The 57671-nt window shown below is 31.0% G+C and carries 50 protein-coding genes (1 of these 50 running past the window's edge); 7 read left to right on the forward strand and 43 right to left on the reverse strand.

The annotated features are described in order from the left end of the window. Window positions 1–532 precede the first annotated feature (532 nt). A complete protein-coding gene (locus B8978_RS14560) occupies window positions 533–1348 on the forward strand; it encodes a sulfite exporter TauE/SafE family protein (protein WP_084116807.1) in 816 nt (271 codons plus the stop codon). Here B8978_RS14560 and B8978_RS14565 read toward each other — a convergent pair. Together B8978_RS14565 and B8978_RS14570 are read right to left on the reverse strand one after the other, a co-directional pair. After that, window positions 1345–2736, reverse strand: coding sequence for an MFS transporter (locus tag B8978_RS14565; protein WP_176212711.1), 1392 nt, complete (start codon window positions 2734–2736; stop codon window positions 1345–1347). The two genes, B8978_RS14560 and B8978_RS14565, sit on opposite strands and share 4 nt — an antisense overlap. A 533-nt stretch (window positions 2737–3269) precedes the next feature. Continuing rightward, window positions 3270–3833, reverse strand: coding sequence for a phosphatase PAP2 family protein (locus B8978_RS14570; protein WP_084116809.1), 564 nt, complete (start codon window positions 3831–3833; stop codon window positions 3270–3272). Between the two features lie 220 nt (window positions 3834–4053). Here B8978_RS14570 and B8978_RS14575 point away from each other — a divergent pair, with 220 nt between their 5' ends. Continuing rightward, window positions 4054–5670, forward strand: coding sequence for a histidine kinase N-terminal 7TM domain-containing diguanylate cyclase (locus B8978_RS14575; RefSeq protein WP_176212712.1), 1617 nt, complete (start codon window positions 4054–4056; stop codon window positions 5668–5670). Between the two features lie 18 nt (window positions 5671–5688). On the opposite strand, the gene B8978_RS14580 is transcribed toward B8978_RS14575, so the two are convergent. The 30 genes from B8978_RS14580 to B8978_RS14725 all read right to left on the reverse strand — a co-directional run bounded on the left by B8978_RS14580 (window position 5689) and on the right by B8978_RS14725 (window position 40234). Further along, entirely contained in the window at window positions 5689–6456 is a 768-nt protein-coding gene (locus B8978_RS14580) for a TIGR03943 family putative permease subunit (RefSeq protein ID WP_084116813.1), read from the reverse strand. A 14-nt stretch (window positions 6457–6470) separates the two neighbouring features. Continuing rightward, on the reverse strand, window positions 6471–7640 hold the full coding sequence (locus tag B8978_RS14585; RefSeq protein WP_084116815.1) for a permease: 1170 nt from the start codon (window positions 7638–7640) through the stop codon (window positions 6471–6473). Between the two features lie 103 nt (window positions 7641–7743). After that, window positions 7744–8544: a metal ABC transporter permease gene (locus B8978_RS14590; RefSeq protein ID WP_084116817.1), complete on the reverse strand. Its 801-nt coding sequence runs from the start codon at window positions 8542–8544 to the stop codon at window positions 7744–7746. Further along, on the reverse strand, window positions 8537–9436 hold the full coding sequence (locus B8978_RS14595) for a metal ABC transporter permease (protein ID WP_084116819.1): 900 nt from the start codon (window positions 9434–9436) through the stop codon (window positions 8537–8539). The genes B8978_RS14590 and B8978_RS14595 overlap by 8 nt, the downstream gene beginning before the upstream one ends. Beyond that, window positions 9433–10281: a metal ABC transporter ATP-binding protein gene (locus B8978_RS14600; RefSeq protein WP_242950572.1), complete on the reverse strand. Its 849-nt coding sequence runs from the start codon at window positions 10279–10281 to the stop codon at window positions 9433–9435. The genes B8978_RS14595 and B8978_RS14600 overlap by 4 nt, the downstream gene beginning before the upstream one ends. Then, the gene (locus B8978_RS14605) at window positions 10278–11243 is read right to left on the reverse strand and encodes a metal ABC transporter solute-binding protein, Zn/Mn family (protein ID WP_207651894.1); all 966 of its coding nucleotides are present in this window, start codon (window positions 11241–11243) and stop codon (window positions 10278–10280) included. The genes B8978_RS14600 and B8978_RS14605 overlap by 4 nt, the downstream gene beginning before the upstream one ends. Before the next feature lie 227 nt (window positions 11244–11470). Next, complete coding sequence (locus B8978_RS14610; RefSeq protein ID WP_084116821.1) at window positions 11471–12736, reverse strand: MFS transporter; 1266 nt, start codon at window positions 12734–12736, stop codon at window positions 11471–11473. 41 nt (window positions 12737–12777) lie between these two features. Then, the gene (gene rhaM, locus B8978_RS14615; RefSeq protein ID WP_084116823.1) at window positions 12778–13095 is read right to left on the reverse strand and encodes an L-rhamnose mutarotase; all 318 of its coding nucleotides are present in this window, start codon (window positions 13093–13095) and stop codon (window positions 12778–12780) included. 30 nt (window positions 13096–13125) lie between these two features. Continuing rightward, on the reverse strand, window positions 13126–14286 hold the full coding sequence (gene fucO / locus B8978_RS14620) for a lactaldehyde reductase (RefSeq protein ID WP_084116824.1): 1161 nt from the start codon (window positions 14284–14286) through the stop codon (window positions 13126–13128). A gap of 19 nt (window positions 14287–14305) precedes the next feature. After that, window positions 14306–15130 carry a rhamnulose-1-phosphate aldolase gene (gene rhaD, locus B8978_RS14625; RefSeq protein ID WP_084116825.1) on the reverse strand — a complete coding sequence of 275 codons (825 nt, stop codon included), beginning with the start codon at window positions 15128–15130 and terminating at the stop codon, window positions 14306–14308. Between the two features lie 8 nt (window positions 15131–15138). Further along, the gene (gene rhaA / locus B8978_RS14630; protein WP_084116827.1) at window positions 15139–16395 is read right to left on the reverse strand and encodes an L-rhamnose isomerase; all 1257 of its coding nucleotides are present in this window, start codon (window positions 16393–16395) and stop codon (window positions 15139–15141) included. After that, complete coding sequence (rhaB, locus tag B8978_RS14635) at window positions 16392–17813, reverse strand: rhamnulokinase (RefSeq protein ID WP_084116829.1); 1422 nt, start codon at window positions 17811–17813, stop codon at window positions 16392–16394. The genes rhaA and rhaB overlap by 4 nt, the downstream gene beginning before the upstream one ends. A gap of 135 nt (window positions 17814–17948) precedes the next feature. Continuing rightward, on the reverse strand, window positions 17949–18908 hold the full coding sequence (locus B8978_RS14640) for an AraC family transcriptional regulator (RefSeq protein ID WP_084116831.1): 960 nt from the start codon (window positions 18906–18908) through the stop codon (window positions 17949–17951). A 19-nt stretch (window positions 18909–18927) separates the two neighbouring features. Continuing rightward, the gene (locus tag B8978_RS14645) at window positions 18928–20385 is read right to left on the reverse strand and encodes a tagaturonate reductase (RefSeq protein WP_084116833.1); all 1458 of its coding nucleotides are present in this window, start codon (window positions 20383–20385) and stop codon (window positions 18928–18930) included. A gap of 314 nt (window positions 20386–20699) precedes the next feature. Next, the gene (locus B8978_RS14650; RefSeq protein WP_084116835.1) at window positions 20700–21830 is read right to left on the reverse strand and encodes a GerAB/ArcD/ProY family transporter; all 1131 of its coding nucleotides are present in this window, start codon (window positions 21828–21830) and stop codon (window positions 20700–20702) included. A 20-nt stretch (window positions 21831–21850) separates the two neighbouring features. Continuing rightward, the gene (locus tag B8978_RS14655; RefSeq protein WP_084116837.1) at window positions 21851–23020 is read right to left on the reverse strand and encodes a Ger(x)C family spore germination protein; all 1170 of its coding nucleotides are present in this window, start codon (window positions 23018–23020) and stop codon (window positions 21851–21853) included. Further along, on the reverse strand, window positions 23017–24564 hold the full coding sequence (locus B8978_RS14660) for a spore germination protein (RefSeq protein WP_176212713.1): 1548 nt from the start codon (window positions 24562–24564) through the stop codon (window positions 23017–23019). Before B8978_RS14660 ends, B8978_RS14655 begins: the two co-directional genes overlap by 4 nt. A gap of 192 nt (window positions 24565–24756) precedes the next feature. Then, window positions 24757–25563: an ATP-dependent sacrificial sulfur transferase LarE gene (larE, locus tag B8978_RS14665; protein ID WP_084116841.1), complete on the reverse strand. Its 807-nt coding sequence runs from the start codon at window positions 25561–25563 to the stop codon at window positions 24757–24759. Window positions 25564–25611: 48 nt separating this feature from the next. Continuing rightward, entirely contained in the window at window positions 25612–26751 is a 1140-nt protein-coding gene (locus B8978_RS14670) for an aldo/keto reductase (RefSeq protein ID WP_084116843.1), read from the reverse strand. A 232-nt stretch (window positions 26752–26983) separates the two neighbouring features. Beyond that, window positions 26984–28174 carry an ABC transporter permease gene (locus tag B8978_RS14675; protein ID WP_084116845.1) on the reverse strand — a complete coding sequence of 397 codons (1191 nt, stop codon included), beginning with the start codon at window positions 28172–28174 and terminating at the stop codon, window positions 26984–26986. Next, entirely contained in the window at window positions 28171–28887 is a 717-nt protein-coding gene (locus tag B8978_RS14680) for an ABC transporter ATP-binding protein (protein WP_084116847.1), read from the reverse strand. Before B8978_RS14680 ends, B8978_RS14675 begins: the two co-directional genes overlap by 4 nt. Window positions 28888–28906: 19 nt before the next feature. After that, window positions 28907–30181, reverse strand: coding sequence for an efflux RND transporter periplasmic adaptor subunit (locus tag B8978_RS14685; protein ID WP_084116849.1), 1275 nt, complete (start codon window positions 30179–30181; stop codon window positions 28907–28909). Between the two features lie 201 nt (window positions 30182–30382). Beyond that, window positions 30383–31150 (reverse strand): ABC transporter ATP-binding protein, encoded by a 768-nt coding sequence (locus tag B8978_RS14690; RefSeq protein ID WP_084116852.1) that lies wholly within the window; start codon window positions 31148–31150, stop codon window positions 30383–30385. Window positions 31151–31203: 53 nt separating this feature from the next. Continuing rightward, window positions 31204–32487 (reverse strand): FtsX-like permease family protein, encoded by a 1284-nt coding sequence (locus B8978_RS14695; RefSeq protein WP_084116854.1) that lies wholly within the window; start codon window positions 32485–32487, stop codon window positions 31204–31206. Between the two features lie 91 nt (window positions 32488–32578). Next, window positions 32579–33739 carry a 2-iminoacetate synthase ThiH gene (gene thiH, locus B8978_RS14700; RefSeq protein WP_084116856.1) on the reverse strand — a complete coding sequence of 387 codons (1161 nt, stop codon included), beginning with the start codon at window positions 33737–33739 and terminating at the stop codon, window positions 32579–32581. A 13-nt stretch (window positions 33740–33752) separates the two neighbouring features. Then, window positions 33753–34523, reverse strand: coding sequence for a thiazole synthase (locus B8978_RS14705; protein ID WP_084116858.1), 771 nt, complete (start codon window positions 34521–34523; stop codon window positions 33753–33755). A 139-nt stretch (window positions 34524–34662) separates the two neighbouring features. Next, window positions 34663–34992: a FlxA-like family protein gene (locus B8978_RS14710; protein ID WP_084116860.1), complete on the reverse strand. Its 330-nt coding sequence runs from the start codon at window positions 34990–34992 to the stop codon at window positions 34663–34665. An 830-nt stretch (window positions 34993–35822) separates the two neighbouring features. Further along, window positions 35823–37643 (reverse strand): ABC transporter ATP-binding protein, encoded by a 1821-nt coding sequence (locus tag B8978_RS14715; RefSeq protein ID WP_176212714.1) that lies wholly within the window; start codon window positions 37641–37643, stop codon window positions 35823–35825. Continuing rightward, window positions 37615–39450: an ABC transporter ATP-binding protein gene (locus B8978_RS14720; protein WP_084116927.1), complete on the reverse strand. Its 1836-nt coding sequence runs from the start codon at window positions 39448–39450 to the stop codon at window positions 37615–37617. The genes B8978_RS14715 and B8978_RS14720 overlap by 29 nt, the downstream gene beginning before the upstream one ends. 292 nt (window positions 39451–39742) lie before the next feature. After that, the gene (locus B8978_RS14725) at window positions 39743–40234 is read right to left on the reverse strand and encodes an NUDIX hydrolase (protein WP_084116864.1); all 492 of its coding nucleotides are present in this window, start codon (window positions 40232–40234) and stop codon (window positions 39743–39745) included. Window positions 40235–40657: 423 nt separating this feature from the next. On the opposite strand from B8978_RS14725, the gene B8978_RS14735 reads away from it, so the two are divergent. The 4 genes from B8978_RS14735 (at window position 40658) to B8978_RS14750 (ending at window position 45174) form a co-directional block, all read left to right on the forward strand. After that, the gene (locus B8978_RS14735) at window positions 40658–41422 is read left to right on the forward strand and encodes an ABC transporter ATP-binding protein (protein WP_084116868.1); all 765 of its coding nucleotides are present in this window, start codon (window positions 40658–40660) and stop codon (window positions 41420–41422) included. Then, complete coding sequence (locus tag B8978_RS14740; RefSeq protein WP_084116870.1) at window positions 41412–43355, forward strand: FtsX-like permease family protein; 1944 nt, start codon at window positions 41412–41414, stop codon at window positions 43353–43355. The genes B8978_RS14735 and B8978_RS14740 overlap by 11 nt, the downstream gene beginning before the upstream one ends. Window positions 43356–43486: 131 nt before the next feature. Next, a complete protein-coding gene (locus B8978_RS14745; protein WP_084116872.1) occupies window positions 43487–44158 on the forward strand; it encodes a response regulator transcription factor in 672 nt (223 codons plus the stop codon). After that, a complete protein-coding gene (locus B8978_RS14750) occupies window positions 44155–45174 on the forward strand; it encodes a sensor histidine kinase (RefSeq protein WP_084116874.1) in 1020 nt (339 codons plus the stop codon). Before B8978_RS14745 ends, B8978_RS14750 begins: the two co-directional genes overlap by 4 nt. Before the next feature lie 337 nt (window positions 45175–45511). Here B8978_RS14750 and B8978_RS14755 read toward each other — a convergent pair whose 3' ends face one another. The 6 genes from B8978_RS14755 to B8978_RS19930 all read right to left on the reverse strand — a co-directional run bounded on the left by B8978_RS14755 (window position 45512) and on the right by B8978_RS19930 (window position 51771). Beyond that, window positions 45512–46429, reverse strand: coding sequence for a formylglycine-generating enzyme family protein (locus B8978_RS14755; RefSeq protein WP_084116876.1), 918 nt, complete (start codon window positions 46427–46429; stop codon window positions 45512–45514). Between the two features lie 95 nt (window positions 46430–46524). Further along, a complete protein-coding gene (locus B8978_RS14760) occupies window positions 46525–47580 on the reverse strand; it encodes a sensor histidine kinase (RefSeq protein ID WP_084116877.1) in 1056 nt (351 codons plus the stop codon). Beyond that, window positions 47577–48257: a response regulator transcription factor gene (locus tag B8978_RS14765; protein WP_084116878.1), complete on the reverse strand. Its 681-nt coding sequence runs from the start codon at window positions 48255–48257 to the stop codon at window positions 47577–47579. Before B8978_RS14765 ends, B8978_RS14760 begins: the two co-directional genes overlap by 4 nt. A 148-nt stretch (window positions 48258–48405) precedes the next feature. Beyond that, on the reverse strand, window positions 48406–48603 hold the full coding sequence (locus tag B8978_RS14770) for a hypothetical protein (protein WP_084116879.1): 198 nt from the start codon (window positions 48601–48603) through the stop codon (window positions 48406–48408). 563 nt (window positions 48604–49166) lie between these two features. Then, the gene (gene glmS / locus B8978_RS14775) at window positions 49167–50996 is read right to left on the reverse strand and encodes a glutamine--fructose-6-phosphate transaminase (isomerizing) (RefSeq protein WP_084116880.1); all 1830 of its coding nucleotides are present in this window, start codon (window positions 50994–50996) and stop codon (window positions 49167–49169) included. Window positions 50997–51624: 628 nt separating this feature from the next. Continuing rightward, complete coding sequence (locus B8978_RS19930; RefSeq protein ID WP_176212715.1) at window positions 51625–51771, reverse strand: hypothetical protein; 147 nt, start codon at window positions 51769–51771, stop codon at window positions 51625–51627. Window positions 51772–51958: 187 nt separating this feature from the next. On the opposite strand from B8978_RS19930, the gene B8978_RS14780 reads away from it, so the two are divergent. Next, window positions 51959–53008, forward strand: a complete 1050-nt coding sequence (locus tag B8978_RS14780) for an LCP family protein (protein ID WP_084116881.1) — start codon at window positions 51959–51961, stop codon at window positions 53006–53008. 130 nt (window positions 53009–53138) lie between these two features. On the opposite strand, the gene B8978_RS14785 is transcribed toward B8978_RS14780, so the two are convergent. From B8978_RS14785 to B8978_RS14805, 5 genes are all read right to left on the reverse strand, one after another. Continuing rightward, window positions 53139–53993, reverse strand: coding sequence for a PhnE/PtxC family ABC transporter permease (locus tag B8978_RS14785; protein ID WP_084116882.1), 855 nt, complete (start codon window positions 53991–53993; stop codon window positions 53139–53141). Continuing rightward, the gene (gene phnE, locus B8978_RS14790) at window positions 53993–54793 is read right to left on the reverse strand and encodes a phosphonate ABC transporter, permease protein PhnE (RefSeq protein WP_084116883.1); all 801 of its coding nucleotides are present in this window, start codon (window positions 54791–54793) and stop codon (window positions 53993–53995) included. Before phnE ends, B8978_RS14785 begins: the two co-directional genes overlap by 1 nt. After that, window positions 54786–55574, reverse strand: a complete 789-nt coding sequence (gene phnC, locus B8978_RS14795) for a phosphonate ABC transporter ATP-binding protein (RefSeq protein WP_341435479.1) — start codon at window positions 55572–55574, stop codon at window positions 54786–54788. The genes phnE and phnC overlap by 8 nt, the downstream gene beginning before the upstream one ends. Before the next feature lie 111 nt (window positions 55575–55685). Then, on the reverse strand, window positions 55686–56618 hold the full coding sequence (locus tag B8978_RS14800; RefSeq protein WP_084116884.1) for a phosphate/phosphite/phosphonate ABC transporter substrate-binding protein: 933 nt from the start codon (window positions 56616–56618) through the stop codon (window positions 55686–55688). A gap of 47 nt (window positions 56619–56665) precedes the next feature. Beyond that, on the reverse strand, window positions 56666–57671 hold the 3' portion of the coding sequence (locus B8978_RS14805) for an inositol monophosphatase family protein (protein ID WP_084116885.1). Its footprint extends 653 nt past the window's final position; the window shows 1006 of its 1659 coding nt (coding positions 654–1659); its start codon lies off the right edge, out of view — the gene reads right to left on this strand; the stop codon is at window positions 56666–56668.

A 57671-nucleotide genomic window follows, 5' to 3' on the forward strand; every position in this document is an offset into this window, starting at 1 on the left:
CATAAAGGCTAAGGAAATTTTTCCTCCTTAGGTCGGAAAAATAATGAATTTATGTGTCTTAATATTTAGAGACAACAATAATGTGTATTTTAACCGTAGGTTTTATTTTTAGGCGTAGCCTTTTGTGTTAATATGATAGTTTAATATGCTAATAATAACTGTAGATTGAACACCACGACCTTCGGCCCAAAAATGATGAACAAAATATTTTAGATTATAAAGTTTAAGTTCAAAGATTTTTCGCAGCATAGCGTAGAAAAATTATCCATAGCTTTTTCCAACGGAAAACCCTTCACCCGTACTTCGCAATTTCTTACTATTATGCTTTAAATCAATTATTAAGCAGCTTATCTTTACTTCAAAATAAATTAAAGTATATATGTTTAATATAATTAACATGACATAAAGGTATATATTATTGACTTTTATCCATTTTGGTTATTATAATTAATATATTAGCATTGTAAGAATATTTTATGTACTATTTGGATACTGCTAATTACGTAAATTTTAGTATTGTGAGATGATTTTAATGTTAAACTTTTTATTTTTAGTCCCTATAGGTTTTCTTGTTGGAGGTTTTGGTACCTTAATAGGTGCCGGTGGAGGATTTATTCTTGTGCCTATTTTGTTGCTACTGTATCCACATGAAAATGCTGATACCATAACCAGTATATCTCTTGCTGTAGTATTTTTTAATTCACTTGCTGGTACCATCTCATATTCAAGACTTAAAAGAATTGATTACAAATCTGGTATAATTTTTGCCATTGCAACAATTCCAGGATCAATATTTGGTTCCCTAGCTACTGGATATATGCCAAGGAACTTATTTAACGGAATATTTGGTTTCATAATGATTCTAATAGGTATATTTCTAATAGTAAGAAAAACCACTAGCAAATCCTTTAGTGGAGAAAAAAAGAAAAGATATTTATATCGAAGTGTTGTTGATTCTGATGGAATAAAATATGAATTTTCATATAACCCTATTATAGGTGTACTAATAAGTATTGTTGTTGGATTTTTGTCTAGCTTTTTAGGAATCGGCGGTGGAATAATTCATGTACCAGCCCTTGTAAATTTTTTGAATTTTCCAGTTCATATTGCAACCGCTACTTCACACTTTATCTTAGTAATAATGTCTTTTTCTGGAACCATGGTTCATTTGATTAATGGTGTCCTTTCTTCTAGCTTTATTAAAGTTGCTGCATTGTCTATAGGTGCTATTTTGGGAGCTCCTATTGGTGCTAAACTTTCTAATAAACTAAAGGGTAATATCATAATTAAAAGTCTTGCCCTAGCCCTTATAATCGCCGGTGTTAGAATCTTTTTAATGGCTTTTTAACTTTTGGATCTTTCATACAAAATTTGTTTTACCTTATTTATATCTTTTAAATTTGTTTTTGCCATTTTAAGATAACAAAAGGCTGATGGCACTAAAAATAATTGAAATACAATAAGGGTTATTATGTAGTTATTTGGTTCTCCTTTATATATGGACACAAAGGTAAGTAGATAACCTATTCCAACATTACCAATAGTTCTGCCTAAACTATTGAACACATTAGATATACTAAAAGCAGCTCCTCTGTGTTCTGGGAGATTTACATCTGTGATTAAGGCAAGAAAATTAGGTGTATTAGCAGACTGTGTTGCACTTGCTAAAAATGATAAAACAAATATTGATAATATCCACGGATTTATAAATATCTGTCTTAATAAACTTATAAGTATTGAATAAGTGTTACTAGTATTAAGTGAAAGTTTATTCATTGGGATTGAAAACATTATTACATAAAGTGGCATTGTTATAAATACTAAAAAAGAAGTTACTAATGCCCTTCCCTTATAACTTCTTTTTTGAAGGATATCTCCAAGATGCCCAAAAAAGGCAGAACTAAGTCCTCCTAATTGTAATATTGCAAAAAGATATCCTGCTGCAATAATGGCAGTTTTATTATCATATCCTTGATTTTTAATCTTTGCAATATACAGTGTTGGAAGCCATATAAGGCTACCTGTTGTTATGTTCATAAAAAGGCCTTGAATAAGCAATAACAAATTGCTCCTTTTAAATATTATTTCACTAAGTTCATGGAATTTTATATTATAATTGTATCCATTTCCTTCATCAATTAGCTTTCTTAATTCTGGTTCTGATTCTCCTAAGCTCGGTTCCTTTATAAAGATATATAAAAAGGTAAGCATAAGTCCTACTAAACTTACGATTTCAAAAGGCACTCTCCAATTTGATGATGCACCAATAATAGAAGCCATTAATGATCCAAATATACCACCAAATCCTTGTGACATTCCCCAAAGACTCAAAAGCATTCCACGATATTTATATGGAATATAATCTGTAAGTACGCTGAAGCCAATAGATGCTATACACCCTAATCCAATTCCTGTGAAAAATTGAGACATAAAAAGTTGTGGATAATTAGTGCTTTTAGACGTAATAAATACTGATATTGACCAAATAATTGTTCCATACATAATAAGTTTTTTTCTTTTGTATCTTCCTGCCGCATATCCCCAAACAATAGATGATAATGCAGTAATTAATATATTAACAGCTGATACAATACCTAATGATGATACTGGAATTTTTAAGTCTTTTGCAATAGAAGAAAAAAGTGGTGGAAATAATCCAATTATAATATTGTCAAAAGCTGCTAAAGCCACAAAAACAAATATAGTGTATATAATTCTAGCCTTGTTTTTATTCATATTTTTCTACCCACTCCTAATTTTATAGTTACTCCTTATTACTTTAACCAAAATCACAAAAATTAATATATTATTCTATTGTAACTAGATATTTAAATTATTACGATGTTATTTTTTATTACATAAATAGTTAGAAATTGCGAAGTAAGTTGGTTAAAGCTTTTTACTCTACTGCGTGAGTAAAAAGGTGAAAGAAAGTCTTGGCGGCAAGATGGAAGAATTAACGGTAATGCCGTTAATGGTGAGATAATTTGCTTTCAGCAAAAGGTTTAGTATGATTTTTCTCCTCTATGCTGCGAAAAATCTTTGAACTTAAATCTATAATCTAAAATATATTGTCCTTCATTTTTTGACCGAAGGTCTATGGTTTTTAACCTACTAGGTATTATTAGCATAATAAACTATCATATAAACACCATAGGCTACGCCTAAAACCAAAAACCTACGGTTAGAATATATATTAGGGTTATCTTTAAATACTAAGACACATCAACTACCTGTTACGTCAGTAACTTCTCTCACCTTTGACGGCTTTAGCTATGATAAAAATCTTTAACCTCACTTCGCAATTTTTTTATATTAACTTTATTAAAAATGTAGATTCCAATTTTCGCGCTAATTATACCTAAAACTACTCCACCAATCACATCTGTTGGATAGTGCACATAAAGATACAATCTAGAGAAGGCTATGGCTATGGCTATACTAAAAAAAACTACAGTATATTTTCTAAAACTTTTAGACAGCACATAAGCTGAGGTAAACGCTGCAGTAGTGTGTCCAGAAGGAAATGAATATCCTTTAGGTTTACTAATTAAAAGCTTTATTCCTGGATAATGTGTAAATGGTCTATTTCTGCAAACTAAATGCTTAATTATACCTTCTCCTAAAATGGCACCTATACATATGGAAATTAGAAGTAATAATCCTTCTTTCCTATACTTCTTAGTTACAAGCAGTACAAGTCCAATTACAATCCACAAACGCCCGTCATTACCTAACATGGTAAAAAAAATCATTAGCTTGTCCAACAAGTAAAAATGCATATTATTCTTTATAAACAATAATATAGTATTATCAAACTTTTCTATTAACATCTTATGCTCCAATCTATAAATGTCATCTAACTAAAATAAAAGTGAATTATTAGAAATTCATAAAATCATATTATCATATTATTATAATTCTACCAAATCTAATTTTTTTACTTAACAGCTTAAATATGTTACACCTTTATTCAAAATATTACACGTATATGTTATAATAATAAGCAATACTTGTAACTATATGAAAAAAAATGTTACTGAGGTGCTTATTATGTCAAAAATTTTATATGTCTTTTCATTAATAACTTGTATTTTATATTTACAAGTTGGCCTATATACATATAAATTAAATTCAAAATCCAAAATATGTAAATTATTCTTTCTTCTAAACATATTATTATCTATATGGTCCTTTGCTTTTTCCTTTGAATATTTAGCTGAATCTAGTTTTGATATATCTTTTTGGTACAAACTTTCTTCCGTGGGCTGGTGCAGCTTTGCTTCTATTACTTTATATTTAGTTTTAAATTTAACCAAAAATAAATTTTTAAATTATTTTTTTGTAAAGTTTTTAGTGGTTTTACCTGCATTTGTAACTATGTTTATAAATATATTTTTCATTGATCCTAGTGTTACTGCTTCTGGATTCTTTCCATCTATAATATCAATCTTAGATTTTTCGTATAATTTTATTTATTTATTGTTAAGTATAATCTTAATATATTTTTGGGGTAAAAAATCTTTAAAGTTAAAAGAAAAAAAACAAGCTAGACTTATCTTTATAAGTAGCGTTATTTCATTTCTTTTAAATCTTAGTGTTCAAACTATTTTACCTGCATTTGGCATCCATACAGTCCATGATTCTGGGCAATTTTGTGCTCTTGTGATGGTATTAGGAGTGTGTTATGCAATAAAAAGGTATCAATTTTTACGCGTTCCCTCTTCCCTTATAACTGAAGAGCTCCTAACCGAAATTATGGACCTGACTTTCATTGTTGATACAGATGGAAATATTACAAATGTAAACAAGAAAATTAAAGATATTCTAGGTTATGATTCAAATGTTCTAACTAATACCTCTATTTTAGATATTATAAAAGAAAAGTCCATAGAAAACTTATTAGTTGATATTGATAACCTAAAAAACACCATTAGATTTAATAAAATCACCATTTTTTCTAGTTATGGAGAATCCATTCCTTTTAGTATTTCTGTAACTCCTTTGATTGATTCAATTACAAAGGAATTGCTTTCAATTTTAATTGTTGGTCATGATATGAGAATTGTTGAGAATTTACAAAATGAAATAAAAAAACACAATCTAACATCTGAAAAGTTAAAGAAGAGTAATGAAAAAATAGAACATATAAATAACAAATTGTTAGAAACTAATACGATTTTAAAAGAAAAAGCATGCAGAGATGGCCTTACAAATTTATACAATCATCAGCATATAAATGAATTGCTAAAATTGGAACTAATAAAAGCCAACAGATCAAAGGGAGCTTTATCTTTAATGATGCTTGACATTGACTTTTTTAAAGTTGTAAATGATAATTTCGGTCACCAAATAGGTGATAAGGTATTAGTAACACTTGGCAATCTTATAAATTCCAAGGTTGATAAGATTGGAATTTCTGGTAGATATGGAGGAGAAGAATTTATAATATTACTTCCTAATCTAGATTTAGATAAAGCTTATGAAATTGCCAACGATATTCGTGTTAGTATTGGACAACTAAAATTTGAAATAGATGACCTTAATATAACGGTAAGCATAGGGGTCTGCCAATATGATCTTAAGGAAACTTCTACCTTATTAATAAATAGGGCTGACAATCTGCTTTATAAAGCTAAGAAAAATGGTAGGAACAGAGTTGAAAAATAAGCTTAGTTAATCAAAAGTTTACACTGCTGGTGCTGGTGTTCCTCCATTCTGTCCTTTTAGATATATATATGGGTTACTTGGTTTAGCAACTTTTTTTACATTGGTAACATTAATTACTGGTATAACTTTATTATCTGTGTCTTCCTTGTCAAAGTTAGGGATAACATTTATAACTCCAGTAACTTCCACCCACTGATCACTTTGCAGAGTAGAATTGTCCATCTTAACAGCAAGTCCAGTTAATTCAGCATCTGCTGCGCAGCATATTATAAGCATTCTTCCAACTATAAAAGTATCTTTTGGAAAAGTTCCATCCTTGTAAACAAAACCACTAATAGTAATTTTTTTACCTTTATATTTATTTGCATTATACATTATGTCATTAACCACATCAGAATAGTTTTGATCATTTGGTTTTATTAAGCTTCTACTATCACCTTCAGTTGATGTTGATGTAGCAGAAACCGAATATCCTTCAGTAAAATATCCTTTTTGCGAGGCTATTTCTCCATTAATTCCTTGAGGGTTTACTATATATACTAATATTAAGGGTAGCAAAAATATCGTGGATACTGCTTTTCCTTCATTTTCTTTGAATTTGAATATCTTTTTTACTTGTAGCAGTGATAGTATTATAAATATAAATAGTGAAAAATACATATATACAGTCATTCTTGGATGAATAAACAAGTATAGTTTTTTTGTCGTAATAAGGTAATACAGCCAGTAAGTAAAACCTATAAGTATTATGAACCATTTTAATTCCTTTATATTTACTCTTGCCAAACTAAAATCACCTCCTATAGTCTAACACCTATCAAATTTATAATTATTCCTATAGAGAAACATACCGTGAATATAAGCATTATTAATTTAATAATAAATTTAGGTTTAAAAGCTTGGGTAAGCATAAGTGTGTTTTTTATATCAATCATAGGTCCAAATATTAAAAATGCTATTATTGATCCACTTGTAAATTGACCTACAAAGGTTCTTGCAATAAAAGCATCTGTTTCTGAACATACTGAAAGTAAGAATGCTAGTCCTATCATTACTAAAATAGAATTTATACTATTATTTCCTATAGAAAGCATATATTTTCTTGGAAGTGCAACTTGCATTATAGATGAAAGAAATGCTCCTGCTATTACAAATTTCCCTACATCTTGTAGCTCTAAACTTGTATGTTCAAGTATTTCCCAAACTACTTTTGTAAGTGTTACTTTTTCTCCTGCTTTGTGTTTATGTTCATGCCCACAGGAACAATGTTCTTCATCATCATGATGATGGTGTCCAGCATGATCATGCTCATGATAATTTGAATATGTATGTAGCTTTGATTTGCTGCTTGCTCCATTTAATGTATATATCCAGCGATTACACAAGTTATGTTCAGAAGAACTTCTATGAGTTTTATGATTATCTTGGGTTTCTAGCTTACTGATTATAAATCCAATTAACATGGCACTAAGAGCTCCGATGCCACCTCTTAGTAAAACCATATGAGAGTTACTTTGAAAAGCATAATAAGTTGATACTAAAACTACAGGATTTATTATTGGAACTGAAAGCATAAATGTAACACCTATATAAAGAGGTACTCCTTTTTTAAGAAGTCGTCTTACTATAGGAACAATGGCACAATCACATACTGGAAAAACTATTCCTACAATGCCAGCAATGAAAATTCCAATAAATTTATTTTTAGGGATTATCTTTGCTATGGTTTCTTCAGATATGAATACTTGAATTAAGGAAGATATGAACACTCCAATTATTATAAATGGTATTGCTTCTAAAATTATACTTAGAAATATAGTAGTAAAACTTTGAAGCATTGTATTTTGGAGTTTTAAGCTTAATTGACTTTTAAGTGAAAATATAATTAATAATAGCAAAAGTACTAATGGAAATAGTATTATTAGTATAACTGGGCTAGTCCCTCTAATTTCTCTTCTTCTCTCTAACAAGTTTTCTCACCTCATTCTAAATTAATGCAGTCACGTAAAATTATTCTATTCTTCACGTTATATATATTTATTAATGAGGTGAGATATTACTCTTATTTATCTTTTAACGTATAAAGTTTATAATCCTTGAACACATATAAAACACTGCTCCTATAATTGATACCAAGAAACCAATTGGTAGCCCGGAAAAATAAGCTAAAATCAGTGAACTCCATATAGTAATAAGTGAAAATAGCATGGCTAATAATAGCACTTTTCTTGGATTACTTGTTAGATAAGTACTTGCTGCCATAGGTGCAATTAGCAAACTAAAACATAGTAATGCACCTACTATTGGCACCGTAATTGCAGAAGCCAATCCAAGTACTACCATAAAACACATTTCTAAAAATCTAACTGGTATCCCTCGTGATTTAGCTATCTCCTTAGAAATAGATGCCAAAAGCAATGGTCTATACAAAAAAATTATTAAAAATACACATAATCCGCCTAAAACAGCTGTATCTATAACTTGTTCTGTACTTACACCAACAATTTGACCAAATAAAAGTGAATAAGCTCCTGCTGCATATTTATCGCTTAGCCCTAAAAATAGTGCACCTACACCCAGGGTTGCAACTAGAATAAGCGCAGTAACCACATCGTTACCTTCTTCATCACTAAGATATCCAATTAGTAATGCCCCTATAATAGAAAACAAAGATAATCCATATATAGGATTAATATTGAAAAATACTGCTCCAGCCCCACCAGCAAAACCAACTTGTGGTAGTGCATGTGCTGCAAAGGATGCCCGACGAACAACAACAAAATAACTAACAAATGTGCAAAGAATGGCTACTATAGTTCCACTAATCCATGCATGAACCATAAAGGTATCTGTAAATACTTCTAAATTAATCATCGCTCAACACTCCCTTGTTTTTTGTCATTTTAGCATCCGAAATTCTACCTTTTATCCTTGCTAAAAGGTAGAATAATAAAATGATAACTGAAACAAAGAAGCTAACTGTCCATCCTCTTCCAACAGGTGCCCATTGAAAGCTGTCATATGCAAGAACAATTCCAATTAGCATAGCTATAACTCCTAAACTTGCGGATAACAACATTGCTGAGCTCATCTTACGTGTAATTTGCACAGCAGCGGCTGCTGGTCCAATTAATAATGCAGTACTTAAAAGGGAACCTGTAATAAGTGATCCTTCTTCCACGACAAATGACAACAAAATTATAAAAACAATACTAATGAAACGTACTGGAACGCCTCTAGTGCTTGCTAATTCTGAATCAATTGAACTCAATAATAGAGGCCTATACAATATGCATATAACAATTGTTGTGGCAATGGTAAGCAAAGCTATAACTAAAACCGTGGTACGACTTACAACAAAAATTGATCCAAATAAAATAAGCATAGATGCACTTGCTTTTCCTGTAAAATGAGCATCAAGGTATAAAAATAAAGATTCTATCCCAAGCGCAATTGATAATATAATTCCAGTTGATAAGTCTTTTTCACGCGCCTTATTTCCTAAAAACTCTACTCCGATAGCTGCAAATATTCCAAATCCTAAAAATCCCCACAAAGTTCCTATTCCAGCTAAAAATGCCATTGCCGCACCCGCACCTCCAAAATCAGATATAGCATGACCTGCAAATGATTGACCTCTAATAATTACAAATACTCCAATCACTCCAGATATGGCTGCAACAATACTACCTAGTATTAAAGCATTTATAACTTCTGGACTTTCAAAAAAACCCGTTGCAAAGAAAAATCCTATTATTTGTTTCATGTAATTTCCCCCGACTCTACACAATAATTGACGTTGGCATCAAGATTCAAGCTTGAATCATTTCCACCAACTACCATAATTCTGCCATTTACATGAAGCACTTCAACCGGATATCCATACAAATTGCTTAATACATCATTACGAAAGACCTCTGAAACCTTACCCATAACTGCCTTACCATCTGCAAGATATAAAACTTTATCCATTACACCTAAAAGTGGATTCATGTCATGTGCAACTAGAATTACTGCCACACCTTTTTCCTTGCCTATTTTAGAAACCAATTTTGTTACTTCATAAGCACTTTTAATATCAAGATTTGATAAGGGTTCATCTAAAAGTAAAATTTTCGGTTCTGTAAGCAATGCTTGAGCGATAAGTAGTCTCTGTTGTTCTCCACCTGACAGTTTTCCAATAGGCGAATCTGCATAAGCAAGAGCATCAACAGCTTCCAACATTTCATCAACACGTTTTTTTCGCTTTTTACTGGGGAGTGGAATTCCAAAGCGATGACCATCTAATCCGAGTGCAACTAAATCACGTCCCCTTAGTGGAATATTGGGATCTAAAAATATTTTTTGCGGAACATAACCTATCTGTCGTTTGGTTTTTTTACCTGTTTCTTCTGAAAAACTAACACTTCCCTTGGTTTGGGATAATATTCCTAAAATCACCTTAAGGAGTGTTGATTTTCCTGCTCCATTTGAACCTATAAGTCCAATAAATTCACCAGAATTAACTTCAACATTGACATCTTTAAGAACCTGCTTTTCATGGAAATTTACACATATATTATCAAGTTTTAAAATTGGAGATTTATTAATTACTTTCACAGATTTCATCATGACATTGTCTCCGTTGAAATTTTATCTTTTAAGGCTTTTAATATATTTTTAGTTTCATCCTCCATCCATGTTTGGTATGTATGTTTAGGAGGCATCGTTTCATATACACCAACTATAGGAATATTATTGCTTTTAGCAATCTTTAATAAATTAGTAGTAACATCATCTATAGCTTGTTGATTGTATACAAATACTTTAACTTTTTTTTCTTTTAATAGATCCTCTTGAGTTTTAACATTCTGTGGTGAAGGATCCGTACCATTCATTACAGAAGCCTGAAAGCCCCATGGAGTTTCCACATTTAGACCTGAAGCTTCTAGCAAATAATTTGCTACTGGTTCAGTTACTGCAACTCCAGCTTTTGCATATGTTTTTTGAATTTCATTCATGTCATCCTTCCAAGTTTTTAGAGAATCATTAAACTTAGTTAGTCTATCTTCAAAGTATTTCTTGTTAGCTGGTAGCTGGCTCTCTAAATTTTTAGCAACAAGTTTTGCTACTCTTTCCATAGTATCAGGTTTATACCATAGATGTGGATTTTGTGTATTGTCTGAATACCCTAAAGCTTTTGCAACATTTATTACAGTTCTACCTGAATTTTTAGAACTGCCTTCAAGTTTATCCATAAAGTCATCATATCCAAGTCCATTTTGAACAATTAGTGTAGCCTTGCTTATTTGAGTTTCATCTTTCGTATTTGCTTCGTATGAATGAGGATCAGTACTAGGATTACTCATAACAGCTGTAACTGATACATATTTTCCTCCAATTTGACTTATAACATCAGCATACTCATTTTCTGCTCCAACTGCTTGAACCATACTTTTATCCGTAACTGATTTTGAAGAAGTATTTGTGCTACAACCTATCAATGATGCTGAAAACAACATTAATACCGTAAGAATCACAATCACTTTTCCATTATGAACTTTTGACTTTTTAATTAAATTGATTGACTTCATGTTATCACCCCTAAATTTATGTAAATGCAAGTTGTTTGCATTTACATAAATTCTATATCTTATTTTAACATTTGTCAATAATCATGTTACATTTTTTCCCATAGTAAACTCAATATACTATACTTTAATTTCATCCTTCTTTCACTATTAATGTATGTAAAAATTACACAACAAAAAGAAACAAGTAATTTATGAATTTCTAAAATTACTTGTTTCTTTAGGTTTAATTATATATTTAAATTTCTTTCAATTTCAATTTCCTTAAGACTTTTTCCTGAAGTTTTAGGTGCGAATACTACTCCAACAATCATACTTATTAGTAAGAAAATTGTCATTGTAAAAGCTAAGCCCTGAAATCCTAAATTCGCTAAAATTGGTACGAAAAAGCTCCATAAACCTAATGATATACGAACAATTGAAAACATAATGCCTTGTGCCGTAGCTCTAAATCTTGTAGGGAAAAGTTCACTAGACCACAATTGGAAAAAAGGTTGTTGTGCCATGCCTTGACCTATTCCCCATAATAGAACATATGATAAAGAAATAACAAAATTCAATTTACAGAATGCAAATAATGCCATTGATATAACGTTTACAAGAGCTCCAATAAAGAATACCCATTTCCTTCCTAATCCATTATCACTAAATCTCATGAATATAACTATTGTTGTCAACACCGATATAGCAAATTCTAGACATTGTAATGCTACACTAGTACCTTGCGATTGCGATCCAAATTTTTGAAGAATATATGGTAGGAAAAATCCTCCTGTACCAGCAACTAAATTCCACACCCCATACATAACTACAAGAAAAATGAGTGCTTTTAAATTTGCTCCTTTAAATAGGCTAGATACTTTAATTTTTTCACTTTCAATAGAATTCTTTAATTTATCTTTTTCTTCTTCCCAAGTTTTTGATTCTGTCATATCATGACGCATTAACCATGTTATAAATGCTATTATTATAAGATGTAAAAAGACTAATCTAGCTCCCCATATTCCAAGTGGAGTTAATAAAAAGGATAAAGCTAAAGTACAAACTGGTCCAAGTGACCAAAGGGCTTGTGCAAATCCACCGTGTTTTCCTCTTGACTCTGTTGGTGCCTGTTCTGCAATTAGTGTCCATGATGCTGGTATATCTGCTCCAACTGCAAGTCCTGCAATAATATATCCTACGAAAAGCATCCAAGGTGTAACAGAGCAAATTAATATAAGCATACCTATTATATATACTAAAAGGTCATAAGCATATATCTTTTTTCTTCCAAATTTGTCGCAAATTCTTCCTCCTATAAGTGCACCTATCCCGGCAGATATTGCATTAGAACTTAATGCCCCAAGCAATCCAACAGTAGTATTACTCAAATGAAACTGAGCTGTCCAAAGCGTTAATGCACTTGCACCTGATACGATAGACCCTGAATCTAAGTAATTAGCTAATGCTGCCGATACTGTCCATCTCCAATGTTTTCTTTTTTCTGAAGCTTCCATGATTAAACCCCCCATTAATAAAAATTTATATTGTTTATTTTCTAAGACTTTAGATGAAATATCTCATCTAAAGCAATAGATACTGGACTATTATCTTCATTAGTTTCCATTAAATCTTTCATATAATCCCACCATTTTTTGCATATCTCTGTCTTAGCACTTTTTTCCCATAGTTCTTCATCTTCTATTTCCATATAAGAAAATAGATTTCCATTTCTTTTATCTAAAAATATAGAATAATTACATGCACCGTATTTAGTAAGCATCTTTTCCATTTCAGGCCAAATATCGTCATGACGTTTCTTATATTCATCATAACAATCTTCATAAACTTTCATAATTGAAGCTTTACGAATCACTTTAAACACCTCTTATTCTGAATTTATATATTATTTAAATGCTATCTTATAAATTTGAAGTATTTCTTCTTCTGAAGTATCCCTTGGGTTTCCTCCAGTACATACATCATTAAATGCCAGTTTAGAAAGCTTTGATAAGTCCTCTTCCTTTGCTCCTATTTCAATTAATTTTTGAGGAATTCCTATTTTTTTAGATAAAGTTACTACAGCATCAATTGCCGCTTTTCTGTATTCACAAGCAGTCATATTATCAACATTTAAAACTCCCATGTTACGTGCAACTTCTTTGTATTTCTCTCCCGTTGCAGGCGCATTATATTCCATTACATATGGAAGAAGTAGTGCATTTGCAACTCCATGAGGAGTGTCATAAACAGCTCCTAAGGAATGTGCCATGGAATGAACTATGCCGAGTCCAACATTCGAAAAGCCCATACCTGCCATATACTGACCTACACCCATGTTTTCTCTTGCTTCAATATTAGTAGGCTCAAATACTGCCTTTTCTAAATTTTTGGCAATAATCTCTATTGCCTTTAATTCAAAAGTATCTGTAAGTACCCATGCTCCTTTTGTAATATATCCTTCAATAGCATGTGTAAGCGCATCCATGCCTGTTGCTGCTGTAAGTCCTTTTGGCATAGAAGACATCATTTCAGGATCAATTACTGCAAGTATTGGAATGTCTTTAGGATCTACACATACCATTTTCTTTACAGCTTTTTCATCTGTAATCACATAGTTTATTGTAACTTCTGCTGCTGTACCGGCTGTTGTTGGAACTGCTATTATAGGCACAGACTTATTTTTAGTTGAAGCTACCCCTTCAAGAGATACAACATCTGAAAATTCAGGGTTATTTGTTATAATACCTATTGCTTTTGCAGTGTCCATTGAAGATCCACCTCCAATTGCTAAAATAAAATCTGCTCCTGAAGCTGCATAAGCTTTAACTCCTGTCAAAACATTTTCTGTTGTAGGGTTTGGTTGTACATTATCATAAATTTCAAAAGGTATTTTTGCATCTTCTAATGTTTTTGTTACCTTTTGAGCAACATTAAATTTAATTAAGTCTTTGTCTGTAACTACAAAAGCTTTTTTTAATTGTCTATTTTTTGCTTCTTCTGAAATAACACTAATGGCCCCTTGCCCAAAATATGACATTTCATTAAGTACTATACGATTTATCATTTATAACACTCCCTATTATTTATTTTTCATATAAAAACTTCTCTGGTAGGATAACATTGAAACCTTCTGCAAGATCCCTAAAGTTGTCTGCTGTTATAGTTTGTTTTTTTCCACCCATAGCTAAAACTTTAACAAGAATTTCAGCTGATTTTTCCACAGTATCCATTAATCCAAAAGTTAAATCCATTGTTTCTCCTGAGCAGAAAGTACCATGATGAGCCCAAATTACAACGTCATGTTCTTCCATTAAATTACTAGTTTCTTTGCCAATCTCTGCTCCCCCTGGAACCATCCAAGGAACTACTCCAATTCCATCTGGAAATACTACTGGACATTCTGTTGCCATTTCCCATAATTCCCTAGTGAAAACCTTTCCATCAAGTGGAAGTACAAAAGTTAAAGCTATAAGATTTGTTGTATGTGAATGCATTATAACTCTATATTTGTCATTAGTTTTACGCTTTTTCACAGAATGACTCATAAGATGTGATGCTAATTCACTTGTAGGTTTTGCTCCATTTATTAGTCCCCAAACAATTTTATAATTTTCACCCTTCTCATCTATCTTGATTATGCCAACATTTTCCTCTTGACTAAGAGCCACATTTCTTATAAATTTTCCACTTCCTGTTAATAAAAAATATTCACTAGCTAGGTTTTCAACTGTAACTCCTATTGCTGTATATTCTGATTCCTCATTAACAAAATCTCTTATTGCCACTGCCTCTTCTTCCTTTAATCTATAACTTATATTTCCACCGTTACGTTCATGCCATCCTTTAAGAGCGGCATCCTTAGTTATTTTTGTGTATTCCCTCATAAATTTCATTTGTAATAATTCCATTCTATCTCCTACTTTCTCTTTGATAATTCTTTATTTTCGTATTGTTTAACTTCATCTATCCATTTTTCTTTAGCTGGTACATTGTTAATTTCACAATAATAATTCCATATATCTCCCATAGGATAAGTTTTGAATTCTTCCATTAATGCTAATCTTTCTGTAAAGTTTCCTTCTTCTTGAAGTTTTTTAAGTTTATCATTTGGTGTAAGCATCGCTGATAATAAAGCCTTTATCATATTCCTTGTTCCAATTGTCCATGCTGCTATTCTATTAATACTTGCATCAAAGAAATCAAGGCCTATTACTACTCTGTCTACTGCATCATTTCTAACTATCTCTTTAGCCACCTCTTTAAGTTCCTCATCCAAAACTATAACATGATCACTATCCCATCGTACTGGCCTACTTACGTGTAATGCTATCTTATCAAAGAATAAAAGCATGGCTGAAATTTTATCTGAAACAACTTCTGTTGGATGATAATGCCCTGTGTCCATTAGAGGAATCACACCATTCCTAGACGCAAAATTTAAATAAAATTCACTTGATCCCACAGTGTAAGACTCTGCTCCTATACCGAACACCTTAGATTCCACACTATCTAGATTATATTTTTCATCTGTCTTTACTTTATATATTTCTTCTAAAGATTCTTTAAGACGTTTTCTCGGCGTGAACCTGTCACTTGGAATGTCTTTATACCCATCTGGTATCCACAAGTTTGTGAGACATGGCTGCCCTAATTCTTTTCCAAAATATTCTCCTATTTTTCTTGAAGCAATACTATGTCTTATCCAAAAATCTCTAATTTCTTTGTCAGGATGTGAAAGAGTTAAACCATCCTTAGCTTTTTCATGTGAAAATATTGTAGGGTTAAAATCAAGTCCTAATCCTCTTTCTTTTGCCCACTGAACCCAATTTTTAAAGTATTCTGGTTTTATCTCATCTCTTTCTACAACTTCTCCATTGGTTTCAGCATATATAGCATGAAGATTTATTTTATGCTTTCCTGGAATTAGGCTAAGTGCTTTGTCTAAATCTTTTCTTAATTCTTCTGGATTTCTTGCCTTTCCTGGATAATTACCTGTAGCTGCTATACCTCCTGATAACTCCTTTTTATCTACTTCAAAGCCAGCTACGTCATCACCCTGCCAACAGTGAATTGATATCTTAACTTTTTTAAGATTTTCTAATACTTTATCTACATCTACTCCCCATTTCTCATATTCTTTTTTTGCCACCTCATATTTTTCTTTTATGTTCATTTTTTTACCCCCTCTTTATTTGGTCTGAATTTTTTAATATCAAAAGACTTTCTAATAACTTGCCTTGCTTCACTTAAATCTCTAAAAGCTTTTACGCTTATTAGCTGTGCCACTATGTTTCCTATTGCAGTTGCCTCTGATGGGCCAGCTAAAACCTCCTTATTAGTAATGTTTGACACTATTTGGTTTAAAAGATTATTTTGACAGCCACCACCAAAAATATTAATTGTATTAAATTTCTTTTCAAATATTTCTTCAAGATCTCCTATAGCCTTTTTATAACTATGTGCCAAACTATTAAATACACAAATTGCTATCTCTCCAACTTCTTGCGGAACTTTTTGATTGCTTTCTATACAAAATTCCTTTATTTCTTGTATCATATTTTCAGGCTTTAGAAATCTGTCATCATCCACATCTATAATTGATTCAAAATCCATAGCTGTTGCTGCTAAATCCACTAATTCACTAAATGAATATTTATCCTTTAAATTTCTTTTAACTTCTTGTATTATCCAAAGTCCCATAATATTTTTTAAAAATCTATATCTAAAATCTATTCCCCCTTCATTTGTAAAATTATAGTCCATAGCTTGTGGAACACATATTGGAAATCTGTTTTCGACTCCAATTAAAGACCAAGTTCCAGAGCTTAAGTACACGCTGTCATTATCATTACATATAGATGCTATAAATGCAGAACCCGTATCATGCGTTGCTGTTAGTATCACCTCCATATCAAATCCAAATTCCTCTGTAAGTTCTTTCTTTAATGAACCCAATTTTATCTTAGGTAATTTTATATCTTGAAACATATCTTTGTTTATACCAAACTTATTTAGTATGTTCTCATCCCAAGTTTTATCAAAGGAGTTAAGAAGTTGAGTTGTTGATGCATTTGTGTATTCGTTTACTTTTTGTCCTGTAAGTAAAAAATTTAAATAATCTGGTATCATCAAAAAAGTTTTAGCCTTATCTAAAATATCCTTATTTTTATTTTTTATGGATAGCAGTTGATATAATGTATTAAATCTTTGAAATTGAATTCCAGTATATAGATAAAGCATATCCTTAGGAATTTTTTTAAAAGCTTCTTCCATAATACCTTCTGTCCTGTCATCCCTATACGCTACTGTATTTCCTAAAATATTGTCCTCCTCATCCATTAAAACAAAATCTACTCCCCAAGTGTCAATTCCTATACTCTTTGGTATTTTACCAATTTCTTTGCACTTCTTTATACCATTTTTGACTTCACTAAATAAACCGTTAACGTCCCAACAATACTCATTTCCAATTTTATTTATTGAGTTTTGAAACCTGTATATTTCTTCTATTTTTAGTTTTCCAGCTTCTTTATATCCTAGTATATGCCTTCCACTTGATGCTCCTATATCGACAGCTAAACAATACTCCATCTGTTGTTCCTCCTGCGTGTTATCGTTTACTTATACTGAAATTATATTTCATATTAAGCCTGATTTTAATATCTAAAAATACTATTTCTTTTATCCTTATGTGCAAAAAAAATTAACTTTCTAAAAACTAGAAAGTTAATTTTTATATATATATCTTCTTGGAGTAGTACCGTATTTTTTTTCAAATATCTTATAAAAATATGTTGGATTCTCATATCCAACAAGCTCAATAATTTCATTAATAGAGTAATTGCTTATGCCAATAAGTTCCACTGCCTTATTTAGCCTTTTTTCCTGTAATAATTCTTTAAAAGTCATCCCAGTATACCTTTTAATTAATCTACTCAATTTATAATGAGGTTGCTTTAATCTTCCTGAAATTTCGTTTAAGGTTGCTTTTTTATAGCTTTCTTCAATATACTTAAAAGTATTAATTATTAGCATTTTCTCATAATTATTTGATGAGTAAATTTCTATGTTTTGCGAATTCCTAATTAGCTCAACTAATAAAAGACCTACCAATAATTTTATTGCAGCTTTATTCATTATTGAAGGATTATACAATTCAATTATTATTTTCTCAAGTAGGTCTTGAATATTTTCCTTTTGTGCCACTTTGAAATAAAGGTATTCACCTTCGTTATAATTGGTATAAAGCGTTGTAATAAGAAATTTGCTTATTACATTATCATCTTCTAAAAGAGTCAATACATAGTCAAAAAATTCCGGTCTAATTATAAAGTTAATAATTATATCTTCCTTATTAGAAGCTTTTATTTCATGAGTTATACATTGATTCAAGAAGACTATTTCACCTTTTTGGAGTTTTATTTTCCTGTTGTCTATTATTTGATTTAATTCACCTTGATATACATAGCTTATCTCAATATAATTATGATTGTGTTTTGGAAAATCGATAAACCTTGTATGTTTTCTAATATCAATTAATTCTCCTTTAGGAAGCAATTTATCGATATCTATAACAAATTTTCTATTATCTGTATACAAGCTTTTATTTATTTCTGCATTGCCATTTAAAATCTCTTTTTCCTCTTCTGTTAATGCCATGAGTTTATTATGAATCTCTTGCTCCATGCTATCATCACCATTTTTATTATAGCATCTTTAATGCCTCCTTTATTCCTAATGTTTCAATATTAACTAAATTTTTAATTACAGCATCTGTTAACCCATTGATTTTATTTAGATTCATTTTCCAAATTTCTTCGCAGCCAAGTATCTCCCTAACTAAATTTCTTATAGCATCTTCACTACCATCACAATTTTGCCATAACTTTCTATAAAATTCTAAGACATACTGATCATCTGAAAGCTTTATTTGTTCATCTCCCCTTTTACCTTTATAAAATTGTATTAAAGCAGCAAATGAAAATACTAACTTTTTAGGCAACTTTCCTTTGATTTCTATATATTTTAATAACGATGGCAAGTCTCTAGTTTGAAATTTTGCCATCGAGTTTAATGCAATGCTCATTAAATGATGATGTATAAATGGATTTCTAAATCTTTCAATTACTGCATCTGCAAAATATACTAACTCCTCCTGTGGAATATCTGGATTTTCTAACGATGGAATAATTTCATCATATATAATACTTTTTATAAACTCACCTATAACTTCATGGTTCACAGCTTCCCCCACGGTGTTTAGTCCATATAAATATGCAACTGGAACTAAAGCAGAATGTGCTCCATTTAATATTCTTACCTTTCTTGTCCTATATGGAGTGACATCATTAACTAATTTAACGTTTAAACCAGCTTTTTCTGAAGGAAATTCATCTGCAAGCCAGCTTGGGCCCTCAATTACCCATAAATAAAATTGTTCACCTATAACTACCATTTTATCTTCATATCCAATTTCTTTTGTTATTTCCTCAATATTGTCATCTGGGTATCCCGGAACAATTCTATCTACGAGTGTATTACAAAATGTGTTTTCCTCTTCTATCCAACAGACAAATTCCTTTTCCAGCTTCCATAACTCAGCGTATTTTTTAATTATATCTTTAAGTTTTTCTCCATTTCTATCAATAAGTTCACATGGAATAATTACGAGACCTTTATTTTCTTGTCCTTTAAAAAATTTAAATCTTTCATATAACAAAGCCGCAAGCTTTCCAGGATAGCTCTTTGGACATACATCACTGCATATATCGTTTTCATCAAATATAATTCCTGCTTCTGTTGTATTTGAGGTCACAAACCTTAATTCAGGATTTTTAGCAACACTTAAATATTCATCATATTCTACATATGGATTTATGCACTTACTTATACAATTAACTACTGAATGTTCTTTGATTGCTTTACCTTCTTTAATTCCTTGTAAACATACTGTAAATAAACCATCTTGCTCTTTTAATTTAGGAAGTACTCTACCCGTTTCTCTCGGCTGAATTACAACTATTCCTGAATTGAAACCTGCTTCTTTATTCATTTTGTCTATCTGCCAATCCACAAACCCTCTTAAAAAGTTACCCTCTCCAAATTGCAAAATCCTCTCAGGATATTTTTTATATTCCTTATACGTTTCCTTATTCAATCTCATGAATATTCCTCCTAATTTGTGTTTTTATTTTAATGCACACGTTAACAATTTATAATTATGTTTATATTATAACTACTATAAAACAAAAGTTCAATAGAGATTTGCAAACGTTAACAATTTTTATGAATATATTTTTATTTTATAGTTATATATCTATCTAATGATTTTTTCTATTTTTAAAAAATTCCAACATATATAAAAGCATATTAACAGCTAAAAAAGCAAACAAAATAAATGCATATAACCATCCGCTTACCACTAATATATCAGGAATTAAGCCCGCTTCATATAATAATTTTTTAATTTTCTCTAAGCTAACCATTTTTACCATCCTTACACATAATATAATTCCGGTTCATTTTCTCTCTTGCATTTTTAACATATGCTATGCATAACAGCAGAATTGGATTAATATCTTGTAGCACCATATTAATATATAACGGATGTATATTTTGCCCTAACCACAAATTAAATTGATAGCTTGGTATACATGAGTAAGAAATCCACAAAACACTTATGTTCAAAATAAAAATTACAAGCTTATTATCTTTTACTTTAAATAATGTACTAAACACCAATACTCCACCATATAAGAATATAATGATTTTATATAGACCACCTATAAAAATAATTGTCGTAGCAATTGCATCTAAATTACTTAAAACATTAGCTATATTAATTAACTTAACAATAGTTAAAAAAGGTACAGTAACATGGGCTAAATACTCCGGACCTAACACAGAAATAGTTATTATTGATGTAGCACTTGTAAGTATTCCAAATACGGCCACAGCTATCAAAGAAGTTTTACGAACATCTTTTTGTGAATTTACATTATTCCAATACATAAGAAAAACTAGCTCCTCTCCATATGGAAAGTTTAGTATTCTAGGATAACCTGCATAAAATACAGGTTTTATACCGTCTTCTAAGATTGGAAATAATTCTTTTAAATCTACTCTTCCATTAATAATGGTTAATATATATGTTCCAATAAAAAACAATAAAAATATTGGTAACAATAATTCACTTGATCTTCCAATCACCTCTAATCCCATTATATTGATGTATATTATTAATATAATGGAAAGAACTAAAATAAAAAATGTTGGAGTTCTGGGCAAATATGACATTCCTATAACATTACCAAATTCATTTAATATAATACTGCTCTTATAAATGAATAGCAGTCCATATATTATTACCAATGGTGTTCCTATCCACTTTCCTAATAATTTTATAATTATTTCAACAAAGTTATTTTCAGGAAATAATTTTTGAAGTTCCGTATATATTAATATCAATAAAGCTCCACCAACGGTAGCTAATATAATAGAAATCCAAGCATTTTGCTTTGCTTCTATTCCTAAAACAAAAAGAGAAGAACTTCCAAATTGAAATAACAATAGTAGACAAAACAATTGATGTTTGCTTATCTTCACCATATAAGATACCTTACTTTCTTTTATTCTTTTGTATTGAAGGGCTTTAATATTTCACCTGTTTTTTTATATGTAGCTTTAACATTTATGTTGTACTCAGCATGAATAAATACATCATTCCAACTATCCTTTACTTTTTCCCATTGTTTAGGGTTACTTCTATACAAAACATTTCCAAAGCCAAAAATATCACACTTAAAATCTTCTTTTGCCTTCTTTATAGCCATTTTTATTTCTTGTTTAATTTCCTCCTCTTGTTCTTTTTCAATTTTCTCCTGTATTGCAGGATCTGTAACATCTGTAGTATCTTGTACCTCTCCTATATTTCCTTCTTCAACAACATTAATATTAAATATATAATTTCCATTTAACATTTCGGATTTAATGTTACTACCGGCTCTTTTTATTTCTACAGCAATTAACTTGCTCTTATTAGTAATTCCAGGTACATTTATAACGCCACTTTTAACTTGATTTGTTATCCAATTATATCCTCTTGTCTCCTTATCATTTAAATATCCAACAAATTTATCTTTTTTAAACGCTGCAGCACCACTTAAACTAATTTCTCTGCTATCCTCACCATTAGGATTTTTAAAATCATTTATTACTTCAGCTGCACCAGCAATTGGATTAGTGCCTTTGCCTAGCATTTTCTTATAAAAATCTATTAGCCCCGTTGCCTGGACTTCTGAAGTAGCCCACTCCTTACTAATAATATCTCTTAAATATAATCCTTGAATTGCTTCTATTCCATGTTTTACAGATAAAGTTTCATTTATGTCTTTATCCTTGGCAACTATAAGCCAAACCAAAGGTCGTGTTTCGTAATCTCTTACAAAAGCATCTAAAATTGGTGCAATGCCATCTCTAGCTAAATTTTCACTAATTATAATAACCTTATCATGGGAGAAAAAAATTTTTCTATCAAACTTTTTTGAACAATTTCTTATTGCATCATAAATTGTAGCCCCTTTCACTGATACATATTCAGTAGTTGATGAAACCTGCGACTCACCTTTTTTTAAATTTGAAGTCTTTATTGCTTCACAGGTAAGAATAATTTGATTTGTATTTAAATCCTTATCCACTGCAACTCCAACGATAATACCAATTTCATTTAACTCTTTTCTGTCCCAACATCCTGATAAAAATACAACGCACAGAACTAAAACAAATATTTTTTTTTTCATTTGTTCCAACCTCCATTTTTTTCATCAGGTTTGTTAGGCTTATTAGGTTTTAAAGTTGAAACTTTTTGTTTTTTTAAATTTTTCCAAGTAATTGATTTAGGTCTTAATTTCATAAGCCACAGTGGAGCTCTTATAAATGAATCTTTCAACCCTTCCAAATTCATTGGTGCAATAGGCGAAAAATACGGACTACCAAATGATCTTAAGGAACATAAGTGTACAATCATAAAAATAATTCCTAAAATAATTCCGTATAATCCTGCAATACTACTTAAAACAATAAGTATGTATCTGAAACAAGTTGTGGAATCAAATATAGATGGAATTATAAAACTACATATAGAAGATAATGCACTTATGATTATCATTGGAGCACCTATAATTCCTGCCTGAACTACTGCCTCTCCAATAACTAATGTTCCAATAATACTTACAGTTTGCCCTAATGAACGAGGCATTCTTACACCAGATTCTCTAATTAGCTGAAAAAATATTTCCATAATTATTACTTCTACAACTGCTGGGAAAGGCGTTTGTTCTCTTGCCGATGCTGCAGTCAAAATTAATACTGTTGGAATCATTTCCTGATGGAAAGTTTCAATAGCAATATAAACAGCAGGTAGAGTTAAATTTGTTATAAATGCGAGTAACCTTATTAGCCTTATTAATGATGACAAAAATGGCCTTGAATAATAATCTTCGTTAACCTGAAAATTTTCAATAAACAAATGTGGTACTGTAAGTACAAAAGGTGTTCCGTCACATAATATTGCAATTCTTCCCTCTAATATTTTAGCAGCAACTTTATCTGGTCTTTCACTATTTCCAACTGTTGCAAATAACGAGAAGGAATTATCTTCAATAAATTGCTCAACATACCCTGACTCTAATATAGCATCTGTATCAATTCTTGATAATCGCTGCCTAACCTCATCCACCACTTTCATATCCGCAACGTCATCAATATAGGCAATATTAATTTTTGTATTTGTTCGCTTTCCAATGGCAAATGGTTCAAATACTAGATTGGGACTTTCTATTATTCTCCTAATCATTGCCGTATTTACTCTAAGTGTTTCTGTAAACCCTTCTCGAGAACCTCTGACTGCTGCTTCAGTATTAGGCTCCTCTATATTCCTTTGAGCCCATTTTCTTATATCCATAATAATTACAAAACAACAGCTATCTATAAATAAAGCTACTTTACCTGATAGAATTTCATTAAGTACCTTATTAAAATCTTTTTCTACAGTTGAATTCATGGTGCTAAAAACACTATCTACTAAACTCCTCTCTATATTGTTTACCATTGTTATATTTTCATGTATCAAAGTCCTTATTATGTTAAAATCAAGCACTTCTTTATCAACTAGTCCTTCTACAAAACATGCAAAAGCCCTTATACCTATATGTTCAGAAATTTTAAATTCTCTAAAAACAATGTCATCACTTTTACCAATTATCTTTTTCAAATTGTTTAAATTTATATCAATATCTGCATAAATGGTAGATTCCTTATTTTTATTATTTGTTTTTTTATCCATAAAGTTTAACCTCATTTATTTACTTTCATGCTTATTATCTCCATGGTATACTTTTTTATTACTTTAATTTGTGCGTTGACTTATCTTAAATTAACGTATAAAAAAACATGAAGGAGTGCAGTTTATTGTTCCTGCATTTCCTTCATGTTTTTAGTTTTGTTATAATTTAAGTTATGAACTTTCTAAATATAATTATTTACCTAACATTACCTCATTTAAACTTCCTACTCTATATCCCTGTAAATCTAATGTTACATATTTAAATCCAAATTCTTTAAATTTACTAGAAATATCGTCCATAGTTTTCTCGTTAGTTAATTTTATTCTATCATCTCTATTTACTTCTATTCTTGCAAGGTCGCCATGACATCTAACTCTAACTGCCCGAAAGCCTATATGCATCATATATTTTTCAGCTTCTTCAATTTTTTCAAAATCTTCTACTTTAAGTTCATTACCATATGGAATTCTTGTTAAAAGACAAGCATATGAAGGTTTATCCCAGGTTTTTAATCCCAATTGTTTTGATAAACTTCTTATTTTTTCTTTAGTTAACTTACATTCTAGCAGTGGACTTTTTATTTCTAACTCTTTAAGCGCCTTTAAGCCTGGTCTATAATCTCCAATATCATCAAGATTTGTTCCATCTATAACATAATTATAACCTTGTTTTTCAGCTATATCACCTATCATATTAAATACTGCTTTTTTGCATAGATAACATCTATTTTCGGGGTTATTTTTAATTTCATCAATTATAGGAACCTGTATAATTTCATGTTCTATTCCAAGTTCTTCAGCTAATTGCTTTGCCTCAGCCACCTCCCATTTAGGAATATATGGCGAAAGTACTGTTACTGCTTTCATGTTATCGCCAAGAGCTTCTTTTGCTGCTCTAAGCAAAAATGTACTGTCAACTCCCCCAGAAAAAGCCAAAACAACTCTCTCTAAATTTTTCAAATAATTTATTAAATCTATATACTTTTTATCGTTTATCAATTTAATTTCTCCTATATCTTCTCTTATAAATAATATCACTAATACTTTCTATTCAAGTGCTGCTTTAACATTTTCTAACTCCCTACGAATGGAAATACCTTGTGGGCAATGTGTTTCACATCTACCGCATTTTACACAGTTTGATGCTTTTTGCTCTGTAGACAGCATATTATAAAAATCATCTTTTCCAAACATTGCGCTATTATTATAACTAGAAAAACATCGAGGAATATTTACACCTTGTGGACATGGCATACAGTAACCACAGGCTGTGCAGTTTACTTTGGTCTTTCCTTTAATAATATCTCTAGCTTCCTCAATTATTTTCACTTCATTTTCCGTAAGCGAATTTGCTGGTGATTCACTAGCAACCCTTATGTTTTCTGTAACTTGCTCCATAGCATTCATACCACTCAAAATAACTGTTACTTCTGGATGATTCCATACCCATTTTAATGCCCATTCTGCTGGTGTTCTTTTTACATCGCCTTTATTTAAAGCTGCTCTAGCTTCATCTGGAAGATTATTTGCAAGTTTTCCACCTCTAAGTGGCTCCATAATTGTAACCCCTAGTCCTCTATCTGCCGCATACTTTAAGCCCTCTGTTCCAGCCTGAAATTCTTCATCTAAATAATTATATTGTATTTGGCAAAATGACCAATCATAATAATCTACTATTTCTTTAAAAAGATCTAGCTTATCATGAAATGAAAATCCTGCATGTTTTATCCTTCCATCTTTTATAGCAGAGTCTAAAAACTCATCAATGCCATTTTCCTTAAGTCTATCCCAATCTTTACGATTAAGGGAATGTACCAAATAAAAATCTATATGGTCTGTTTGAAGACGTTTTAATTGTTCATCTAAATATTTATCCATATCACTTCTTGTTTTTATTAACCAACTAGGAAGTTTTGTAGCTAATTTTACTTTTTCTCTATATCCGTCTTTTAATGCTTTTCCTACAAAGGGTTCACTTTCTCCACCTGAACCCATACCAGTTCCATGGTAAGGATAGGCAGTATCTATATAGGTTACACCTTCATCAATTGCATTACGAATTAGTTTTGTAGCTTTCTCTTCATCAATTTTAGATGGGTCGCCCCCTGGAAGTAATGGAAGTCTCATACATCCAAATCCCAAACTCGAAACAGTTTCATTTGTCTTACCAAAATTCCTGTATAACATTAAAATTCCTCCTCTAGATAAATAATAAAATTTTACTATTAATTATACTTATAGATATACATTTAAAATTTTACACCTTATAGTACACTCTAAGTCAATAGTAGAATTATTAAATTTCCGTAAAATGAAAAGTTAAATTCTTGTTTGCAATATCTTTATATTCTGAATAAATTAAAAAATAGTAATAATAAATTACTGAAATTTATTATTACTATTTTTATACTTATACATATTATTCAAATCTTAATGCTTCTATTGGATTTAATTTTGATGCCTTATTTGCAGGATAAATTCCAAAAATTAATCCTACAAGTAGTGAGAACATAAAAGCAGCAATTACTATATTACTTGAAATTACAATAGATGTTGAGAAGAATGTTTTAGCAATATACGCTCCTAAATACCCGAAAAGCACTCCTAATAATCCACCAAGACCACTTACACTTGCTGCTTCAATCAAAAATTGTGCAAGTATAGTTCTCCTCTTAGCCCCAATTGCTTTTCTTGTACCTATTTCTTTTGTTCTTTCGATTACTGAAACAAGCATTATGTTCATAATTCCAATTCCACCAACCAAAAGTGATATAGCTGCAACTCCACTTAACATATTACTCATACTTGTAGTAGTTGATGTAGCCGTTGTAAGTAAACTTGTTTGACTAAGTACTCTGTAATAACTGTTGGTAGTTGTGCTAGTTGCCAAATTTCTAAGTCCATATTTTTTATTAAGGAACATTTTCAAATAGGACATAGCTGTGTCTATTTTTGCTTGACTTTCAGCTTCAACATAATAGGTACTTATACTAGCTGTCTTTAAAAGTCTCTGTGCTGTCGTTAACGGAAGTATTATTTTATCATCACTACTACCAGTAGTTGATGTTCCTTCTGATGCAAGAACTCCTACTATTTTAAACTCAATCCCATTAACATACATATATTGTCCTACCACATTTGTATATCCAAAAATATTATTTGCAGTTTCCGTACCAATTACAAGTATATTGTATCTGTTTTCAACGTCTCTATCAGTTATAAATCTGCCTGAACTTACTGTATAATTTTTTATTTTTGCATAATTTGCATTTGATGCTTCTATTGTTGTTGTGCTAGATTTACTGCCTGCCTTTACATTTACATTACTTGACGAAATTTGCGGTGCAACTTCTTTAATGCCAGGTTTAGTCTTAAGCTCTGTAAGTTCTTGATTGCTGATAGTAGCAGTTTTGGTAAGACTAACTGTAATAAGATTTGTTCCTAAACTACTTATCTCTTCGCTAACAGTCTGTTTTGTCCCTTCACCCATTCCTACAAGAATAATTACTGAAGATATACCAATAATTATTCCAAGCATTGTTAAAAACGAACGTACTTTATTGCTCCACACTGAATAAAGTGCTATTTTAAATAATTGCGTTACTCTCATGCCGTAACCCCCTTTTCATTTATTTCATCGGAAGTTATATGCCCGTCTCTAACGGTAATCATCCTTTTTGCATGTGATGCTATTTCTCTATCATGAGTAATCATTACAATTGTATTCCCATCATTATTTAAATCCTCTAGCATTTTAAGTACTTCTTTTCCTGTTTTACTGTCAAGTGCTCCTGTTGGTTCATCTGCTAATATAATTTGTGGATCTGTAACCAATGCCCTAGCAATAGCAACTCTCTGCATTTGTCCACCTGACAATTCTGATGGCTTGTGTTTTATATGGTTTCCAAGTCCTACTTTTTCTAAAGCTATTTTTGCTTTTTCCTTTGCGGCTTTATTTGTATATCCCAAATATAATAATGGTAGTAGCACATTATCCAATATACTTAATTTTGCAAGAAGGTTGTAGTTTTGAAAGATAAAACCTATTTTATTGTTTCTTATCTCTGCAAGCTTATTATCATTACATTTTGTGTCTACTCCATCTAAAAAGTATTCTCCCTTCGTTGCTTTATCTAGGCAGCCAATAATATTCATAAGTGTAGACTTACCGGCACCCGATGGTCCAACAATAGCTACGTACTCACCTTTAGCTATTGTTAGATTTACGGTTTCTATAGCTTTAAAACTATTTCCACCCATTTTATATATCTTTTCTATATTAGTCATCTCAATTAAGTAATCACTATTTGATGTTTCTGACATAGATTTCCCTCCCGTATTATTATTTACCAGATGTGGATTTTGAATTACTGCTACTTTGTCCGCCACCTTGGCCACCACCACTTGGCATTCCTCCGCCGCTTCCCATAGATCCACCAGGGCCTCCCATACCACCTTGTTGAGTATTGGTGCTACTACTACTTGAAGGTAGCTGAACTAATATAGTTTCGCCTTCTGTAACTCCTTTTGTAACTTCAATATAATCTTCTGTTTCTAAGCCTGTTGTAATTTCCACTAATTTACTATTAGATGTTGCATTTGAAGAATTATTATTGCTTTGCATGTTATTTGATTTTGTTGTATCTTCAACTCTTACATATTTTTTACTGTTGCTCTCAACTAAAGCTTCCTCTGGTATTACAATTGCATTGTCTTTGCTCTGTACTGCAATTGTAACGTCTGCATTCATACCAAGCTTTATTCCTGTTGGATTACTAATACTTACAACAACATCGTATGTTGTAACATTATTTGAGGTTGTACCTGTCTGTGCTACTGATTCAACGCTGCCTGTAAAAGATTTATCTGATAACGCATCAAATTTAATAGTAGCTTTCTGACCTACTGTTACAGATGATATGTCTAATTCATCTACAGAAACCTTAACCTTCATAGAGTTCATATCTGTTACTGTCACTGCGCTTTTACCACTTTGTCCACTATCTCCATTAGCATTATCCACAGATGTTACGAGACCCGCTATAGGTGATGTAACCGTCTGCTTTGTTAACGCAGTGTTTGCATCTGATAAAGCCGTAGTTGCATCGCTTACTGAATCCCCATCATCTGATATTTTACTATTTGTATCACTTATCGACTTTTCATCAGAAGCTACTTTAGTAGCATCAACTTTGTCAGCACTTTCATCTGTTGTAAGTTGTGTTTTTGCTGTAGTAAGTGAACTTTCATCTGCAGCAAGTTGCGCTTTTGCCTTTGTCAAATTTCTTGTTGCGGTTGTCACAGCTTTTGTAAGATCTGAACTAGAACTAACAAAAAGTTTTTGTCCTGCTGTCACAGTGTCTCCAACCTTAACAGTTAAGTCTGCTATTATTCCATTATTATTTGGTGCCACCGCATAAGTTGTGCCAGCATAAGCTGCTCCTGTACCTTGTATAGTTTTAGATATGCTCATTTTTTTAACAGTTGAAGTAGAATATTTTGAGGATGTCACTGCTGCACTCTTTTTAAAAAATTTATTGTATCCAAAATAACCTGCGCCGCCAATTCCAACTACAACTATACATATTATTATTGCTTTAATTACCTTACTCTTCATTATTTCCCTCCTGTAATTGCAAACATTTTCGTTCTTCTCTCTTCGATAATATAAGCATAACTTGAAATTTCAGTGTAAATATCAAATAAATATGTGAAGTGCGTGTGATTAAACATAAATAAAAAATGGCCTCATAGAAAAATATTTTTCTATGAGGCCACAATGAAATTTCATATTTTTTGCCTTATCAAGATAAGAAGGTTAACCCATTTTATCAAACATATTTTGAGTTTCTTTGGATGTTATATCAATAATTTTATAAAAAAACTCTCTTTGAGTTAAATTTCCTCTTTCAAGGACTTCATCGATTTTTCCATCCCTTAAAAATACAAGTTTTTTTGCATAACTAGCTATCATGGAATCATGGGTAACCATAAGTATTGCTATTCCATCATCTTCATTACGCTTCTGAAATATTTTTAATAATTGATGAGAATTAGTTGTGTCTAAATTACCTGTTGGCTCATCTGCTACAATTATTTTAGGAGCAGTAATTAATGCTCTTGCCGATGCAGCCCTCTGCCTTTGTCCACCAGAACATTCAGCAGGAAATTTATCTAACGTTTCAAATATATCTAGTTTTTTAGAAATATCCTCTGTTTTTTTCTTTATTTCTGATTTTTCTATGTTAGCTAATACTAAAGGCACTCCAATATTCTCTCTTATAGTAAGAGAATCTATAAGATTAAACTCTTGGAAAACAAAACCTATATTTTCATATCTTAATCTTGCAATATGTGCCTCTGTCATATCATATACATCTTTATCATTAATTTTTATTTTCCCTGTACTTGGACTATCCACAGTAGATAATATATTCAAAAGTGTTGATTTTCCAGATCCTGATGGACCCATTATACATATAAAATCCCCTTCATTAACAGTCAAATTAACATTATGCAAAACTTTTAATTTGTTTTTGTCGCCATAAATCTTGGTAATATTTTCTGCGTATATTATTTCTTTCATTACAATTCCCCCAATATAAACCTATATATTTTTGTACATTATAAGCTTTGAAACTATAAAAACCTGTATGCATTGTTTTTAAGTATTAACTTTTTATATAAACTATATAAAATTATACCTGTAATCAAAAATATAAATACAAAGATAAACACTAATATTCCAGATAATCGCATAGATAAAATACCATTCTTTTTTAATAGAATAATAACTATTAAAATATGAAATAATGGTATACCTATAGTTATTGAATAAACTATCTTAAACTCCTGCCAAATAACTTCCTTTATTTGCTTCGCAGTATATCCAATTAATGACAATTGTCTGAATAAATGCCTTTTGCTATCAGCCTCTAGCATAATCTTATAAATAACACTTGCTGCAATTAGTATTATTAAAGTAATATATGAACATATACATATAGTTTTTACTTGTAATGAATTTTTAAAGTTTGCCATAGTACATAAAAGTATTTCTACAGTAATTGCTAAAGTTATAATTATAAATTTTAGTTGCTTTAGAGACACATATAAATTGCTCAGTGATATCAATTTGATTTTATTATCTAAATACCTTTCTTTTTTAAGTTTTATTATCTTTTGCGGAATATAATATCTCAATAAACCTTGAATTGCAAATATAGAGAATAAAATATCAACCATTGCAATTGAAGCGGCGTCTTTAGCTGCTGCATTTATAAATATAGAAATTATAGGAATAAAATACAAAATAAGATATACAATTGGATTTATCTTTAAAGACCTTAAGTCAACAGAACGAACCTGCTTATGACCATTAACTAAATCAATAATTTCCCTAGTAGATGCATATGCATAGTCACCCATTCCAACATATAAAAGTTGTACAAATAAAATTGCTATAGTCCCCCAAATACTCTGAGGTGATATCATCAATATATTTCCACTAGTTTTTAATACAGCATACATAATTAAGAGGAAAACTGGCATTAACACTATACCCATTAATATGCCTAACACCCCGCCTATTATCTCAATAATAGCATTTTCAAAAAGTAACATTCTTGCTAATTTACTAGGCCATATACCGTTTAATTCTACAAGTGCCATCTCCTTTGATTTACCCATAACAAAGTATGAATTAGCATAAAAAGTAAATATGCATACTAAAAGTACCACAAGAAATAGTATATCCGTCGATATGTTTCCTTCTCCTCCTGTAGCTAAAAGAAATTTACTATTAGTCATTATATTTAAAAAATTAAATATAATGACTACAGTAAAAATTATAGATATTAGATATAAAATACTCTGTTTAAAATTTAAGAATACCATTTTTAGTGAAAATTTATATACCCCCATATTTAAATGCCACCTTTGTATAAACTTAACAAAACATCATTTCCATATAATATTCTATTTATGTAATATTATATCATAATATACTATATTCTTATACATACAAATAATCATTCATTATTGGTTGCAAACCTTTGGCTTTAATGGCCTGATGTACTTCTTCTACGGAGCGACCATCTGAAATTTCAAATTGGCTATCTCCAGTATCCTCTACCTCTTTACCATGGCTTCCAATACCAGTGCTAACACCAGCTGAAATCTTAGTAGCCGCTAGTCCAATTACATTATCACGAAATCTTTCACATTCTCTAGTAGAAATAGTAATACTTGCAGATGGCATAAAAAGACGATATGCAGTGATTACTTGTAAAAGTTGTGGCTCATGAACATCTTTAGGATTGATTTTATCATTATTTATAATTGGTCTAAGCCTTGGACAGGAAAATGAAATTTCAGCATGTGGATATTTTCTTTGAAGCAAATAAGCATGCATCCCTGTGGCAAAGGCGTCTTTACGAAAATCGTCTAGTCCAAGTAAAGCACCAAAACCAACTCCACGCATCCCACCCTTTAACGCCCTTTCTTGAGCATTAAGTCTATATGGGAATATGCGCTTGTGCCCTTCTAAATGAAGAGTCTCGTATTTATCTGAGTTATAGGTTTCTTGGAATACAGTAACAAAATCTGCACCACACTGATAAAGATATTTATACTCATCAGTGTTCATAGGATATACCTCTAACCCTACCATTTTAAAATATTTGTGTGCAATTTTACATGCTTCTCCAATATATTTTACATCTGACATTTTTCTGCTTTCACCAGTAAGAAGTAGCACTTCTTCTAAACCAGTTTTAGCTATAGCTTGCATTTCTATTTCGATTTCTTCTGGGTTTAATCTTGCACGACGTATTTTGTTGTGACAGTTAAACCCGCAGTAAATACAGTAATTTTCACAATAATTAGCAATATATAATGGTGTAAACATGTAAATGGAATTACCAAAACGCTTTCTTGTTTCCTTTTGTGCTAGCTGAGCCATTCTTTCCAAAAATGGAGCTGCTGCAGGTGCTAATAAGGCTGCAAAATCCTCTACCGTACGAGAATCATGATCCAAAGCCCTTATAACATCTGATGCTGTATATTTATTGTAATCATATGTCTCCATATTACTGATTACCTGTTTCATAACATCTGACTTGAGTACTTCCATACCTTCCATATATTCCATATGATTTATACGTTGCTTTGTCATATCTAATCTCCTCCTATTCCTTTAAAAAACCAGTTAGTGGTGAGGATGCAGCTGCACCTTTGTCTAGTACACGACCTAAGCCAGAAAGATATGCTGCACGCCCTGCTTCAATGGCATATCTAAACGCACCTGCCATAGCTGGAATATCTCCAGCTGTTGCAATTGCAGTATTAGCCATAACAGCTGCAACACCCATTTCCATAGCTTCACAAGCCTGTGACGGACGGCCAATTCCTGCATCTACAATAATTGGAAGATCTATTTCATCTACTAATATTTTAATAAAATCTTTTGTGCTTAAGCCTTTGTTAGAGCCAATTGGAGCTGCAAGTGGCATAATGCATGCTGCACCTGCATTAACTAAATCACGCGCTACATTTAAATCCGCATGCATATATGGCATGACTATAAATCCTTCTTTTGCAAGAATCTCAGTAGCTTTAATTGTCTCATAGTTATCTGGAAGCAAATATTTTGAATCCCTAATAATTTCAATCTTAATAAAGTCTCCACAATGCATCTCTCTTGCTAGTCTTGCAATTCGAATTGCCTCTTCTGCATTTCTTGCCCCAGATGTATTTGGAAGCAAAGTTACGCCTTTCGGAATATAATCTAAAATATTCTCCTTTTCATTTGTATTGGCACGTCTTAATGCTAATGTAATGATCTGTGCACCAGCATATTCCACTGCTGCCTTAATTAAATCCAAATTATATTTTCCTGAACCTAATATAAATCTTGATGAAAATTCATGCCCTCCAATTGTTAATGTATCGTTTTTCATTGTATCTCCCCCTTTTTTTCTTATAAGCCAAAAAAGGCCACACGAAGTAATACACCCATGGTGGTGTACCCCTTCGTGTGACCTTCACACTCTTTTTTTATTATATCACTGCACTAAATTTGGGTCAAGGTGAAGCATTTTATGCTCTAACATCAATTATATTTGAAGATGTTGATGATGAACTTGAGCTACTTGTTTCCTTTTGAGCTATCTCAGCCTCAACTGATTGAAGCTGGCTTTGTAATTCTTTTATCTTTGCTTGTTTAGTTTTCTCATCGCCGCTACTATTCTGCGCCTGCTGTATTTGATTTTGAAGAGATGTCTTCTGACTTTCCAATGCAGAAGTATCAGTACTACTGCTTGTACTATTAGTGCTGCTACTGCTATTACAGCTTACTTTACTACTTGTAGCCGATGATTTAATTAAATTCGATATTGAAGAATGTGATGAAATTGATGATATACTCATTTTATTGCCTCCCTTGTATAATTTATAATAGCTTCTTTTGCTTAAAGGTTATTATAAATCTTAATTGTGGTATAAATATGTTATTTTTCATTATTTTTTTAAATATTACAACTAAATTATTAATAAGTTTCTGGTAATTAAGACTAAAAATCTTATGGCAAAATCATATCTGCATTTAAATATGATTTTGCCATAAGATGCAGCTCTATATAAGTGGGAAAAAACATTTGCAACAATCATGCATAATAAAATCCCTTAAGGAGCGGCTAAAAGAATCATCGGTATAAATTTGAGGATACACCTTAATCCAAATTTTAATTCTGTATTCCTCGATGAAAATAATACCAATTATATATTAATTGTAAATTTAGCAATAAAAATGTATAATAATATATAAAATGTAGTATTGTACATTTTTGGTTTATACTACTATGTTTTAATAACACATGATACTAATATTTTGGACATTTTACAAAACAAATGATTTTCTTATAGAATTAGAAATTTGTCCTGAATTTTGGAATAACTAACAATAATACAAAATATAGAAAGTTAGAGTAGGTCTTATAAATTATGAAAAATATAAATAAATACATTTTGATAATCTTGCTTGTAATCCCATCAATATTAGTAATTATTAATATCTGGTCAAGAAATAATAGTAGAATACGATCCATTGTCGCACTATTATTTTATTTAGTATTTTTCATTTATACAATAAGTTATAAAGATAAATCCTAATTGAAGACTAGTGAACAGCCTAGCCACTATAAAAAGCCACCATTTCTAGTGTAAAATTGATTTATGAGCAAGAATATTAATAAAAAAGATTACTCTCGTTTATAATACTTAGCTTGTTCATTCCAAAGTTCATAGTATTCCCCATTAATATCAGAAATCAGCTGGTTATGTGAGCCACTTTGGACAAGTGCACCTTTACTAAGAACATATATATTATCACAAAATCTACAGGATGATAATCTATGTGATATATATATTGCAGTATTGCTTCCAATTATATTATCAAATTGTGAATATATTTCATATTCTGAGATAGGATCAAGTGCGGCTGTAGGCTCATCAAGAACAATGAAATTTCCATTGTTATATATAGACCTTGCCATTGCAATCTTCTGTGCCTCTCCTCCTGAAACTTCAATCCCATTCTCATCAAATTCACGATAAAGATAATCTTTTAAATCATTTTTCTGAAGAAATCTTGAAAGCCCTACTTTTTGCATAGATTGTTTTACTTTATCTTCGTTATACTCTGTTGATGATGCAATATTCTCTCCAAGCTTAAGTGAAAATAATTTAAAATCCTGAAATACTGCAGAAAATATATCTAAATATTTGTCGTGGTTATATTTTCTTATATCTATTCCGTTGATAGTTATTTGGCCTTCTGTTGGATTGTAAAATCTCAAAAGAAGCTTTATCAAAGTAGTTTTCCCCGAACCATTAATTCCCACAACTGCATATCGTTTACCCTCTTTAAATTTCAGATTTATATCATTCAGAACATATTTATCCGTACCAGGATATTTAAAACTTACATCTTTAAATTCTATTTCATATGTAGCGCTTTGTGTTTTATTTATCAAAGACTTTTCGCAATCATTTCTTTTGTCTATATCCATAAATTCAAATAATTTCCGTCTATAAAAATCCGTTGGAATCAAAATACCGAGACTATTTACTACTCCAGATACATTCTTAAAGATACTATTAATAGCTCCGGTGTAAAGCATAATCTGTCCAACTGATATTGAACCGTAAACTGCCTTCATTCCTACAAATAAAAAAATTAGAATTGAAAGTATACTACTTAAAATTTTAGCTATGGTATTGCCCTTTTCTAGCCTTGTCCAAAAAGATGAGAATACATAAAACATATTCCTTTTATATACTTTCATAGAATTTTCAGCAAGGTTCATATCATACATTTTTATATCTTTTCCTACTCTATAGTTATACATTATATTCATATATGATTTAATATATCTAAGAACCTTATTTCCTTCTTTTATTATGAAGTTTCCGGCTGACTCATGTGTTTTGTTAATAATCATAAATGAAAGTACATTTAATAATATAAATAAAGTAATAAATATTAAATTTATTTCTCCATTATAAATTCCTTTAAAAGTCAATTTTGCTTCAAAAAATTTTATAGAAAAATATAATGCTATGACAACGCCTGCAATACTTGCAATAAAGTCAGCAACGGCCTTATTAAAATTTGAAAGACTATATACACCATGTTGTTCAAGACTATATAGCTCTGTGATACTTGTCTGAAGACAATCATTTTCAACAACCTCATAATCAAGATTCATAAGCTTTTTAGCTTTCTTCATCTCATGCTTTTTCATCATGTTTAAATTATGGTATTCTCCTCTGCTTTCAAAGTATCCCTGTAATATCATTATTAATAAATTAAGTATAACCATAGCCCAAACATATTTCATAATTTCACTAGAAGACATATTGACTAAAACTGCATCAATAATCTTTTTTGAAAAGTATAAATTTACAAATGGTGCTATAGCTTTAAGAATATTAGATATTATAACGCATATAAAATATCCATGTTCTAGATCTGATAAATAATTACAAAATCTAAAAAATCTCGCTATCTTGTTCTTCACGCTCCACACCTCCATCCTTATAATACCTACTTTGAACGTCAAACATTTCTTTATATCTTCCGTTCTTGTTTAGAAGGTCAGTGTGTGTTCCTTCTTCAAGTATTTTTCCATCCTCCATTAGTATAATCCTGTTGCAGAATTTAGTAGATGCAAGTCTATGTGAAATAAATACTGATGTTTTATTTTCACTCATTTTGTTGTATTTTTTGTAAACTTTACTTTCGGCAATAGCATCAAGTGCTGCTGTAGGCTCATCAAGAATATTAATCTTTGCATTCTTATAAAGTGCCCTAGCAAGAAGCATACTTTGATTCTGACCTCCCGAAAGGTCTATTGCTCCTTCTCTGCTAGTTTTTACTAAAAATGTATCTTCTTTGTGAGGAAGAGAATTAACAAATTTACTCATGCCACTTTCAAGAATTGCATTATCAGCCTTCTTTTTATCATATTCTAAACTTCCTGTAATGTTTGAATATATTGACTCTGGAAATATATTTATATCTTGAAAGACCGGTGAAAATAATTGGTAATAATCAGATTTATTAAATTCCCTACTGTTATGTCCATTTATAAAGATTTTTCCTTCATTTGGTTCAAGAAATCCCATAAGAAGTAACATAAGAGTAGTTTTTCCAGAGCCATTTACACCTACTAATGCAAGCTTTTCTCCACCCAATATTTTTAAGTTGAAATTTCTAAATATCCATCGTTCACTCTGCGGATATTTATAGCTTATAGATTTGAATTCAATTTCTGGTTTGTCCTCTATTTCTAATAAGTTTCGTATACCAGTGTTCTCTTCCTCTATATCAATAAAATCTCTTATATGATTTATCTGAACACTAGTCAATATCATGTCATTAAATTGAGTTATTATATTATTAAACCAGTTAGAAAATGCCATCACAAGTCCAATCATAAAAACAAAATAAGAAACTTTTATTTGCTTGTTAAGCAGTTCATTTATTAGATAAATATAAATAAAAATGTCTCTAATAAAAACCATTAAAGCATTTATAAACACTGCTCCAAATTTTACATTCTCAGATTTCAATATATATTTTGACCATTTCTTTCTGTAAACATCAAAACTTTCAGTAAGCCATTTTTCCATTTTATAAATTTTAATATCTTTCAAAAATTCATATTTTTGAGATGAAGCTGTTATATAATCAGATTTTTTAGCATCCACACTTCTAAGTTCCATATTTTTACTTTCATACCTATTTGCATAAATTCCGTATAAAAAATTTATACATCCAGTAACAATTATTAATATAAGGAGAACTGCATCAATCTTCGCAATATCCACTGCAAAAAATATAATTCCAAAAAAAGATGTTAAAAATAGAATAATATTATTCCCAAATTGATTCATTACTCCTCTATCACCTTGTGACATAATTTCCTTTATTTCCGAAATTTTGTTCTGCACTTTGGGATTAATAAGTTTCTGGTAATTAAGACTAAAGATTTTTTTAAAAATTATATCTGAATTTAAATATGATTTTGCAAGTACTGACTTTGCCATAAGATGCAGATCTGTATAAGTAGAAAAAACATTTGCAATAATCATGCAAAATGAAACCCCAAAGAGTGATTTTAAAACTGATTCTATAGACATTTTAACTTCAATTCCATGAATTATAAGTTTAGGTATAGTTATCTCAGTATAAACTAATGCAATTCCTGAAGGAACGGCTAAAAGAATTAGCGGTATAAATCGAGGATACACCTTAATCCAAATTTTAAAGTAAAATATAACATTACTTAAAACACTATGTTTTTTAATTTGTGTATTTTTCATATATATATCACATCTTTTCATCACATGTTCTACTTACATTTCTCTTAGAAAAACATTTCAGTAAAATATATTAATTGTAATTTTAATTTTAATATAAAATATAACAAATTAGAGCAGGTTTTATAAATTATGAAAAATATACAGATAAAGTGAGACTTGCATTCATATGTGATTTTGGTTTTTACACCATCTGAGTGTTAGTTGAACTTAAGTGTAGCGCGTAGCATGCGTTAACTCAATGCTTTCAAAAGTGGGAGCCTTACGGATGATAGCGAATGGATAAAATTTTATACTACCTACTTATGTAACTATTCATAATTATTCTGTCTGCTTTCAGTGATTCCTCTATATCTTTATCTGTAAAATCAGCATATCCTGCTTCTCTCAAAATAAGCTTATCAGTTGGGTGTAAATCTATATCAAATGGATTAAACCATTTGATACCATCAACGTTATCACCTTCAAATCCCTTTGGAATTTCATCTTCCGTATAATCTTTAAATCCAAACATTAATAAATGATACTTTCCTTCTTCCCATTCACCAAACATTTCATTTATATTCACAAATTCTGGATTTTTAATGTTTATACCAGTTTCCTCATTAACTTCTCTTATTACAGCTTGTACACATGTTTCATTCTTCTCAATTGACCCACCCGGTAAAAGCCAACTTCCTGCATACGGTCCTTTTCTTTGCTTAATGAATAAAACTTCTTTTTTAGAATTTTGTACAATTCCCAAAACTCCGGTAACAATTTTATCAAATTTTGATTTTGTACCCATAATAATACCTTTCCTCCATCTAAATGATTTGCCATCTTTTTAATGATTTATATTACATATAATGTATAATATTCAAATTATACATATTATTATACTTGTTTTTTCTTTTTTTATCAATATTTCTACAAATTGTTATTTGTTTTATAAATTTATACCATCTTATAGGAGTAGGTTTGAAATAAAGAGATATTCTTTCTGGCTTTACTCTACTGTTATATTTAATTTTGTCTTCCATGCTACGCATCTCACGTATTGCATCTTTTTCTTTTGGAATTTTATTCAAACTTATGTTAACATAACAAAAATGTAATGTTAATGAAATATACTTCAATGGTGGCTGCAAATAAAATTATATATAATAAATACATCAGATGGAGTTAAAACAATTAAATTTAAGATAAAGAAAAAAAGGGAGAGTTATAAATGAAAAATATATTAAGTGTAGAAAAAATTGAAAAGTATTATGGAAATAAAGATAATGTTACAAAGGCTATAGACAGTATCAGCTTTAAGGTAGATGAGGGGGAGTTTGTTGGGATAATGGGACCTTCAGGAAGTGGTAAAACAACATTGCTTAATTGTATATCAACTATTGATAATGTCACTACAGGGAAAATAATAATAAATAATAGTGATATTACTAGGTTGAAATCAAAAGCATTAGATAAGTTTAGACAAAATGAGTTAGGTTTTATATTTCAAGATTTTAACCTACTAGATACTCTTACTGCTTATGAAAATATAGCTTTAGCATTAACAATAAAAGGTGAGAAAAGTTCGGCAATAGATGGAAAAATAAAATCAGTGGCAAAATATTTAGACATTGAAGCACAACTAAATAAATATCCTTATCAAATGTCAGGTGGACAAAAGCAAAGAGTTGCTTCTACAAGAGCAATAGTAACAGATCCATCCTTAGTACTTGCTGATGAACCAACAGGGGCGCTAGATTCTAAAAAAGCTAGATTATTACTTGAAAAATTTGAAAGTCTAAACAAAGATTTAAAGACCACAATACTTATGGTTACCCATGATGCCTTTACAGCAAGCTATGCTCATAGAATCCTTTTTATTAAAGATGGAAAAATCTTTAGTGAGGTAGTAAGAGGTAATGATACTAGAAAAGAATTCTTTAATAAAATTATAGAAGTTATAACTCTACTTGGAGGTGACGATAATGTATTCTAAAATAGCTGTAGGTAATGTAAAGAAGAGTTTTAAGGACTATGCTGTATATTTCTTAACACTAACTTTAGCAGTGTGTATATTTTATAGCTTCAACTCAATGGGGACACAAAAGGCACTTATAAAAATGAAATCTGTATCTACATTAATGAAAGTTATGTCTTATACGTCGGTATTTATATCCATAGTATTAGGTAGTTTAATATTATATGCAAATAATTTCTTGATAAAAAAACGTAAAAAAGAATTAGGAATATACATGACTTTAGGTATGGGAAAAAGAAAAATATCTACAATATTAGTAATGGAGACTTTTCTAGTTGGAGTTATATCTTTAATTAGTGGACTTATACTAGGAATTGGAGCATCACAAGGATTATCTGCCTTTGCATTAAAGTTATTTGATTTGCCAATTAATGAATATAAGTTTGCAGTCTCAACAGGTGCAATAGTTAAAACTGTATTATACTTTGGAATAATGTTTTTACTTGTTATGATATTTAATGTATTTGTTATATCTAAATACAAGATAATCGATTTATTAACAGCAGGTAAAAAAAATCAAGATGTTAGCTTCAAAAAACCTATTATATATTTAATAGCATTTATTTTATGCGCAGTATCACTTGGGTTTGCATATAAATCAATACTAAAAGTAGGTTTAAATGTACTAGACCCTATGTTCTTAATATCAATAGCTTTGGGAATATTAGGTACAGTATTATTTTTCTTTAGCTTATCTGGATTTATATTATATGTGGTAAAGAAAAATAAAAGGGTTTATTTTAAAGGGTTAAATATATTTGTAGTAAAACAGATAAATAGTAAAGTTAATACAAACTTCATATCAATGTCTTTAATTTGCTTAATGTTATTTTTCACAATAGTAAGTTTATCTGTGGGAATAGGCTTTAAAACAGTTATCGATGCAGGAATTAAAAAGTCAACGCCCTTTGATGCCAGCATATCAGTACAAAATAAGGATGAAGGCTACAATATAGAAGATGTTCTAAATAAAATTAATTTGAAAATAAGTAAAAATGAAAAATCCGTAGCTTATAATGAATATCTTATAGGTATGAAAGCTAGTGACTTTTTAACAACCGGAGATTTTAAAAAAGAAGATGTAGATTTTGTTAAACTATCTGATTATAATAAAATTTTAAAATTTAAGAATGAAAAAGAAGTAAATTTAAATAAAGATGAAGTTTTAATTTTATCAAATAATAATGCGTTCATGAAACCAATAAATGAAAAAATAAAAAATAATAATAAAATCAACATCAAAGGAAAAGAATACCTAATAAAAAACCCTAAAGCTATAGAAGAAAATCTTATGACTGCTTATGGTACAACTAGTTTTTTCACAATAGTTATAAATGATGAGTTTTTATCAGGTTACAAAATTAGTAAATCGGTACTTAATGTAAATTATTTAGATAAAAATAGAGAAAAATATAATAAAAAATACGAAAAACGTCAGGACTATGGTAAAGGTGCTTATATACTGGGTATCTCAAAAGATGCGGTTTATTCAGAAAGTATGGAAGAAACAAATGTATTAATATTTATCGTAATATATTTAGGTATTGTATTTTTAATAACTAGCATGGCAGTACTTGCTCTTCAACAATTATCAGAAGCCAGTGATAATATAGAAAGATATAAGGCTTTAAGGAGACTTGGTGCAAACAAAAAAATGATAGATAAAACAATTTTTGTTCAAATATTTATATACTTTAGTCTTCCAGTTAGTCTTGCATTAATTCATTCAGTGGTTGGAATTAAGGTAACTAGCGATTTTATAAATAACTTACAAAAAATAGATATTAATTCTTCAGCATTAGTAACAGCATTAATATTTATTATAATTTATGCAGGATACTTCTATACAACATATGTAGGATATAAAAATATTGTTAAGAATAACTTATAAAGAAATTTATTTTAGACAGGGATTTTACGAAATTTGTTAATATTTAATAGCCCAGCTGATTAATAATAAAATTTAGAATATGTTATGATATTAGGGTACAGAATTAAATAAGTAGGGAGATAAGAGTACATATGGAAAAAATTATTATTATTGAAGATGATGAGGTTATAAGAGAAGAATTACAAAATTTTTTAAAAAGATATGGATACGAAGTAAAAGCTCCTATGAATTTTAATAATATAATCCATTATGTTGAAAATGAGAATGCAGAACTTATATTGTTAGATATTAATCTTCCAGTATTTGATGGTTATTATATATGTAGAGAAATACGAAAAACTTCAGGGGTTCCAATTATAATAGTTACAAGTAGAGATAGTGATTTAGATGAATTAATGAGTATGAATTTAGGAGCAGATGATTTTATAACAAAGCCTTATAATATAGAAATATTATTAGCAAGGATAACTAATATTTTAAGAAGAACAGGTGTAAGTTCAAAAACTAATAATATATTAAGCTATAAAGATTTTAATTTAAATCTTTCAAATGCAACGGTTATTTATAAGGATAAATGCTTGGAATTAACGAAAAATGAGGTTAAAATACTTTCTTACTTAATAAACAATAAGGGGAATATAGTAAAACGAGATTCGCTTATGGAATACCTATGGAAATCAGATTATTTTGTGGATGATAGCACCTTAACTGTTAATATTAATAGATTAAGAAAAAAGCTTGAAGAGATAGGCATAGAAAATACAATAGAAACAAGAAGAGGGTTAGGGTACATAATGCCATGAGTATAGGTGAATTTATTAAAGAAAAAATGGTGGTAATAATATCTAACATGCTGTTATTTATTATATTAGCAGCTATAATGCTTACTATTAATGTTAATTTCATTATAATTTTATTTGTCTTTTGTATTTGGTTTTTGCCATTAATTTCTTATATGGCTTTAGAATTTATAAAATTCAGAAATTATTATGATGAAATTAATAACGTATTAGAAAATTTAGATAAGAAATATCTACTTCCAGTGGTAATAAAGGAAGCGAACTTTATACAAGCGAAAAAGTTAAATTCTATACTTAAAGAAATAAGCAGAGATATGCACGAAAATGTAAAATATTATAAGGATATACAGGTGGAATATAGAGAATACATAGAGACCTGGGTACATGAAATTAAAACACCCATAGCTTCTACAAAACTATTAATTGAAAATAATCGAGATGAAGTAACTAATAAAATTGACTTCCAGATAAATAGAATTGAGGGTTTTGTAGAACAGGTGCTTTATTATTCTCGAAGCGATGATGTTAGTAAAGACTATATTATAAAACAAATTAACCTTGATAATGTAATAAGGAATGTAGTTAAAAGAAATTATAGAGATTTTATTCATAAGAAAATAAAATTAGATATAAAAGATATAAATAAAATTGTATATAGTGATACGAAATGGACTGAATTTATTATTAATCAGATAATAGGAAACTCTATAAAATACTCAAGTAGTAAAGCGCCCATGATAAGTATATATTCAATTAAGAAAGCTAATTCAGTAATGTTAACCATAGAGGATAATGGAGTAGGGATAATAGATAAAGATATAAATAGAGTGTTTGAAAAAGGATTCACTGGTGAAAACGGAAGAAAATTTAGTAAAAGTACAGGAATCGGATTGTATTTATGTGAAAAACTATGCTCAAAACTGGGTTTAAAAATTACTATTGATTCTGAGGAGAATAAAGGAACTAAAGTTACATTAATATTTCCTCTGTCTAGTATGGTAAATTTTACAGATGACTAAGGATAAATTATTAAAATCTATCAGAGTTCATGTTTCTAAAATCTCGTTGATCCCACATCTACAATACGGGGCTAATTTGATAACCAAGTAGTCCGATGAATACAACTTTAGTTATCAAACATAATAGGCCACACACTCTCACTAAATTTGAGAATGTGTGGCCTTACTCTACTGTTGTATTTAATTTTGTCTTCCATACTACGCATCTCACGTATTGCATCTTTTTCTTTTGAAGTTTTATTCAATGTTGGCTTTAAATAAAGTTTGATCAAAACATCAGGCGAGCCGAACATTGTTGTGGATTTATGTCAATATAATAAACATAAATCCATGAATACTAAAGAACTGACCTCAGGAGAACACGAAAGCTGAGATGCTCATTGCGGTCGGATGGCGCATATCCGTATCGCATTGTAGTCCGACAAGCGAGCACCCCGGGGTTACCCCAGCTGCTACCACGATCGACCCGCCACGAGCCGCTCTGAGGAGATGAGAAGTCTCCCCTGATGGAACGCGGAAAGCCTTCCTCATCCCACCAATCTTCGACCCACTGGAAGACGTTCCCTGCCATATCAAGAGCACCATATGGTGACGCTCCTGCCATGAAACTGCCCACAGGCGAAGTGTAAGGGAATCCGTCGTTATACTCCAAGTCACGACCACCAAAGGCCGCCATGTGCTCGTCTAACGTCTTTCCATTGCCCATCATGATTTTATCCCCTGGACACGATGCATCAAGGAAGTTTGTCTTCTTAGGATCCCATACATCCCCCCAAGGATACTTCCGGCCATCGATACCTCGCGCTGCCTTCTCCCATTCTGCTTCGGATGGCAACACGAGCCCAGCCCATGTGCAGTAGGCCTTTGCGTCATCCCACGAGACCATGATCACAGGATGACAATCCGTATTCCCAACCAGCTCATCGTCGAAGTAAACTTTCTCTGGCTCCGCTCTGCCTGTTGCGGAACAAAATGCCTTAAACTGCCCACGCGTCACATCGTTGCGGCCAATCCAATAGGAATATTTCATGGGGTGGATGTGCTTTGGTTTCTCCCAGTCGGGTGCATCCGAGTCGTCAGTTCCCATGACGAAGTCGCCCGCTGTTACCGCGACCATCTCCATGTTCGAGCCGTCAGGCAACCTGAACAGGTAGAGGGGCACCTGCTTCCCGTCCGCCGCCGGCACTTTTCGGCCCGCGAGCCGGAGCCCCTCGGGCAGCTTTTCTTCATTATTTACCTGAATGATTGATTTCATAGTATGCACTCCTTTTTGTGGTTTATATTATCTACAGCTTTATCATAAGCCTGCAAAATAAACAGAGTGTAAATGGAATATAAACTAATATAAACTCAAAGAGTGACTATAAAGTTTGTTCCTTTTCCTTTCTCGCTTTCTACACTCACAATACCACCATGCAACTCCACAATTTTTTTTACAAGCGACAGCCCCAGCCCATTACCGCCGAGGGAACGGTCACGGGATTTATCCACTTTGTAGAATCGTTCAAAGATATGGATTTGATCTTCCGATGAGATACCTATGCCGCTGTCGGCAATGGTGCAGACAGTTTTACCATCATTTGTAGCCAGCCTAATGTGAATCGCGCCACCTTCTGGCGTAAATTTGATTGCATTATGCAGGAGATTAATCCATACTTGGGAAAGAAGTTCCTCGTCGGCGGAAACGGTTACTTTGTCGAGATCTGCTGTTATAGATATGTTTTTTTTCGACCATTGCGGATCAAGTAAAATCACCGCGTTTTGCAATTGTTTGTCTAAGTGAAATTGACTGATGGACAGCGGGGCGACACCGGAATCCAGCGAGGAGAGTTTCAGTAAATTTGAACTTAATTTTGACAGGCGGACACTTTCGGATTTGATAATATGAAGGTAGTGCTTCCGCTGCGCAGGTGTAAGCGCGTCATTTTCCAAAAGTGTCACATAACCGCTGATAGATGTGAGCGGAGATTGTATTTCATGGGAAACATTTGAAACAAAATCCTGCCGCAGAGTTTCCATGGATCCAAGATCTTTTGCCATTTTATTTATGCTATCGACAAGTTCACGTTGCTCCCCGAAGTCTTTCGGGTTGAGAAATACGCTAAACTCCCCACGCGCAATCCTGCTCATTGCATCTGAAGCAATCATAAAAAATCTATCTTGCAACCAGCCATGCTTTTTTCCTTGCCTAGAATGTTGGAGTATAAAGAAAAATACGAAAAATTCCAACGATAGTAAAGAAAGTGATATGAATGCGCAAATCATAAATGCTACCAGTTCTGATGGAAAGCCTGTTGTTTTGAAAAATAGCATTGTTAGAAAATACCCTGTCGTGAACGCACTGACAATGCAGAACAGACACCAAAGCAGCCAGCTAAGTGTTTGAAACCATTTTTGCTTTTTCATATCGTCACCTCCAACCGATAGCCAATGCCCCGAATGGCGATAATTTTAAACCCGTATTGTTCTACTGGAAATCTCTCGCGTAAACGATTGATATGAACATCCAATGTCCTCTCGTTTCCCTCAAAATCATAGCCCCATATGTCCTGAATAAAATTATTCCGTGAGATTATTTTACCCTGCGAGCGGGCGAGCTTATAAAGAACAGCAAACTCTTTCAGTGGAATATCCTCGATACGCTCGCTGCCCATATAAATCGTATGGCTGCTGTTATCAACCGTTAGCTTTCCGACACTCGAAACCTCAGAAAAAGGGACTTTATACCGCCGGAACAGTGCCTTCACTCTTATAATAAGCTCTGCCGGTTCAAACGGCTTGGTTAGGTAATCATCTGTCCCAAGTTTATAGCCCTTGACTTTTTTACTTATATCATCCATGGCTGTCAGCATGAGTATCGGCATGTCCTCATAATATTTCCGAAGTTTCCGGCACAATTCAAAGCCGTCCATATCCGGCATCAAAAGGTCAATGACACAAAGGTCAGGGTTTGTGTCTGTCATTTTTCGTAGAGCGTCCCGTCCATCGGACGCTTCAAAAGTGATAAAGCCCTCATTTTTGAGTATCGTGCTTACAAGTTCACATATATACGGATCATCATCAACAATCATGACGGTATTCATCCCAACTCCTCCTTTTCTCAAATAGTTATTTTCATTTTAGCACACAAATATAAACGGATGATAAACTGATACACAATTATTATATGCCACTTTGTTTTTTATCAACTGCACCTCTAGTTACTAAGGCATGTACATGTGGATTCAATTTTTAATCTCCACAAAAAGTATGAATTACTGCAATTACTCCAGCTTCATAATTAGAGCCTTTCTTTTTATTGTACCAATACTTAATCACCTCGTTTACTCCATCTTGTAATTTCTTTAACAATTCTCTTTTAGAATAAAAATAATTTTTAAGTTCCTCTGGTAATATAAGTGCACTGTGTCGATGTACAAATCTTAGCATATTCTTCGGTACCTTATTTCAATATTTATTTTTTAATTCATTATGATTATTATTTAATATATCTTTTACTGTTATTTTTTATTTCATCATAATATCTATATTTTATTGGTTATTCACAGAGCGTCTAATGATATAATTTCCTAAAGAACAAGAAAATCTGATGTCATAACTATTGGCAATAATAGCTATTGATCCTTTATATCCATAACATTTTCTTAAAAATCTAATATGTAAAAGATACATCCTTAATTTTAATCCAAGATACATATTCTTTTCCTATACCGCTTCCTCTGCCTTCTGTAATCCTCATTTTAATATCTTGTTGTCTTTTTCTTTTAGCCATCCTTCCATTTCCTTAAAGAAAAAAGGCTAGACATTTTTACTTTCTTAAAATGTCTAGCCTATATGACTTCTTATTACTATATTCATAATGCTCTACATTATAAATATAGCCTTACCATTTTTTTTGATTTTAATCAAACTTTATTACGAATAATCAATCTTTATTATAAATGATCAAACTTTATTTCAAATCAACATCAAACTTTATTTCAAAACTACACCTATTCAACTGTAACTGACTTAGCCAAATTCCTTGGTTTGTCAACGTCACAACCTTTTGCAATTGAAATATAGTATGAAAGAAGTTGAAGTGGAATTATTGCAAGTATTGGAGCTAATAGAGGATTAACCTCAGGAAGATACATTGCCCCATCACATGTTTTTTCAACATTTTCATTTCCTTTTAATGCAACAGCTAACACCTTTGCACCTCTTGTCTTAACTTCTTTTATATTGCTAACCATTTTTTCAAATAAATCAGGTTGCGTTGCAACAGCTATTACTACTGTTCCAAATTCAATAAGAGCTATTGGTCCATGTTTAAGTTCTCCACCAGCATATGCTTCTGAATGGATATAAGAAATTTCTTTAAGTTTTAATGAGCCTTCCATAGCTACAGCATAGTCAAGTCCTCTTCCTAAATAGAACATATCAGTTTCTTCAAAATGATCTTTAGCAAACTTCTTTATGACATCTTGATGTTCTAATACTTCTTTTTCTTTTTCAGGAAGTTCAAGCATATCTTTTTTTATAACTTCTATTTCTTCATCTGTTAAAGTTCCTTTGTTTTTAGCAAAATATAATGCTATTATATACATTGCTACAAGTTGAGTTGTATATGCTTTTGTTGATGCAACTGCAATTTCAGGTCCTGCCCATGTGTAAAGTACATCATCTGCTTCTCTTGATACTGTGCTCCCAACTACATTTGTTACCGCAATAACTCTTGCCCCTTCATTTTTAGCAAGTCTCATTGCAGCCAATGTGTCTGCAGTTTCTCCTGATTGACTAACAACTATCATTAGCGTATTTTTATCTATAATTGGATTTCTATATCTAAATTCTGATGCTATATCAACTTCAACTGGTATTCTTGCAAGTTTTTCAATCACATATTTTCCAACTATTCCAGCATGATAAGCTGTTCCACATGCAACTATATAAACCTTGTTAAATTTATCAATTTGCTCCTTTGTTAAATTTATTTTATCCAGTTTTATATCTTCACCTAATATTATTCTTGAAGTCATTGTATCCTTTGTAACCTTTGGTTGTTCATGAATTTCTTTAAGCATAAAGTGGTCATATCCAGATTTTTCTGCAGCATCTGCATCCCAAGTTACATGGTATACTTCTTTTTCAATCTTCTCTTTGTTTTCATCTAATATTTCAACACCATTTTCACTAAGCACTACAAATTCATTGTCTTCTAAGAAATATACATCTCTTGTCTCATTTAAAACTGCTGGTATATCTGATGCTATAAAATTTTCGTCTTTATTTAATCCAACTATAAGTGGACAATCTTTTCTTACTGCAACAATTTTGTTAGGATCATTTAGTGAAACTATTCCAAGAGCATAACTTCCTTGAAGTTTCTTTACCGCCTTTATTGATGCATCAACTATGTCTCCTTCATAGTAGTAATCAATTAAATGAGGCACTACTTCAGTATCCGTATCCGTTATAAATTTATATCCTTTTTCTATTAACCATTCTCTAAGTTCTATATAATTTTCAATTATTCCATTGTGAACAACGGCAATTGTTCCTGTTCTATTAATATGAGGATGTGAATTCAACACAGATGGTGCTCCATGAGTTGCCCATCTAGTATGACCAATACCTATATTTCCTTTTATAGGAGATTCTTTTAATTTTTCTTCCAAATTAAAAAGTCTTCCCTTAACTTTTTGAACTTCTAATTTTCCATTACTATTTATTACTGCAATTCCTGCTGAATCATAACCTCTATACTCTAATTTTTCAAGACCTTTAACTAAAAGGTCTGCGGCATTTCTCTTTCCTACATATCCAACTATTCCACACATAAAAATCTTCCTCTCTTTTTTGCGCACAAAAAAAACTTAGTAACTTTAAAAATTTTTTAAAATTTACTAATACCTTAGTGCTATATTTAGGTTTTTACACCAGACTAATATTGTCCCAAAAATCACTTTTTGGTTTTGTTAGCCGTTTACGGTAGTGTGATACCGTGGGGCACCCGCCGAAGAGTTCGATTCTCCCCATCCTCGTCAAGTTAAGTGACATTCCAAAGCTTCGATTTGGTTAATGGAACTTACTCAGCTGTGCTGAGTTTACTTTACAAAACAAATCTTTGATTTGATTAGTGAAATTTACTCAGCTATACTGAGTTTCCACTTAATTACTTAACTCCTGGCGCTTTAAAATTTTTATTATATTTGCACCTCCTTATAATTCTATACACTACATTATATTAACAACATACTCATTAGTCAACTTGTACTTATTAATATTAATAATAAATTCACCTTTTAAAGCAAATGTTATGACATAATTTAAAGAAATTACAAATTAACTGGTTAAAGCTTTTTACGCTATGCGTGCGAAAAATCTTTGAACTTAAATTTAAAATCTAGAGTATTTTATCCCTCATTTTTTGACCAAAGGTCGTGGTGTTTATCGTATAAATATTTATTAACATATTGTAGAGTTATCTTTAGATACTAAGATATATAAATTTAAATTCACCATTTTTCTGACGTAGGAGGAAAAATTTCCTTTACCTGTTACGTAAGTAACTTCTCTCACCTTTGACGGCTTTAGCATCGTCAAATCTTTCATCTAGCCGAAGGCTTTCTTTAGTCTTTGCTTCGCAATTTCTAACTATTACGAAAATCTATATAAGCATACTATTAAAGTCATAATTAAATTACCAATTTTTTATATTTATTGACATACTTTTTGTGTAAATGTATCATATAGATTGGACAATTATTTACACAAAAAATATTAGGTGGAGGAGCACTCTATGAAAAATAAAAATGTAAAGAAAACACATAAGAAAATTATTATTATTCCTATAGTTATACTTATTATTTTAGCAATAGTAGGTGGAGGCACTTTTTTCTTCATCAATAGCAAGTTATCAAAGGTAAACGGTGTTAACATATCAAAAAAACCGTCTGATCTTGGAATAAACTCACAAAATTTTGATGATACTTCTATTGATAAAAACTATACTAATATCCTGCTTTTAGGTGTGGACTCACGTGATCCTAAGGTTGATCCTGGTCTTACAGATTCAATAATGATTTTATCCATTGATAAAGCTCATAAAAAAGTAAAATTAACTTCACTTATGAGGGACATGCTTATTGATAACATACAAGGCGAAGGAGCTACTGCTGGAACAAATAAGGATAGAATAAATGTTATATACAAGCAAGGCGGTGGCGGACAGGCTGGCGGACAATATGCTATTAAAGCAATCAATAGTAATTTTGACATGAATATTAAGGATTATATAAAAGTTGATTTTGGAGATTTTGACAAGATAGTAGATGCAGTTGGTGGAGTTGATATTGACATTTCAGAAGATGAAGTAAAGGTAGCAAATAATTATATAAAAGAAGTTGCAGGACTTGAAGGAATCAGCAATCCTCCTTATTTAACTCACGGTGGACTTCAACATTTGAATGGTATACAAGCCTTAGGTTATTGTAGAATAAGATATGTTGGCGCTGAGGACTTCCAAAGAACTGAAAGACAGAGAACAGTTCTAACTGCTGTTTTTAAAAAGCTATCCACACTAGGCATTACTGAGGCTTCTTCAATGCTAGATACAATTTTACCTAATATTGAAACTTCACTTTCTAGCACAGATATGCTTTCTGATGCTTCTTATGTAATTTTAAATAAAATAAATACGATAGATCAATTTAGATTGCCTGAGGACAAGCCAGGATATAATTACAGTACCTACATAAATGGAACTTATTTTTTAGGCTGGAACAAGGCTGCTAATAATGCGGATTTGCACAAGTTTATATTTGAAACTGATGCTAATAAAATAAAATAAATTGCCTGTAGCAATAACCGAGAGGTTGGTGAACGATTATTTCATTCACCAACCTCTTATCGCATACTTCGTAGCAAAGTCAAACTAATCAATTTATAATTACTCATAATGTCTTCTTCCTTATAATTGATTAGTTTACTTTTAATTTATATTTTATCGTAGTAAAAATGATTTCAATTGCATATGCAAAAGCAAAAACTAATAATATTGAAATTCCAGCACGCCCATAATTGTATGAAGATATACTAGAATATATTGAATAACCTATTCCTCCAGCACCAACCATACCAAGTATGCTTGATTCACCAAAGTTTATTTCAAATCTCATTGAAATCCACGCTATAAGCGACGTAAAGGCTGCCGGCAAAATCGCACTAAAAAAAATTTGAATGCTTGTGGCACCTGTAGCTTTAATTGCTTCAATTGAGTCTTCAGGAACTTCTTCAAAACTTTCTGAAAAAGCCTTAGCAAAAAATGCGCTGGCATGAAAAGAAAGTCCCAAAACCCCAGGTGCTGGTCCAAGTCCCAAGCAGGTCAATAATAAAAGCACCCATACAACTATTGGTACTGCTCTAATAAATGAATTTATTGCAGTTAGTAAAACAGCCAGGGTTTTGCTTGGTGTAATGTTTTTAGCCATAAAAATAGCCATAATTAATCCTGCAAACACACTATATACAATTGATAATATTGTTATTTCAACAGATTCTGCAAAACCGTCTAATACTAAGCTGAAATTTCCAAAATTAAATTTCAACAATTGGACAAAAATTCCTCCTAAGAGAGGGAATCTAGCTATTAGTTTATACCATTCTATATTAAGCTGAGAAATAGACATAATTGACATGACAAACATAATTAAAATAAATACTTTTAATGTCATATTATTTCTAGGATTGTTTATTTTAATTTTTCCCCTAAAACCTGTTTTTACAATTTCAGTTTTCATTTTTAAAGGAGTTTCATATATATTATCTTTTCCCATTATAGTAATACCTTCTTTCTTACTTGTTCTGTAAGAACATTAACTAAAATAACCACTGCAGCAATTGCAAAAATCACGGTAGCAGACACATTGTATTTGAAGGATTTTATATAACCCATAAGTAGAAGTCCTATACCTCCACCTCCTACAAGTCCTACAATTGTAGAGTCTCTTACATTTACCTCTATTGAATATAAAAACCAAGATAAATAACCCGGCATTGCCATTGGGATTACACCCTGTATTATTTTTTGAAAAAAACTTGCTCCAACAGAGTCCAATGCTTCTAAGACCTCTCCTCCAACTTCATCTATTGTCTCAATATATGCTCTTAATAAAAAACCAAAAGAAGCTATAAACAATGCTAGGAGTCCCACAGAAATTCCTATGCCAAAAGCCATTACAAGTATTAATGCCCAAATTAATGAGGGAATGTTTCTCATAAAGGACCCGATTAATCTTACAATTTTATTTACTAACGGCACATTAAAAATTATGTTAGATCCAAAAAATGATAAAATCAGTGCAAATATAGCAGCAAAAAAAGTTGATGCTACTGCCATTTCAAAAGTTTGAAGTAATGCTAGACCAATCTCATTTATTCCAGTTGTGTTAGGAGGTAAAAAATCTTTAGTTATAAAATCTGTTAAATTGCTATAGTTAAAAAATATTTCAAATGGATTATATTGAGTAAAAAAGGTTGATACCACAAAAATAATTATAATAATAATTAGTGCTATATTATAATATTTATTTCGTTTAGTATCAATAAGAGATATCTTTTCTCTTGCCTTATGCATCAAGTCTCACCTCTTTTTTAAGCATTAAGTTATCTATAGAGGTATCATAAATATTTTCTATAATTTTATCATTAAGTAAAGATGGTACTCCGTCAAATACTACTTCACCATTTTTTATTCCAATTATTCTATCTGCATATTCCTTTGCAACTTCAACTTGGTGCAAATTTACGATGCAAGCTATTTTTCTTTCTCTTACTGAATCCCTTATTAAATCCATAATAATCTTAGAACTGCTTGGATCAAGTGAAGCTATTGGTTCATCACACAAAAGTAAGGCCGGCTCTTGCATTAATGCCCTAACAATTCCAACTCTTTGTTTCTGCCCACCTGAAAGTTCGCTAGCTCTTTTGTACATATAATTAACAAGTCCAACTTTATCAAGCAGTTCGATGGCTTTCCTCTTGTCCTCTTCTAAATATGATCCAAATATTCCACTTATACCTGAAGTGTAACCTAATCTTCCGTGCATAACGTTTTGCATAACAGTAAGTCTATATACTAAATTATAATTTTGAAATACCATGCCAATCTTTCTTCTAACTTCTCTAATTTTTCCACCTTTGATCTGATTTATTACTTTGTCTTCCAATACAATTTCACCTTTACTTGGCTTAATAAGAGAATTAATACACCTTAGTATTGTAGATTTACCAGCACCTGAAGGTCCTATAATAACAACAAATTCTCCTTTTTCCACATTAAAACTTACATTATTTAAAACCAATTTATCTTTTTCAAAGTATTTATAAATGCTATTGACCATTAAAACTTTATTCAAAATAAATCATCTCCATATTATTAAAAATTATTGAAGTTAATATCCACTAAAAGTTTCCAACATAAAATTTGCAACAAATTTTACATTGGAAACTTGCTTTACTTAACCTTATTAGTTAAGTCCAAATTTAGTTGCCAAATCACTTATATACTTGTAATCAGAATCTTCTGCTGATACATAACGCATTTTCTGTCCATCTTTTTCCCCAACAAAATTTTTAAAATAAGAATCATTGTTATATTTTAAATAGAAATTTTTAACCTGCTTTATAAAATTAGGATCTAAATCACCTCTAATTGCTACAGGTGATCCTGGAATTATAGGTGATGTATATACAATTTTAACTTTGTTCTTATCAACTTGACCATTTGTGGTTTCTATAGAAAAAGTATCTGAAGCACATGGTGCTGCATCAATGTCACCTTTTGCTACTGAAAGAAGTCCGTTTTGATGTGAACCTGAATACGTAACTGATTTGAAAAACTTTCCATTGGCATGTAAATCATCAATAGTTAAATTTTCACCGCTGTTTGCATCAATTATAGCTTTTGATGGAACTAGATTACCAGAAGTTGAATCTGGATCTACAAATGCAAAAGTTTTACCTTTCAAATCATTTATTGAGTTTATAGAATTGTTATTTGCTTGAGTAATTATATATGAATAATAACCTGCCTTACTCTTGTCTGAATCTAAAGCTGGAACTACTAATGGGACTGCCTTTGCTCTTTTATGCGCTTGTACATAAGACAATGGTCCAAAGTCAGCAATGTCTACTTTACCTGCTTTCATTCCTTCTATTGCCGCATTATAATCACTACAAAGATATTCTTGTACCTTTACACCTAATGCCTTTTCCATATCTTTTTGAAGGCCTTGACGATATTCTGCTGTTTTTTCTGTAGCTTCATCAGGAAGATATGCTATAACGATTTTATCTGGCTTTTTTACAGTACTCTGAGAAGTTTTTGATTGTGATGAACAACCTACGACAGAAACGATAGTTAATGCTGTAATAGTCATGATTAAAAGTTTTTTTAACATTATTTACACCCCTTAGATATTTATTTAAAGCCTTTTCGAACAAATAATCACTTTATATTATTTATCCTATTAATGCTTAGTGGAAAATTTAATTTGTTTAATAATTCATTTTTAATTTGTCTGTTTTCTGCCGCTATAAAAATCACTTTATCATCTAGTGCTAAAAATGCTTCATTGTTATAACTAAAATACTCATAACAGCCTCTAAGCTCCTCTAATAAAATAACAGCTGCGGCAAAGTCCCATATTTTTAATTTTGACGAGATGTATCCTTGAAGTTCTCCAGTTGCAATTTTACATATTGCTAGAGATGCCGAGCCATAAGACCTATGTCCCCTTATGCTGTCATTTATTTTTGTAAGATCAATTTTGTTGTTTCTTAAGTTTGTAATTGAATTTAAACTAAAATCTATAATTGAATCCTCTAATTTAAGTTCTTCATTTGCTGGTTTTGTAATCTGAGTACCATTTAACATAGCCATTTTCCCTGAAATTGCTGAATACATTAAATCTTTCACTACATCATATACAACTCCAATATAAGGTTTTTTATATTTATATAGTGCAACAGATATTGCAAAATCTTTATGAAAATTAACAAAATTTGTTGTACCATCAATGGGATCTATTATCCACGTATATTCTGAAAAAAACTGTTTGCTTGAAGTTTTTTCTTCCGTTATAAAACTATGTTCTGGATATCTTTCACTAATTTTTTTTACTAAAAATTTTTCAATCTCTATATCATGTTTTGTAACTATATCTTTAAAATCATTGTTTTTTAATTTTAAATTCATATTTTCTACTATTGGTTTTCTTATAAATTCTCCTGCTTGACTTACAATTGACTTAATAAAATTCTCTATGGCCTCAGGAGTATCTTCATCGAATTTTTTATCTAAAACCTTTATAACTTCCTTAGGCGAGGTTATGCATCCTAAGCTTGTTTCTGAGCCGTATTTTCCATGAAAATCACTGCCTCCAGTTAAGAAAAGATTATATTTATTGCTATATTCATTAATAATTTCAATATCCTTAGGACTGTGATCTTCG

This window comes from Clostridium acidisoli DSM 12555 (assembly GCF_900176305.1).
Taxonomy (GTDB): domain Bacteria; phylum Bacillota; class Clostridia; order Clostridiales; family Clostridiaceae; genus Clostridium_I; species Clostridium_I acidisoli.

Bases quoted from the DNA above. Each gene is read 5' to 3' on its own strand.
- B8978_RS14720 (WP_084116927.1), bottom strand. From the start codon at position 39,450: ATGAAAAATACACAAATTAAAAAACATAGTGTTTTAAGTAATGTTATA.
- B8978_RS14640 (WP_084116831.1), bottom strand. From the start codon at position 18,908: ATGGAGCAAGAGATTCATAATAAACTCATGGCATTAACAGAAGAGGAA.
- B8978_RS14755 (WP_084116876.1), bottom strand. From the start codon at position 46,429: ATGAAATCAATCATTCAGGTAAATAATGAAGAAAAGCTGCCCGAGGGG.
- B8978_RS14660 (WP_176212713.1), bottom strand. From the start codon at position 24,564: ATGGATAAAAAAACAAATAATAAAAATAAGGAATCTACCATTTATGCA.
- B8978_RS14770 (WP_084116879.1), bottom strand. From the start codon at position 48,603: ATGCTAAGATTTGTACATCGACACAGTGCACTTATATTACCAGAGGAA.
- B8978_RS14600 (WP_242950572.1), bottom strand. From the start codon at position 10,281: ATGATGAAATCTGTGAAAGTAATTAATAAATCTCCAATTTTAAAACTT.
- B8978_RS14570 (WP_084116809.1), bottom strand. From the start codon at position 3,833: ATGTTAATAGAAAAGTTTGATAATACTATATTATTGTTTATAAAGAAT.
- rhaD (WP_084116825.1), bottom strand. From the start codon at position 15,130: ATGGAATTATTACAAATGAAATTTATGAGGGAATACACAAAAATAACT.
- B8978_RS14605 (WP_207651894.1), bottom strand. From the start codon at position 11,243: ATGAAGTCAATCAATTTAATTAAAAAGTCAAAAGTTCATAATGGAAAA.
- B8978_RS14710 (WP_084116860.1), bottom strand. From the start codon at position 34,992: ATGAGTATATCATCAATTTCATCACATTCTTCAATATCGAATTTAATT.
- fucO (WP_084116824.1), bottom strand. From the start codon at position 14,286: ATGATAAATCGTATAGTACTTAATGAAATGTCATATTTTGGGCAAGGG.
- glmS (WP_084116880.1), bottom strand. From the start codon at position 50,996: ATGTGTGGAATAGTTGGATATGTAGGAAAGAGAAATGCCGCAGACCTT.
- B8978_RS14650 (WP_084116835.1), bottom strand. From the start codon at position 21,830: ATGGTGAAGATAAGCAAACATCAATTGTTTTGTCTACTATTGTTATTT.
- phnE (WP_084116883.1), bottom strand. From the start codon at position 54,793: ATGCATAAGGCAAGAGAAAAGATATCTCTTATTGATACTAAACGAAAT.
- B8978_RS14690 (WP_084116852.1), bottom strand. From the start codon at position 31,150: ATGAAAGAAATAATATACGCAGAAAATATTACCAAGATTTATGGCGAC.
- B8978_RS14655 (WP_084116837.1), bottom strand. From the start codon at position 23,020: ATGAAAAAAAAAATATTTGTTTTAGTTCTGTGCGTTGTATTTTTATCA.
- B8978_RS14800 (WP_084116884.1), bottom strand. From the start codon at position 56,618: ATGTTAAAAAAACTTTTAATCATGACTATTACAGCATTAACTATCGTT.
- B8978_RS14740 (WP_084116870.1), top strand. From the start codon at position 41,412: ATGTATTCTAAAATAGCTGTAGGTAATGTAAAGAAGAGTTTTAAGGAC.
- B8978_RS14745 (WP_084116872.1), top strand. From the start codon at position 43,487: ATGGAAAAAATTATTATTATTGAAGATGATGAGGTTATAAGAGAAGAA.
- B8978_RS14680 (WP_084116847.1), bottom strand. From the start codon at position 28,887: ATGTCAGAAACATCAAATAGTGATTACTTAATTGAGATGACTAATATA.
- rhaA (WP_084116827.1), bottom strand. From the start codon at position 16,395: ATGAACATAAAAGAAAAATATGAGGTGGCAAAAAAAGAATATGAGAAA.
- B8978_RS14760 (WP_084116877.1), bottom strand. From the start codon at position 47,580: ATGAAAAAGCAAAAATGGTTTCAAACACTTAGCTGGCTGCTTTGGTGT.
- B8978_RS14645 (WP_084116833.1), bottom strand. From the start codon at position 20,385: ATGAGATTGAATAAGGAAACGTATAAGGAATATAAAAAATATCCTGAG.
- B8978_RS14670 (WP_084116843.1), bottom strand. From the start codon at position 26,751: ATGTTATACAGGAATTTTGGTAAGACAAATGAAACTGTTTCGAGTTTG.
- B8978_RS14725 (WP_084116864.1), bottom strand. From the start codon at position 40,234: ATGGGTACAAAATCAAAATTTGATAAAATTGTTACCGGAGTTTTGGGA.
- B8978_RS14705 (WP_084116858.1), bottom strand. From the start codon at position 34,523: ATGAAAAACGATACATTAACAATTGGAGGGCATGAATTTTCATCAAGA.
- B8978_RS14750 (WP_084116874.1), top strand. From the start codon at position 44,155: ATGAGTATAGGTGAATTTATTAAAGAAAAAATGGTGGTAATAATATCT.
- B8978_RS14695 (WP_084116854.1), bottom strand. From the start codon at position 32,487: ATGGGGGTATATAAATTTTCACTAAAAATGGTATTCTTAAATTTTAAA.
- B8978_RS14575 (WP_176212712.1), top strand. From the start codon at position 4,054: ATGTCAAAAATTTTATATGTCTTTTCATTAATAACTTGTATTTTATAT.
- B8978_RS14565 (WP_176212711.1), bottom strand. From the start codon at position 2,736: ATGAATAAAAACAAGGCTAGAATTATATACACTATATTTGTTTTTGTG.
- B8978_RS14675 (WP_084116845.1), bottom strand. From the start codon at position 28,174: ATGAGAGTAACGCAATTATTTAAAATAGCACTTTATTCAGTGTGGAGC.
- B8978_RS14785 (WP_084116882.1), bottom strand. From the start codon at position 53,993: ATGGGAAAAGATAATATATATGAAACTCCTTTAAAAATGAAAACTGAA.
- rhaB (WP_084116829.1), bottom strand. From the start codon at position 17,813: ATGGAGTATTGTTTAGCTGTCGATATAGGAGCATCAAGTGGAAGGCAT.
- B8978_RS14610 (WP_084116821.1), bottom strand. From the start codon at position 12,736: ATGGAAGCTTCAGAAAAAAGAAAACATTGGAGATGGACAGTATCGGCA.
- B8978_RS14595 (WP_084116819.1), bottom strand. From the start codon at position 9,436: ATGAAACAAATAATAGGATTTTTCTTTGCAACGGGTTTTTTTGAAAGT.
- B8978_RS14780 (WP_084116881.1), top strand. From the start codon at position 51,959: ATGAAAAATAAAAATGTAAAGAAAACACATAAGAAAATTATTATTATT.
- B8978_RS14685 (WP_084116849.1), bottom strand. From the start codon at position 30,181: ATGAAGAGTAAGGTAATTAAAGCAATAATAATATGTATAGTTGTAGTT.
- B8978_RS14765 (WP_084116878.1), bottom strand. From the start codon at position 48,257: ATGAATACCGTCATGATTGTTGATGATGATCCGTATATATGTGAACTT.
- B8978_RS19930 (WP_176212715.1), bottom strand. From the start codon at position 51,771: ATGAAAGATTTGACGATGCTAAAGCCGTCAAAGGTGAGAGAAGTTACT.
- B8978_RS14735 (WP_084116868.1), top strand. From the start codon at position 40,658: ATGAAAAATATATTAAGTGTAGAAAAAATTGAAAAGTATTATGGAAAT.
- B8978_RS14590 (WP_084116817.1), bottom strand. From the start codon at position 8,544: ATGATTAATTTAGAAGTATTTACAGATACCTTTATGGTTCATGCATGG.
- B8978_RS14560 (WP_084116807.1), top strand. From the start codon at position 533: ATGTTAAACTTTTTATTTTTAGTCCCTATAGGTTTTCTTGTTGGAGGT.
- thiH (WP_084116856.1), bottom strand. From the start codon at position 33,739: ATGACAAAGCAACGTATAAATCATATGGAATATATGGAAGGTATGGAA.